The 50,268-nt window shown below is 31.1% G+C and carries 36 protein-coding genes; 28 read left to right on the top strand and 8 right to left on the bottom strand.

Annotated features, from left to right (window positions below):
* Positions 1-134 precede the first annotated feature (134 nt).
* From QMG30_RS23830 to QMG30_RS23780, 11 genes are all read left to right on the top strand, one after another.
* Positions 135-839 carry a GTP-binding protein gene (locus QMG30_RS23830; RefSeq protein WP_281819673.1) on the top strand — a complete coding sequence of 235 codons (705 nt, stop codon included), beginning with the start codon at positions 135-137 and terminating at the stop codon, positions 837-839.
* Positions 829-1,848 (top strand): ATP-binding cassette domain-containing protein, encoded by a 1,020-nt coding sequence (locus QMG30_RS23825; RefSeq protein WP_281819671.1) that lies wholly within the window; start codon positions 829-831, stop codon positions 1,846-1,848. Before QMG30_RS23830 ends, QMG30_RS23825 begins: the two co-directional genes overlap by 11 nt.
* A 173-nt stretch (positions 1,849-2,021) precedes the next feature.
* The gene (locus tag QMG30_RS23820) at positions 2,022-2,846 is read left to right on the top strand and encodes an undecaprenyl-diphosphate phosphatase (protein WP_281819670.1); all 825 of its coding nucleotides are present in this window, start codon (positions 2,022-2,024) and stop codon (positions 2,844-2,846) included.
* 251 nt (positions 2,847-3,097) lie between these two features.
* Positions 3,098-4,738 (top strand): hydroxylamine reductase, encoded by a 1,641-nt coding sequence (hcp, locus tag QMG30_RS23815; RefSeq protein ID WP_281819668.1) that lies wholly within the window; start codon positions 3,098-3,100, stop codon positions 4,736-4,738.
* Between the two features lie 507 nt (positions 4,739-5,245).
* Positions 5,246-6,445 (top strand): hypothetical protein, encoded by a 1,200-nt coding sequence (locus QMG30_RS23810; RefSeq protein ID WP_281819666.1) that lies wholly within the window; start codon positions 5,246-5,248, stop codon positions 6,443-6,445.
* A 141-nt stretch (positions 6,446-6,586) separates the two neighbouring features.
* Positions 6,587-7,372: a MerR family transcriptional regulator gene (locus QMG30_RS23805; protein WP_281819675.1), complete on the top strand. Its 786-nt coding sequence runs from the start codon at positions 6,587-6,589 to the stop codon at positions 7,370-7,372.
* A 72-nt stretch (positions 7,373-7,444) separates the two neighbouring features.
* Positions 7,445-7,924 (top strand): flavodoxin family protein, encoded by a 480-nt coding sequence (locus tag QMG30_RS23800; protein WP_281819665.1) that lies wholly within the window; start codon positions 7,445-7,447, stop codon positions 7,922-7,924.
* A 1-nt stretch (position 7,925) separates the two neighbouring features.
* Complete coding sequence (locus QMG30_RS23795) at positions 7,926-8,576, top strand: NAD(P)H-dependent oxidoreductase (RefSeq protein WP_281819663.1); 651 nt, start codon at positions 7,926-7,928, stop codon at positions 8,574-8,576.
* Between the two features lie 291 nt (positions 8,577-8,867).
* On the top strand, positions 8,868-10,616 hold the full coding sequence (locus QMG30_RS23790) for an NAD(P)/FAD-dependent oxidoreductase (RefSeq protein WP_281819662.1): 1,749 nt from the start codon (positions 8,868-8,870) through the stop codon (positions 10,614-10,616).
* Between the two features lie 15 nt (positions 10,617-10,631).
* Entirely contained in the window at positions 10,632-11,894 is a 1,263-nt protein-coding gene (locus tag QMG30_RS23785) for an NAD(P)/FAD-dependent oxidoreductase (protein WP_281819661.1), read from the top strand.
* Positions 11,895-11,897: 3 nt separating this feature from the next.
* The gene (locus QMG30_RS23780) at positions 11,898-12,257 is read left to right on the top strand and encodes a DUF1667 domain-containing protein (protein WP_281819660.1); all 360 of its coding nucleotides are present in this window, start codon (positions 11,898-11,900) and stop codon (positions 12,255-12,257) included.
* A 75-nt stretch (positions 12,258-12,332) separates the two neighbouring features.
* Here QMG30_RS23780 and QMG30_RS23775 read toward each other — a convergent pair whose 3' ends face one another.
* The 3 genes from QMG30_RS23775 to gltB form a co-directional block, all read right to left on the bottom strand.
* Entirely contained in the window at positions 12,333-12,533 is a 201-nt protein-coding gene (locus QMG30_RS23775; RefSeq protein ID WP_113676178.1) for a cold-shock protein, read from the bottom strand.
* Positions 12,534-12,807: 274 nt separating this feature from the next.
* Positions 12,808-14,271, bottom strand: a complete 1,464-nt coding sequence (locus QMG30_RS23770; protein WP_281819659.1) for a glutamate synthase subunit beta — start codon at positions 14,269-14,271, stop codon at positions 12,808-12,810.
* Positions 14,271-18,803, bottom strand: a complete 4,533-nt coding sequence (gene gltB / locus QMG30_RS23765; RefSeq protein ID WP_281819657.1) for a glutamate synthase large subunit — start codon at positions 18,801-18,803, stop codon at positions 14,271-14,273. Before gltB ends, QMG30_RS23770 begins: the two co-directional genes overlap by 1 nt.
* Before the next feature lie 464 nt (positions 18,804-19,267).
* Here gltB and QMG30_RS23760 point away from each other — a divergent pair, with 464 nt between their 5' ends.
* From QMG30_RS23760 to xylB, 9 genes are all read left to right on the top strand, one after another.
* A complete protein-coding gene (locus QMG30_RS23760; protein WP_281819656.1) occupies positions 19,268-21,724 on the top strand; it encodes a SpoIID/LytB domain-containing protein in 2,457 nt (818 codons plus the stop codon).
* A gap of 229 nt (positions 21,725-21,953) precedes the next feature.
* On the top strand, positions 21,954-23,471 hold the full coding sequence (locus tag QMG30_RS23755) for an ABC transporter substrate-binding protein (protein WP_281819655.1): 1,518 nt from the start codon (positions 21,954-21,956) through the stop codon (positions 23,469-23,471).
* Positions 23,472-23,492: 21 nt separating this feature from the next.
* Positions 23,493-25,229 (top strand): sensor histidine kinase, encoded by a 1,737-nt coding sequence (locus tag QMG30_RS23750; protein ID WP_281819654.1) that lies wholly within the window; start codon positions 23,493-23,495, stop codon positions 25,227-25,229.
* 31 nt (positions 25,230-25,260) lie between these two features.
* Positions 25,261-26,868, top strand: a complete 1,608-nt coding sequence (locus QMG30_RS23745; RefSeq protein WP_281819653.1) for a response regulator transcription factor — start codon at positions 25,261-25,263, stop codon at positions 26,866-26,868.
* A gap of 712 nt (positions 26,869-27,580) precedes the next feature.
* Positions 27,581-29,074, top strand: a complete 1,494-nt coding sequence (locus tag QMG30_RS23740) for a sugar ABC transporter ATP-binding protein (RefSeq protein ID WP_281819652.1) — start codon at positions 27,581-27,583, stop codon at positions 29,072-29,074.
* A gap of 20 nt (positions 29,075-29,094) precedes the next feature.
* On the top strand, positions 29,095-30,087 hold the full coding sequence (locus QMG30_RS23735) for an ABC transporter permease (RefSeq protein WP_281819651.1): 993 nt from the start codon (positions 29,095-29,097) through the stop codon (positions 30,085-30,087).
* Between the two features lie 112 nt (positions 30,088-30,199).
* A complete protein-coding gene (locus tag QMG30_RS23730) occupies positions 30,200-31,213 on the top strand; it encodes a sugar ABC transporter substrate-binding protein (protein ID WP_281819649.1) in 1,014 nt (337 codons plus the stop codon).
* Positions 31,214-31,286: 73 nt separating this feature from the next.
* A complete protein-coding gene (locus QMG30_RS23725; protein ID WP_281819648.1) occupies positions 31,287-32,327 on the top strand; it encodes an NAD(P)-dependent alcohol dehydrogenase in 1,041 nt (346 codons plus the stop codon).
* Positions 32,328-32,351: 24 nt separating this feature from the next.
* A complete protein-coding gene (gene xylB, locus QMG30_RS23720; RefSeq protein WP_281819647.1) occupies positions 32,352-33,824 on the top strand; it encodes a xylulokinase in 1,473 nt (490 codons plus the stop codon).
* Between the two features lie 131 nt (positions 33,825-33,955).
* Here xylB and QMG30_RS23715 read toward each other — a convergent pair whose 3' ends face one another.
* On the bottom strand, positions 33,956-34,774 hold the full coding sequence (locus QMG30_RS23715) for a YihY/virulence factor BrkB family protein (protein ID WP_281819645.1): 819 nt from the start codon (positions 34,772-34,774) through the stop codon (positions 33,956-33,958).
* 215 nt (positions 34,775-34,989) lie between these two features.
* Complete coding sequence (locus QMG30_RS23710; RefSeq protein ID WP_281819644.1) at positions 34,990-35,868, bottom strand: AraC family transcriptional regulator; 879 nt, start codon at positions 35,866-35,868, stop codon at positions 34,990-34,992.
* A 198-nt stretch (positions 35,869-36,066) separates the two neighbouring features.
* Between QMG30_RS23710 and QMG30_RS23705 the strand changes: the two genes are divergently transcribed.
* A complete protein-coding gene (locus QMG30_RS23705) occupies positions 36,067-37,245 on the top strand; it encodes a glycoside hydrolase family 130 protein (protein ID WP_281819642.1) in 1,179 nt (392 codons plus the stop codon).
* On the opposite strand, the gene QMG30_RS23700 is transcribed toward QMG30_RS23705, so the two are convergent.
* The 3 genes from QMG30_RS23700 to QMG30_RS23690 form a co-directional block, all read right to left on the bottom strand.
* Positions 37,231-38,826, bottom strand: a complete 1,596-nt coding sequence (locus QMG30_RS23700) for a response regulator (protein ID WP_281819640.1) — start codon at positions 38,824-38,826, stop codon at positions 37,231-37,233. The genes QMG30_RS23705 and QMG30_RS23700 overlap by 15 nt on opposite strands.
* Entirely contained in the window at positions 38,804-40,663 is a 1,860-nt protein-coding gene (locus QMG30_RS23695; protein WP_281819638.1) for a sensor histidine kinase, read from the bottom strand. Before QMG30_RS23695 ends, QMG30_RS23700 begins: the two co-directional genes overlap by 23 nt.
* A gap of 315 nt (positions 40,664-40,978) precedes the next feature.
* Positions 40,979-42,088, bottom strand: coding sequence for an RNA-guided endonuclease TnpB family protein (locus QMG30_RS23690; RefSeq protein ID WP_281819636.1), 1,110 nt, complete (start codon positions 42,086-42,088; stop codon positions 40,979-40,981).
* 67 nt (positions 42,089-42,155) lie between these two features.
* Between QMG30_RS23690 and tnpA the strand changes: the two genes are divergently transcribed.
* From tnpA to QMG30_RS23655, 7 genes are all read left to right on the top strand, one after another.
* Positions 42,156-42,572: an IS200/IS605 family transposase gene (tnpA, locus tag QMG30_RS23685; RefSeq protein WP_281819634.1), complete on the top strand. Its 417-nt coding sequence runs from the start codon at positions 42,156-42,158 to the stop codon at positions 42,570-42,572.
* Between the two features lie 118 nt (positions 42,573-42,690).
* Positions 42,691-43,938 (top strand): ABC transporter substrate-binding protein, encoded by a 1,248-nt coding sequence (locus tag QMG30_RS23680; RefSeq protein WP_281819631.1) that lies wholly within the window; start codon positions 42,691-42,693, stop codon positions 43,936-43,938.
* A 149-nt stretch (positions 43,939-44,087) separates the two neighbouring features.
* Entirely contained in the window at positions 44,088-45,002 is a 915-nt protein-coding gene (locus tag QMG30_RS23675) for an ABC transporter permease (RefSeq protein ID WP_281819628.1), read from the top strand.
* A gap of 11 nt (positions 45,003-45,013) precedes the next feature.
* Positions 45,014-45,919 (top strand): carbohydrate ABC transporter permease, encoded by a 906-nt coding sequence (locus QMG30_RS23670; RefSeq protein ID WP_281819626.1) that lies wholly within the window; start codon positions 45,014-45,016, stop codon positions 45,917-45,919.
* Between the two features lie 68 nt (positions 45,920-45,987).
* Positions 45,988-47,514 carry an ABC transporter substrate-binding protein gene (locus QMG30_RS23665; RefSeq protein WP_281819624.1) on the top strand — a complete coding sequence of 509 codons (1,527 nt, stop codon included), beginning with the start codon at positions 45,988-45,990 and terminating at the stop codon, positions 47,512-47,514.
* 366 nt (positions 47,515-47,880) lie between these two features.
* Positions 47,881-48,033, top strand: coding sequence for a hypothetical protein (locus QMG30_RS23660; RefSeq protein ID WP_281819622.1), 153 nt, complete (start codon positions 47,881-47,883; stop codon positions 48,031-48,033).
* 134 nt (positions 48,034-48,167) lie between these two features.
* Positions 48,168-49,958, top strand: a complete 1,791-nt coding sequence (locus tag QMG30_RS23655) for a glycoside hydrolase family 30 protein (protein WP_281819620.1) — start codon at positions 48,168-48,170, stop codon at positions 49,956-49,958.
* The last annotated feature ends 310 nt before the right edge of the window (positions 49,959-50,268 follow it).

Raw genomic sequence — 50,268 nt, 5'->3', positions numbered from 1 at the left:
CTGTGGTTGGAGCCTTTCTGGAACCATCAAGTGGTAGGAGGATGAAACCAATCCACAGTATCTCCAATAGTATAGCATACAGTCCTTGGAGAGGGACTATAAACACTACTACTATATAATACGAGGATGATTGTATGAACTTAGTAACTATATCGGGACCCCCATCCTCTGGTAAAACTTCAGTTATACTCAAAACCATAAATGCTTTACAAAAAAGAGGTTTTAAAATAGGTGTAGTGAAATTCGACTGCTTATATACAGATGATGATATGCTATATAAAAAAGCAGGTATCCCTGTTAAAAAAGGTTTATCAGGTTCATTATGTCCAGACCATTATTTTGTGAGTAATATTGAAGAAGTCGTACAGTGGGGTATTAAAGAAGAATTGGATTTACTTATTACTGAGAGTGCAGGACTTTGCAATCGTTGTTCACCATATATTAAAGATATAAAAGCCATATGTGTAATAGATAATCTCAGTGGAATAAATACACCTAAAAAGATTGGACCAATGTTAAAATCAGCAGATATAGTGGTCATAACAAAAGGAGATATAGTTTCACAAGCAGAAAGAGAAGTTTTTTCATGGGGAGTTAATTCAGTAAACCCAAGAGCTGTAACTATGCATATTAATGGATTGACTGGACAAGGTGCTTATGAACTTAGCACACTTTTAGTAGATAGCGATGAGGACATCTCCACTGTCAAAGGCAAGAAATTAAGGTTTTCCATGCCATCAGCACTGTGTTCCTATTGTTTAGGTGAAACCAGAATTGGTGATGACTATCAAATGGGGAATGTGAGAAAGATAAAATTAGGTGATGAAGATGATAAATAGAAAACAGTTGAATGATCTGACTATAAATGAAATACTGAACCAACATCCATTTGCTCTCTCTTTTTTTACTGATAATAAATTGGATGTCGAAGGATTTCAAGATAGCACATTCATTTCTTTTTTAGAACATTTTACAGAAGAAGAGAGAGATGAATGGGCTATCGATACGACGAAGTTAGTAGAAGATATTATTATATATATTAACAATATGCTAGATTTCTTAGGTATAAAAAATGAAAATACAGTTGATTCACTTACAATTATTTCAGGATTTGATAAATCAGGACAAAAAGAAAATTTTGATAGCATTACCATTAATAAAAGTGAAATAATCTCCATTGTTGGACCAACAGGTTCTGGTAAAAGTAGACTACTAGCTGATATAGAATGGACTGCAAATAATGATACACCAACAGGAAGGTCTATACTAATTAATGGGGAAAAACCAGATAAAAAATGGCGATTTTCTTCAGGAAATAAATTAGTAGCACAGTTATCTCAAAATATGAATTTCGTTATGGATTTAACTGTAAAAGAGTTTTTGGAACTTCATGCAAAGAGTAGGATGGTTGAAAATGAGGAACAAGTTATTGATAAGATTATAGATGCCGCTAATAATCTAGCAGGAGAAAAATTCAATTTGTCTACGCCAATAACAAGTCTTAGTGGAGGTCAGTCAAGAGCATTAATGATAGCAGATACAGCTATACTTAGCACATCACCCATAGTGTTGATAGACGAAATTGAAAATGCTGGGATTGATAGAAAAAAGGCACTCAACTTGCTAGTAAGTAAAGAAAAAATAGTATTGATGGCAACTCATGATCCTAGTCTAGCTTTAATGGCAGATAAAAGAATAGTCATAAATAATGGTGGTATAATTAAAATTATTAAAACTGATAAACAAGAAAAGGATATGTTAATGGAATTAGAGAAAATGGATGATATAATTAGAAGTTTAAGGGATTCGTTAAGAAACGGTAAAAGAATCAATCATATTTCATGTTAATTATTATTGGATAAGCTAATATGATCATAATATCTAAGATGATATTAATAAAATTAAGGATATTTTAATATTAATCTTATTGCATAGATGACTCTTTTTAATGTATAATTGAAGAAATGTATTATTTTAACAATAAATCAACAAGTTATTTATGCAGGAGGAAGTTTTTTAATATGGATATAATTGAGATTTTTAAGGCAATAATTTTAGGTATTGTAGAAGGGTTTACAGAATGGCTTCCCATAAGTAGTACAGGTCATCTAATCCTAGTTGAACAATTTTTGCAGTTTGACCTTTCAGATTCATTCAAAGAAATGTTTCGTGTAGTAATTCAACTTGGAGCTATAATGGCAGTGGTAGTTATATATTGGAAGAAAATATTTCCTTTCTCTACTAAAAAGGGTCAGATCATTAAAAAAGATACGTTACTATTATGGGTGAAGATAATTTTTGCATGTATTCCAGCAGGAGTTATTGGGATATTGTTTGATGATAAGATGGATGAACTATTCTATAATGCACAAACAGTTTCTATTACATTGATACTATACGGAATACTATTTATTATTATAGAGAGATGGAATAAAGGCAGAGACTGCAAAGTTGATGATATATCCGATTTGCCATACAAGACAGCATTTATTATTGGTTTGTTTCAAGTATTATCGTTAATTCCTGGAACTTCTCGTTCAGGGGTGACAATATTAGGAGCTATACTTATTGGTACATCAAGAACTGTTGCAACTGAATTTACATTTTTCTTAGCTATGCCTGTAATGTTTGGTGCAAGTTTATTAAAAATACTTAAGTTCGGTTTTGCATTTACAAGTTTGGAAGCATTAGTACTTCTAACTGGTATGATAGTTGCTTTTGTAGTATCAATAATAGCAATAAAATTCTTGGTTGGATATATTAAGAAACATGATTTCCAAGCATTCGGATGGTATAGGATCGTATTAGGATTAATTGTGATTGTATATTTTACATTACTTAAATAAATGATAATATTATGCCCCTTCTATATTAAGTATAGAAGGGGTTTATTTATTAGTAGTTAATTTACTTTTCTCTCTTTTGTTTTTCTTCTAGGGTAGATTCCAATTTGCTAAAAAATATATTCGTAACATAGGTTACAGATATCTACTAAACCCCATGCTATACTTTAATCATTGTTGAATAACCAAAACCAAAAAAAACATAAAAGCAATGAAACAAAAAATAAATTTTAAAAAAGAAAGGTTGGGATTTAATGTTCTGTTATCAATGTCAAGAAGCAGCAAAAGGAACAGGTTGTACATTAGCAGGAGTTTGTGGAAAAAAAGCTGAGGTGGCTAATCTTCAAGATCTACTAATTTATACTATAAAAGGAATATCAATATTAGCTAATGAAGGTAGAAAAATAGAGATTAATATTAATCAAGTTGATAAATTTATTGTCAATGGATTATTTATGACCATTACTAATGCTAATTTTGATGATAATGCATTCTATAAAACAATAAAAGAAGGATTGAAGCTTAGAGAAGAATTAAAGAAAAATATAGAATCAAAAGGAATTGTACTTAAGGAATTGCACGATAGTGTTACATGGATAGCAGAGTCTGATGCTGAAATAGAATTAAAATCTAATAGTGCTGATGTAGGTGTACTTGCAACTGATAATGAAGATGTACGTTCATTAAGAGAACTAATTATTTATGGAGTAAAAGGAATGGCTGCATATGCACACCATGCTTATAATCTAGGTAAAGAGAACAATGAAATCTATGCTTTCATTACTAAAGCTCTAGAAGCAACATTAGATGATTCATTAAGTGCTGATGATTTAGTAGCTCTTACCTTAGAAACAGGCAAATATGGTGTAGATGTTATGGCATTGCTTGATGATGCTAATACTTCTACTTATGGTAATCCAGAAATTACACAAGTAAATATTGGTGTTAGAAAAAATCCAGCGATACTGATATCAGGTCATGATTTAAACGATTTGGAACAACTACTTGAGCAGACTAAAGGAACAGGGGTAGATGTATACACACATAGCGAGATGTTACCAGCTCATTATTATCCAGCATTTAAGAAATATGGTAATTTCGTAGGAAATTATGGAAATGCATGGTGGAAGCAAAAAGAAGAAATAGAAGCATTTAATGGACCTGTAATATTTACAACTAACTGTATTGTACCTCCAAAAGATAGTTATAAGAATAGGATATACACAACTGGGGCATCAGGATTTCCAGGTTGTAAACATATAGAAGCTGATGAAAAGGGAAATAAAGATTTTTCGGAAATTATTCAACATGCTAAAAAATTAGATTCACCGACTGAGATAGAGACAGGGTCAATAGTTGGAGGATTTGCACATGCTCAAGTTTTTGCACTTGCTGATAAAGTTGTAGATGCAGTTAAAACAGGAGCGATTAAGAAATTTTTCGTTATGGCTGGATGCGATGGAAGAATGAAATCAAGAGATTATTATACAGATTTTGCGAAGCAATTACCTGATGATACTGTTATTCTAACTGCTGGTTGTGCAAAATATAAATACAACAAATTAGCCCTAGGTGATATAGGTGGCATTCCAAGAGTACTTGATGCAGGTCAATGTAATGATTCCTATTCACTTGCAGTTATTGCACTAAAATTGAAAGAGATATTTGAGCTTAATGATATCAATGAATTGCCTATTGCATATAATATTGCTTGGTATGAGCAAAAAGCAGTAATAGTATTGTTGGCATTATTACATCTAGGTGTTAAGAATATTCATTTAGGACCAACACTTCCTGCTTTCTTATCTCCTAATGTTATTAACGTATTAGTAAACACATTCGGTATTGCAGGTATTACTAATGTTCAAGATGATATAGATATGTTTTTACAATAAAATAGATATAATGAAAAATAATAGAGATGCATAAAGGTATCTCTATTATTTTAGTTAAAAAAGCATCAGCTATTCATAAAGTATAAAAACTATAATAAATAGGAATAATAAATGTGTAGGATAGAAAGCATAATATTTTTTTGAACTAAATATACTAAAATACAACATAATTTGTATAAATAATAATAAACTAGTAATAAATATCTCGTTAGAGAAACTATATTTTGTGAAGTTTCATATTTGAAAATTATTTTGTAGTATATACTTTAATAAATTAATTATATTGGATAATTAGTTGGATTAATAAATAATTAATATAACATTTCATCTATGAATGTAAATATAGATTGATGATTTAAGATTTCAAATTTTATGCAAAAATATAATGAAATTAAAGAGATATTGTAATAATTAAAAACAGATTAAAATAAAATTATTAATTTACAAAGTACTTATGTTAGTCTATAATTAAAGTAATAAAAAGGCAAAATATAGGAGGAATAATTAATGAAGAAAATAGTGGTTAGTATAACATTGATATTATCAATGATGTTGTTTGCTGGATGCGATTATAATGGAAATAAAATATATGATGCATTAGTTAAAGCATCAGAAATCAATTCTTATGAAATGGATACAGAAGTATCTATGTCATTTGATAGTCAAGGATTTTCAGAAGAAGAAAAAATGTCTCTTGATATTGTTAAAGCGATGTTGAATAATTCGTCTTTTAAAATGCACAATAAGATATCACAAAATGAAGAGAAGACCAATTTAGATAATTATGCAGATATTTATATGAATTATGGTGGATTAGGTTTTGGTATGGAATTATGGCAGAATCTTTCACAAGACGATTCCAAGTTTGTACAAATAATGAAAGTTCCATCTATACTTATGATGAGTATGAATGAATTTTCTGGTAAAGAATATCTAGTTATGGAAGACGAAGATTTTGGGTTCTTAGGAAGCAATGCTTCGTTAAAACAAATACAAGATAAAGCTAATGAGATTATGAAAAAATTTATTGCACAATATGACCCGGATATGAAACTGATTGACTTCAAAAACTCAGAAGTTGTAGATGGAGAAAGTGTATATAATTATGTATTATCACTAGATAATGAATCTTTAGTAAAACTTTTAAAATATACAGTTAATAATGTTTTAGATTATGAAGATGGAATGGATGATTTTAAAGAATTTTTCGGTCAAATTATTGAAATGGTTCAAGTTCCTGGAGATGAAATTGAAGATGCAAAAGACGAAATCAATGAAGCATTCGATATGTTTGTTGATAATAAAGAAGAAATAAAAGAAAAAGCAAATGAAGTTTTAGATCTACTTGAAGAATGTGAAATTCTAGGTGAAGAAGGAATTCAAATAGAGTATTCATTAAATAAAGAAGGATATATTATTAATAAATCAGGCACTATTGATTTGAATCTTAATCTAAACAAAATTGAAAAGGCTGTTACTAAAATTGTTGGTACTGAATTTGATCTTTATAATGAAAATATAGTTAAAGACCAATCAACAAAAGTTATTGAATTAGGTATTAAGTTTAATTCAAAGATATATAATATAAATGAAAAAATAGATATCGAGATGCCAGAACTAACTGAAGAAAATTCAATCAAGCTAGATGAAATGACAAATTATTATGATGAGATAGATACTGTAAATTATAATGATGAATTATTTTAAGCATTGAGTTTAAAAAAGAAGTTAACGTAAAAATAGAATATAAATAAAAATATCAAAAGGTGTTTGAATCCATAATTCAAACACCTTTCTTGAACTTTACAAGTTTTTAGTATTAGATAGGAGTGAATAACTGTGTTTAGGATGTACCGTACAGGTGAACTACTAAATTATTTAGGAATCACAAGAGATAAATTACGTTTTTATGAAGAAAAAGGTTTATTGAATCCTAAAAAAAATAAGGAAAATAACTATAGAAATTATGATATTTATGATATATATAAAATCATGAGTATAGATTTTTATAAAAAAAGAGGTATGACAATTAGTCAGATACAGGAACTACTAAAAAATGAAGATGTTAAGTATATGGATAATATATTGGAGAATAAGAAAAATGAGTTGGAAAAACTGATATATGATGCCAAATGTATGATAAAAAGAATTGAAGAAACACAAACCTTCAGTAACAATTTAAAAGATGATTTGAATGTTTTTCAAATAAAACCCTTACCATTGTACAAAGTCATAGGAGAAATATCGGAATTTGTAGCAGTTGAAGAATACGAAAATGTTATAGATGTCATCAATTCTAATAATGATGATATGATATCACAGATTATGCGTTATATATCTTTTGACAAAGATAGTGTCATAAGTACGAAAATGTTAATTGTTAATACAATAGATATTGAAAAAGATAATGAAAAAATATTAAAATATCCGAAATGTTTATTTACAGTGGCCCAAGAGGTTCAAACAGAAAATGAACAAAGAGATTTAATAGAAGAAATGCATAGACTTTCAACACAATATGCAGCTAAACATAATCTGAAATTACTAGGTGAAGCTTTCGCTAGGATACGTCTTATAACTTATAAGAAAAATGAAACTAAAACATATATAGAAATATTTATTCCCATTAAGTAATTTTGTATATTGACATGGGTGTTACCCCCTACTTTATACTTGAATTAATTTAGTTGAGGAGGAAAGTAGGAAATGAAAACTATAGTAATTAATGAATGTAAAGAAATATCTATTCCTGAGGAAACATATACATTTGATCTATCAAAAATTCAAGTAACCCCATGTGTTGGTTGCTGGACTTGTTGGTGGAAAAATCCCGGAAGATGTATATATGAAGATCTGAATGAATTCTATCATGAATATATAACAGCTGATAGAGCGATCTATCTTGCTAAAGTAACTAAAGGATTTGTATCAGCCAATTTGAAAAGTCTTTTTGATCGTATGATACCTCTATATCTTCCATATACTACATACAAAACAGGAGAGTCTATGCACGTGAAAAGATATGAGAAATACCCTGATATAGAGTTTTATTACGATGGTTATTTTAGTACAGAGCAAGAATGTCAAATATTTGTAGATTATATAAAGCGGGTGTTCTATCAATTCTATTCAAAAGTCATTGTAGTTAAACCTGTTAAGGATTTTGTTGATGTGGAGGGACTGTAGAATGAAAACTATTATAATAAATGGTTCTCCAAAAGGTAATTCGCAAAAAAGTAATACAAGAATAATATGTAGAGAATTTGTGAGTAATATGAAAACACCATGTGAAATAAAATGTATCAGTAATTCTAATTTAATGGAATTAGCACAATATGTGGATAACTTTGACAATATAATAATCATCATGCCTCTATATATTCATGCCATGCCAGGCAGCTTAATGAAATTTATTGAATATCTAAATCCATCAGAAGTTAAGGGTAGATCACTTGGTTTTATTATCCAAGCAGGATTTATAGAAACGAAACAAGAAAAATATGTAGAAAGGTATTTTGAATCTTTAACAAAACGCCTAAATTATAATTATTTGGGAACTGTTTCTAAGGGAGAAGCAGCAGGTATATATATGTTTCCCAAAATGTTCAGGAAAGTATTAAGGAGATTCAATGAACTGGGAAGGATATATGAAAATACTCATACATTTGATAAAGAAATCACTGCACAATTAGGAAAGCCTTATCGAATGTCAAAACTACAAATAACTATATATCAGTTCTTATGTGATATAGGAATAAATAATATAGGTTGGCATAAAGTATTAAAACGTAATGATGCATTTGAAAAACGTCTAGATAGACCTTTTTTATTAAAATAGGAAAGTTGGTCTAAATTAAATAAATGATTATGAAAAAACAAGGTAATATTTATCTTGTTTTTTTGTTCTTGATTTATAACGATTTTATAGTGACAAAGACAACAATACTATAATATTAATGAATTAAGATATATTAAACAGTTATAGAGAGCTAATCAATATTTTTTATAAATAGAAATCTTGACAAATCACAAAATAAAAGTTAGTATAGACGTATAGACGTCCGGCTGAGAATGTTGCTTAAAATATAGTCTTACATAAAGTTTCTAAATGAATGGAGAGAGGTCAGTCATGAAAGATAAGATTATTAAAGCCATAAAAAAAGAAAAAGAATTGTCTTGTTATGAAATAGGCATAGAAATCTCATCTGATAAAATTGTTACTCTTACTGGTGAAGTTGATAATTGGCAACATGTTGTAGACATTGGTCATATCGTTGCAAAGGTAAAAGGAGTTGTAAATGTTGTTAATGATATAAGAGCAAGGGGTATAACTATACCGAAAAAAGATAATAGCCAGAAGATAAAGAGGGTTCGACAAGAAGGTAATCGTAAAAAATGTGATATTGTAATTATTGGTGCTGGTATAAGTGGTTGTGCGATAGCTAGAGAACTGTCTAAATATAATCTAAAAACAATTGTTGTAGAAAAAAACAGTGATATAGCTGAAGAATCTACGAAAGCTAACAATGGTAACATTCATCCTGGAGTTTTAGCTAAACCTGGAACACTAAAAGCAAAGCTTAATCTAAGGGGAAATGAATTATATACCAAGCTCTCGGAAGATCTTAATTTTGATTTGGTTAGATCGGGATCATTGAATGTCGTTTACGATAAGAGCGAATGGAGAAAAATGTTAGGGTTGAAGTTCCTAAAAAAATCTAAGCTAGGGAATTTGATTAAGCCGGCAAGGCAATTTATGAAGGTGCCGGGCCTTAAATGGTTAAATAGTGAAGAAGTTCGTGAATTGGAACCAAACCTAAAAGGTGAACCTATAGGAGGATTTTTAATGTCCACAATGGGATTAGTTGAACCTTATGAAGTATGTATAGCGCTAGCTGAAAATGCAGTTCAAAATGGTGTATCATTTATGCTTAATACAGAAGTACTTGATATTCTATCAGATAATGGACAAACGAATGGTGTTATAACTAACAAATGCATTATTGAAAGTAAATATGTCATCAATTGCGCAGGTGTATATGCTGACAATATTGCAGAAATGGCTGGAGACAGATTTTTTACGATACATCCAAGAAGAGGTGCTATAGCAATATTTGATAAGAATAGAAAAGGTTATTTTAATCGACCAGCAGGAACTAGGAGCGGTAGAAGTAAAAAAACTAATTCAAAAGGTGGAGGAGCATGTGTGACACCAGAAGGTAATCTGCTCTGGGGTCCAACAGCTACTGAGATACCATCAAAAGAAGATAAATCGGTTGAAGCTGAGGACATGGATTATATATTGAAATTAGGGGCAAGAGTTACCGATGAAATCAAAAAATCTGAAGTAATAACTTTTTTTGCAGGTATAAGAGCAGCAGATTATAAAGAAGATTTTATAATAGGGATGTCAAAGAAAGTTAGAGGTTTCATAAATGTTGCAGGAATACAATCGCCAGGTTTGGCATCAGCTCCAGCTATAGCAGAAATGGTTCAAGGCATAATTAAAGAAGATATGGGAAATATGCCAGTAAACAAAAGCTTTAATCCTATAAGAAAACCAAAAGTGAAATTCAGAAATCTTTCTCATGAAGAACAAGATAAATTAATTAAGGAAAATCCTAAGTATGGGAATATAATCTGCAGATGTGAATTGATTACTGAAGGAGAAATATTAGATGCAATACATTCCGAAATTCCAGCAACGACTATTGATGCTGTAAAACGAAGAACAAGAGCTGGTATGGGAAGATGTCAAGGTGGTTTTTGCGGACCAAGGGTACTTGAAATACTCGCTAGAGAGTTAGATAAAGATCCTACGAAAATAACTCAAAAAGGTTCTGATTCTTATGTGCTCAAGAAAAATAGCAGAGAATAGTTGGGAGGGATTGAAGTGAAACGAATTAAAACTGATGTAGCTGTTATTGGTGGAGGTCCAGCAGGGTTAGCCGCTGCAATAGAAGCGAAAAGACAAGGCGTGGATAATGTTCTTATAATTGAAAGAGATGTAGAATTAGGAGGAATATTACAACAGTGTATACACGATGGATTCGGATTACATAGATTCGGGAAAAGATTATCCGGTTGTGAATATGCAGAAAACTTTATTGAAGAAATAGATTACGAAGATATAGATGTAAAATTAAAGACTATAGTATTAGAAATCACTAAAGACAAGATGATATATGCAATGAATGAAAATGAAGGTATGATGCAAATTGAATGTGGTGCAATCATTTTAGCAATGGGTTGCAGAGAAAGAACACGTTCGCAAGTATTTATATGGGGAACAAGACCAAGTGGAGTACTTACAGCAGGAACAGTACAAAGGTATATTAATATGGAAGGTTATCTTCCATGTAAAAAAGCAGTTATTCTTGGTTCAGGAGATATCGGTTTAATTATGGCAAGAAGAATGACTCTTGAGGGTATAGAAGTTGAAGGAGTCTATGAATTGATGAGTTCACCTGGAGGGCTTACAAGAAATATATGCCAGTGTTTAAATGATTATGATATACCGATGCATCTATCAACAACTGTAGTAAGAATACACGGTGATAAGAAAATTGAAGGTGTAACTGTAGCGGAAGTAGATGAAAAAAGAAGACCTATAAAAAGTACTGAAAGATATATAGATTGTGACTTATTAGTGCTAGCTGTAGGATTGATTCCTGAAAATGAGTTATCAAGGAAATTGGAAGTCAAAATCGATCCACGTACTAAGGGTCCAGTCGTAGACGAGAGTTTTATGACTTCTGTAGAAGGAGTTTTTGCAGCAGGTAATGTAGTGACAGTTTTTGATCTGGTAGATTATGTATCATTAACAGGTGAAATAGCAGGTAGAGGCGCAGCAAAATACTTAGATGGAAAGCTGAATCTGGAGGATAGATATCAATCAATCGTACCAGGAGATAATGTTAATTTTGTTGTACCACAGATAATAAGATCGGATAATCTAGAAGAACATTTACCTATTTATTTCAGAGTTAAGCAAAAAGAGAAGAAAGTAAAAGTTATAGGTGAAATTGATGGGAAAATTTGTTTGGATAAGAAACATGTAGTTGTACTACCACCAGAAATGATTGTTGAAAATATAAAATCCGAAGAATTGAAATCAAGTAATAATGAATTAACAATTAGTGTAAAGGTGGGGTAGAAAATGAAAAAAGAATTTACTTGTATTGTTTGTCCTATGAGTTGTCACTTAACTGTATATAATGATGGAGATAAAATAGTAGTAGAAGGAAATACTTGCAAAAGAGGTAAGGTATTTGGTGAGAATGAATTTACTAATCCCAAGAGGATGCTAACTACTACAGTTAGAATCGAAGGTAGCCATCTAAAAAGATTAGCTGTAATTAGTAGTGATGAAATACCTAAAAATAAAATGTTTGAATGTGTTAATGAGTTGTATAAAGTTACTGTGAAAGCACCTATCAGCAGAGGCAATATTATTTTCCATAATATTTGTAGTACTGGTGTAGATATTATAGCTTCTAGGAGTGTAAAGAAGCTATAATGATTATATATGATTCTTGTTTTTGCAAATAAAAAAAGAAGGTAATTATTACCTTCTTTTTAAATAGTTCATTTATTATAGCTTAACTACATTCTCTGCTTGAGGTCCTCTAGCGCCTTCGACAACTTCGAATTCAACTTTTTGGCCTTCTTCTAGAGTTTTAAATCCATCACCTTGAATTGCAGAAAAATGTACAAATACATCATCTTCGCCTTCAACACAAATGAATCCAAATCCTTTTTCGCTGTTAAACCATTTTACGATACCAGTTTTCATTAAAACATCCTCCGAAATAAAATTATTTGTAATTCTTTACTAATATAGACTATCATATACAGCGAGAAATGTCAAATTTTATTTTAAAAAGAATTAATATTTTTATTCAAAAAATATAGTTTTATATAATTTTATGTTAACATTTCAGTATAATTTTACTATGAAATTAATATTTCTTTATATTTAATTATCTAGTATGGTAATATTTACCTTATTATTACGAAAATATTACCATACTTTTTTATTAAATACAAAAGTATGGTAATATTTTATGTTATAAAGAACTTCTAAGATATGTTGTTCCCATTAGATATTCATCAACTGATTTGGCAAGTTTTCTGCCTTCTGCTATGGCATGAACGACTAATGATTGACCTCGTCTCATATCTCCAGCGGCAAACACGCTTTCTATGTTAGTCATACAATTACTATCAGCTAACACGTTACCACGTCCATCGTAATTAACGCCAAAATCATCTAGCATACCTTTATGTTCGGGATGTAAGAATCCCATTGCAAAAAGTACTAAGTCGGCATCAAGTTGGAATTCGCTTCCTGGGATTTCCTGCATGGATTTTCTACCGTTCTCATCTGTAGTCCATGAAAGTTTAATACAGTTTATTTTTGTAACTTTTCCATCTTTGCCTTCAAACGATTTAGTTGCGATACTATAGTTTCTTATATCTTTACTGAATTTTGCCATCGCTTCCTTGTGAGAAGTTGAAGTTCTAAGAATCATCGGATATACTGGCCATGGTTGATTTTTGCTTCTTGATGCAGGAGGAGCATCAAGTAATTCTAGTTGCATAACATCAGTAGCACCTTGTCTTATTGATGTACCAACACAATCGGAACCAGTATCACCACCACCGATAACAATTACTTTTTTATCTTTAGCAGTAATGGATTCATTCTCTGCAACATCTTTTCCAACACTTCTTTTATTAGCTTGTGGTAAGAATTCCATTGCAAAATGAATACCTGAAAGATTTCTTCCTGATACCTCGAGATCTCTAGGTGTTGTTGAACCTCCAGTCAAACATATAACATCAAATTTGTTTTTTAATTCTTCTACACTGATGTCTTTACCTACATTAGTGTTAGTCTTGAAAAAGACACCTTCTTCTTCCATTTGATTAACACGACGGTCAATATATAATTGTGGAAGTTTATAATCAGGTATACCATATCTGAGGCATCCGCCTATGGCATCTGCACGTTCAAATACCGTAACGGTATGACCTACTCTTGCTAATTGCTGAGCTGCTGCAAGACCAGATGGACCTGAGCCTACAATAGCTATTTTTTTACCTGTATTTACAGCAGGGGGCTGTGGTTTTACTATTCCTTTTTCCCAACCTTTTTCAATAATAGCTAGTTCTATTTGCTTGCAGGTTATAGGTTTTTGATGGATACCAAGAACACAACCTGATTCGCATAGAGCTGGACATATTTTGCCTGTGAATTCAGGAAAGTTATTAGTAGTATGAAGAACTTCTAGAGCTTTATCCCATTGATTATTATAGACTAAATCATTATAGTCAGGAATAATATTGCCAAGAGGGCAGTTATAGCTGCAAAAAGGTACTCCACAATCCATACATCTAGATGCTTGTACTTTAATTTCATCATTATTTAATGGTAAATAAATATCATCAAAATTGTTGATTCTCTCTAGTTCCGGTTTATAATTACCAACTTTTCTTTCGAATTCTTTAAAACCTGTTGCTTTTCCCATTACTTACACCCCCTGAATTCAAGATTTTTCTCAAGTAGTATTTCTTTAAATGCTGGAGAAATGACTCTAATAAACTTATCTCTGTACTGTGAGAAATTATCAATTACTTCTTGAGCTTTTTTACTGTTAGTATATTTTATATGGTTCTCTAGTAGTTTCTTGATTCTTTTTTCATCACTGTCTAGTATGTTTTCAGTAATTACTAATTGGTAATTACATCTATTCTTTTCAAAATCACCTGCTTCGTCAAGAACATAAGCTATACCACCACTCATACCAGCACCGAAGTTTCGTCCTGTTGGACCTAGGATTAATGCAATACCACCTGTCATATATTCACAGCCATGGTCACCTACACCTTCAACAACTGCTGTAGCTCCTGAGTTTCTTACTGCAAAACGTTCTCCAGCAATACCGTTAATATATACTTCGCCATCAGTGGCTCCGTACAACAATGTGTTTCCTACGATAATATTTTTATCAGCATCGAATTTTGACTTATTGTTAGGATATACAATTATTTTTCCGCCAGATAAACCTTTTCCTAGATAGTCATTGGCATCTCCTTCTAGCTCAAATGTCAGACCGGAAGTAATGAAACTACCGAAACTCTGACCAGCAGAACCATTAAACTTGTAGTGTATAGTATCATTGTCTAATCCATTATCTCCATATTTTTTAGCAACTTTTCCTGCGAGCATTGTACCAACAGTTCTATTGATATTTCTAATAGGATATTCTTTGTTTACTTTTGTTTTATTATTGATAGCTTCTGTTGCATCGGCTATTAGTGTTCTATCAAAAATATCTTCTAAGCCATGTTCTTGTTCTTTTACACGTTTCGGTTGAATTCTTGATGGTAGTTCTGGTCTGTATAGTATAGAGTTGAAATCTATGTTTTTAGCTTTCCAATTCATTCTTGATTCATTTGGTTTTAACATATCTACACGTCCAACCATTTCATCAATTGTTCTAAAGCCCATTTCTGCCATGTATTCTCTAAGCTCTGTAGCTAAGAATGTAAAGAAATTGATTAAGTGTTCAGGTTTGCCTTTGAAATGCTTACGTAGTTCTGGATCTTGTGTCGCTACACCTACAGGACATGTATTCTTCTGACATTTTCTCATCATTATACATCCGCAGACTACTAAGGCAGCTGTAGCGAAACCGAACTCTTCTGCACCGAGTAAAGCTGCTATAGCAACATCTCTACCAGTCTTCAATTGACCATCTGTCTGAACCACGATTCTACTTCTAAGGTCATTCATGAGTAGTGTCTGTTGAGTTTCAGCTAAACCTAATTCCCAAGGGAGACCAGCGTATTTGATGGAACTAGCTGGAGAAGCTCCTGTACCACCATCATGTCCAGATACTAGCACTACATCCGCATGAGCTTTTGCTACACCTGCTGCAACTGTTCCAACTCCTACTTCTGAAACAAGTTTTACATTTATTCGAGCATCTTCATTAATATTCTTGAGGTCATATATGAGTTGAGCAAGATCCTCTATAGAATATATATCATGATGTGGTGGTGGAGAGATTAAATCAATTCCGGGAGTTGAATGACGTACTTTAGCTATAGCTTCACTAACTTTGTGTCCTGGAAGATGACCACCTTCACCTGGTTTAGCTCCTTGAGCCATTTTTATCTGAATTTCTTCTGCATTGACAAGATATTCAGCTGTTACACCAAAACGTCCTGATGCTACTTGTTTAATTGCACTATTTCTAGAATTTCCATCAGTATCTTTGACGAATCTTTTAGGATCTTCTCCACCTTCACCTGAATTGGATTTACCACCAATTTTGTTCATTGCAAGAGCTAAGGTCTCATGAACCTCTTTGCTAAGAGAACCAAATGACATAGCACCCGTTGCAAATCTTTTGACTATATTTTCTATAGGCTCTACCTCGTCAATAGGGATTGCTCCCATTGTTGAAAAATCAAACATACTTCTTATGGTACATAATCTTTCACTTTGATTATTTATATGGCTGGCATATTCTTTATAGAGGTCATAATTACCTGTTCTACATGAATGCTGTAATTTACTGATTGTATCTGGATTGAACAAATGTGTTTCTGCTTCTTTTCTCCAATGCAAATTACCACCTTCTAACAGATTTTTGTATGGATTTCTAAGAGAATTGAATGCTGCATTATGGCGAATGATGACTTCTTTTGCAATTATATCAAGTCCAATTCCTTCAATTCTTGAAGGAGTATTAGGAAAATATTTATCAATAACATCACTCTTGATTCCTACAGCTTCAAAAATCTGCGCTCCATGATAACTCTGAAGAGTACCGATTCCCATTTTAGATAAAATCTTAAGAAGTCCACTACCAAGAGCTTTTTTATATCTTGAGTAAGCTTCATCATATGAAATGTCTTCTGTAACATATAGTTTATCTTCAACAAGATGCATTATAGTATCAAATGCAATATAAGGATTGATAGCAGTAGCACCGTAACCTATTAACAATGCCATATGCATAACATCTCTAGCGTCTCCTGTTTCCACAATGATGTCTACTTTGGTTCTTAGTTTTTGCTTGATTAAGTGATGATGTACACTAGAAGTAGCTAATAAACTTGGTATTGGTGCATTGTATTTATCAATATTACGGTCACTTAAGATAATGATGTTATAACCTTCATTTATATTGCTTATTACGCGTTCATTAAGAGAATCAAGAGCTTCTTCTAGACCTTTTCCTTCCTTGCTGACAGGGAAGATAATAGGAATCTTGACTGCTCTGAAATCCTTGTGATGAATATGACGTATCTTTTCGAAATTGGCGTTATCTAATATTGGTGTATCTAGTTCTATGAAATTGATATTTTTCTTTTCGTTCAATTCACCAAGTATATTACCTTTGTAACCTAGGAATTGTTTTAATGACATAACTAATTTTTCACGAATAGGGTCGATTGGAGGATTAGTTACTTGTGCAAAAAGTTGTTTGAAGTAATTACTAAGTAATTGAGGTTTTTCGGATAATACTGCTAGTGGAGTATCGTTACCCATAGAACTTATAGGTTCTTTTCCTAAATCAACCATAGGTGCGATAACTCTCTTGAGTTCTTCCTCTGTATATCCAAAAATTTTCTGTAATCTTTTAATCCTGTCTTGGCTAAGTATTTGAGGATCATGAGGAGTAGGAAGATCTTCTATAATCAATTTGTTCTTATCTATCCATTTTTTATATGATTTTTTACTAGATAGTTCTTTTTTGATTTCTTCATCGGATATTATTTTTCCTTGTTCAGTATCAATTAAGAACATCTTTCCAGGTTCTAATCTTCCTTTTCTGATAATGGTTTCTGCCTCAAAAGGTAGTACGCCTGTTTCGGATGCCATAACTACTAAATCGTCATCAGTAACTAAATATCTTGCAGGGCGAAGTCCATTACGGTCAAGTGTAGCCCCTATCTTAATACCATCAGTAAATGCAATACCAGCAGGACCATCCCAAGGTTCCATCAATTTTGCATGATATTCATAATATGCTTTTTTATTCTCATCCATGGTTGAGTGTTCTTGCCAAGCTTCTGGTATCAGCATAGAGATGGCATGTGTCAATGATTTTCCACTAGCCACTAATAATTCAAGAGCATTGTCTAGGTTCATAGAGTCAGAACCGTCAGGTGTAATTATTGGGAATAATTTTTTTACATCTTCGCCTATAATATCTGATTTAAGAATACCTTCTCTTGCGTTCATCCAGTTAACATTGCCTCTTAGGGTATTAATCTCACCGTTATGTGCTAAGAAGCGAAAAGGTTGAGCTCTATCCCATGATGGAAAAGTATTAGTACTATATCTTTGATGGACCAAGGCTATTGCACTTATCATATCAGAATCTTGTAGATCAGGGAAAAATTCTGGTATCTGTCTAGCAAGAAGCTGACCTTTATATATCATCGTTCTACTTGAAAGACTACATATGTAGAATGCTTCAGTATATGCATGAGATGCCTTTCTTATAGCTTTTTCAACTAGTTTTCTAACTACAAATAACTTTGTTTCGAATTCAGTAGTTGATAAATCACCTTTTTTAATAAATATCTGGTGTACCATTGGTCTAGTACCTCTAGCTGTCAAACCGCATGCTCTTTCATTAACGGGAACATGTCTCCAGCCTATTAGATCAAGATTTTCTTTTTCTAGATATTTTTCGAATACACCTTCACAGAAATATCTAGCATTGGGTTCTTGAGGTAAAAAGACCATTCCAACACCGTACTTGCCTTCTTCGGGTAAAGAAAAGCCTAATTCGTTCATTTCTTTTGTTAAGAATTTATGTGGAATCTGGATTAAAATACCAGCACCGTCACCTGAATCAGGATCAGAACCAACAGCACCACGGTGAGTAAGGTTAACTAACACTTTTAATCCTTGTTCTATTATTGTATGGGATTTATTACCTTTCATATGAGCAACAAAACCAACTCCACAATTATCTTTCTCGAATTGTGGGTCATAAAGACCTTGTTTCTCAGGTAAGCCAAAAGAGTTATTCATATCATTGCCTCCTTGTTGTTGTATAGAGAGTATTTTAGATAGTATACCATAAATTATTAGATAATTCAATACAATGAAGGATGAAATATATGTCGATTCATAATGAAGACTTTGTGAAATGTTACTAAATACATGTAGGAGAATATGATAGTGTGCTATATGTGAATGTTATAATCACTACTTGTTAAGTGCTTATAAGGAAATTTATGGGTAATATAGAATATAAAGTGAAATTTTTTACTTGGTATCCATCATAAAAAAATATAAAATAGTTATTTTTTTAAAAAATAGACATAAACAAGCCCTTAATAATATATATATTATACAAGATGAAATTACTTACTATTAACAAGTAACAAAATATTTCATAGGTAACTATAATCATTAGTATAAATGAATAATATATGATAAAATAAGTGTGGAGTATATATTTTACAAATGAAACAATATATGGAGGTTATTTGATGAGGTATATAAAATTAATGATGATTGTGTTGGTTATAATTATGCTTAGTGGTTGTACAGAAACAGAAGACACTTTAGAGGATAATAATATAGATAATGAAAATGACGAACTTATTCAAACACCACCTGATACAAAAAAAGATACAAACGAACCAGTCACTGTCAAAAGTGATACGGTAATAACAAGAGCAGTAGCAGCAAAAATGATTGCACTTGCAAATTTTGATAAGAAAACAATTGAAATAAGTGATAGAGAAATTGAATTTGAAGATTCTACGCCTGATAATTGGTTCGATAAATATATTAATATTGTTGTTATTAATAAATGGATGCTGGGAGGAACTAAAACATTTAATCCTTTAAGGCCATTAACCAATAAAGAATTAGAGACTGTAAGCCAAAGATTTGATATTGATTTGAAAAAACATGATATTGATTTTGATAGTAATGATGATGCAGTGGATTATAATGATTTTATGTCTTTTTATGATGTACTATGCAAAAAAAATGAGGACGAAGGTGGAATCAGGACTAAGAAATTAATCGTTTTTGCAACGCCAGCTAATAGTAGTAGTCTTAGATCTTGGCAGATGGCTACTAATTACGGTATGTATACTTTTGAAGGATTGACATTGGATTGTTATCTTGATAAAGAAATAGAAGTGATAATAAGAAATAGGGAAATCGTTGCAGTAAAAGAAATTAGGAATGAAATACCTAAATTGACCAATGCATATATAGAAGAAATAAATGAAAATGTAGCTACAGTTTTTATGGGTGGTGTCAGTCGAGATTTTACTATAAATCATGATCAATACAAGCATAAGAAAAACTGTATAGGGGATATAATCATCAATGATGGACATATAACAGGAATATTGTTAAAAGAAAATATGATATCCAACAAAGTACTATCAATAAGTAATGATAAGGTTGATATTAATGAATTAGGAACATACTCTTTGACTGATGATGCAAAAGTATATTCTACAGTAGATGGATTACACTTTAAGAGTGTCAGTAATATCATTGTCGGATATGAATCAACTAATTTCATTGTTGATGATAATGGCTATGTATGTGCTGCAATCATAAGGGATAAAGTAGATATGAAAGATATTAGAGTGCTGATTAGCACAACTGGTTTTGCAAACAAATATCATGATAAGGTAGAAGTGACAGCATCGACAGATTATATTATTGAATATGAAAATGATAAAAAACAGGTAAAGGCTAATGAAGTTACTAATATCAACAATGATTATTTTAGAGATGGTAACAGAGTATATATAAAACCATTGAATGATGGTAAGATAACAATAAATAATATTAAAAGAGGTAATGGTAATTCAGCTTTTATACCTTCTTATAGAGGAAAATTAGAAATAGTAAAAGATTCAGAAGGATATTTGATTATTAATGAAGTCCCCATAGAAGAGTATTTATATGCGGTGGTACCTAGTGAAATGCCTACTTCATATGGGCTGGAACCGGCTAAAACTCAAGCGGTATGTGCTAGAAGTTATGCATATACACAATTTAATTCCAACAGTTATTGTAAGTATGGAGCACATGTCATAGATAGTGTCAGTTCGCAAGTCTATAATAATACTCCAGAGAACGAAACATCAATAGAAGCTGTAAAAGCGACAAGCAGAAAAGGGCTTACTTATAATGGTAATGTTGTCTCGGCTAATTTCTTTTCCACTTCTTGCGGATATACAGCAAGTTCAGGTGATGTATGGGCAAATGGTAGTACCCATGAATTTCCAAATTATTCGCCTGAATATCTTACTGGAAGTCCTCAGTTTGATGGAGAAACCAAATACCAAGATATGCAAGATGAAGAATTGTTTCGAGAATTCATATTGGAGGATACAATCGACAGCTATGATAAGCAATTCTCCTATTACAGATGGTCAGTTGAGTTGACTAGAGAACATATTGAATCAACTATCAATAATACCATAGGCAAGAGATATGATATACAACCGAAACAGATAAAGACATTGGATGAAAATAAGATATTCAGAAGTAGACCAATAGATGGTATAGGAGAATTAAAAGATATTGCTGTATACAAAAGAGGAAAAAGCGGTATTATAACAGAAATGCTTATTGAAGGTTCAGAAGGTGTTGTGAAGGTATCAACTGAATATAATATCAGATTGTTGATTTCGCCTTACAGTTATATCAAAGGAGAAGAAACGGCTCCTGTCATTTTACAAGATGGTAGGGAAGTCAGAGGGTCAATGATGCCAAGTGCTTTTTATATTATGGATAAAGAATATGATAAAGACGGTAACCTAATCAAAATACTCTTTAGAGGAGGGGGTTACGGTCATGGAGTAGGAATGAGCCAAAATGGTGTAAAAGGCATGGTTGATAAAGGTTACAAGTATGAAGAGATATTAAGCCATTACTATAATGGAACTAAAATCAAAGAAATATATTAAATATTTCCTTTTGTAGAATGATTATAATATGGTATAATAATTTAACAAATCAATATCAGTGTGATGAAAATATGTTTATGCAATTAATATTATATTTTCATCTTGGGTATATGATTTTTGTATTATTCTACTTAAATTATATGAAAGGTAATTATAAAATGTTGTGACAATATTTATTGTTTTGAAATGACTAGCTAATATGGAATATATAATAGAGCAGGTGACATAAATGAACAGAAAGATTTTGACAGTAATAATTTCTATAATAGTAGTAGTAGGTATTTTGATTATAACCTATATTTCGAAAGAGAATAATGGTAGAGAAATAAAACAAGATATTGAAATAAAAGATAATAATCTAAATGGAACGAATTTTGAGAATCTGGATTTACCTGAGAATTATGATATTAGACAATTCGACGGTATCACTCTTAATTTTATTGTTGAAAATAATTTGTACGCTAATGTAATTCTTCATGAAAGTGAAGAATTTCAGAAGATTACAGGCATCAATATTAAGGTGAAAGCTGTGGATTTTGATACATTGGTGCAGAAGGTAAATCTGGATTTTATAGCGAAAGCTGGAAAATACCAGCTTATATATGTGGATCCCTATCAAACCCTAAATAGGTTTTATGACTATTTGGAGGTTCTTAATCCCTATAATACAAATCCTGATTATCCCCATATCATTGGTTATACTGATGACTTTATAGATAACCAAAAACAGGTAGTTTCTTATTTTGCCGATGATAATAACCTGTATACAGTACCTTTTGATAGTACGACAATGATATTGTATTACAGAAAAGATATATTCGATAAATACAAAGATCAATTCATGGAACAAAATGGATATGACCCTACACCAGGATCTAAAGATTTTACATGGGAAAAATACATTGAAGTAGCAAACTGGATTGATGAAAATGTACCCGATGAAGAAGTTAAATATGGAAGTGGACATATGGCGCAGAAGCATAATTCCATCTTCTGTGATTTCTCTAATGTATTAGCTTCTTATGGAGGAGATTACTTTATAGAAGATAACATTAATACTCTTGGACTAAAGTCTTTCACTAATATCAATGTCAAGGATAAGGAATTTATTAAAGCTCTTGATATCTATAAAGAAATAGTAAAATCTTCTTCTTCGCAAAGTGTAAATTGGAATTGGACAGACTCAGCCAATGCTTTTAGAAATGGAGAAATAGCTATGATGCCTAATTGGGATGAAAATTATACCTATATGGAGGACAAACTTCATTCAAGAGTCGCAGGAAAAGTAGGTTATTGTATATTACCCTATGGCGATGAGAAAAGTGCCAATATCTTTGGCGGTTCAGGTATAGGAATTAATAAATATGCTACAAATATAGAAAAAAAAGCGTCATGGCTTTTTATAACTTGGGCGACCTCCAAAGATATGCAGTTGAAGGTACTCAAACATCCTGAAGGAGGAAGTTTACCCACAAGAAAATCGCCTTATGAAGATACATTGATTGATAAACATATCAACAATCCAGAAGAGATATCTACACAAGATACATTCATAAAACATATGAGTGCAGTACTAGATGCTTGGAAACCTGAAAATCTGTACTTGAGACCACAGATATCTAATTTCTACGATGTAGAACAAATAATAATCAGCAACCTTCATGATATGGTAGAATATGACTTGGATACTAATGAAGTTAGTGAAAAGATATATTCCCAGTTAAGACAGATACAATTACAAGAATAATCGGCACAGGAGAGAATGCAGATGAAAAGAATAAGGGTATATCATGCTTTACGTGTCAAACTTGGTATAATCGCCATAGTATTGATTGCACTTCCTGTAATAGCGATATCTATTACCTATTCAAAAACTGTTAAGGAAATCATTAAAAATAAATATACTGATACAGCTATACAATCCGTATTTGAAACAGGAGAAAAAATTGATTTTATTTTAAAGGATATTGAAGAATTTTCTACAGTAATAATATCTAACAACAATTTGCTTCATATGCTAAAAAACGAAGCTGACTATGGAGTCGATGATTTCAAAAACGTACTTAGAGGATTCATTACGTCAAGAGATGATATAGAAGTGATTGACCTGCTTTTGCAGGAGAGAAATTATTCTATTGGAGCAACTAAGATAACAAGCAATTATAAAGCCGATGAAGCACTTGAAAATTCTTCTGGACAACCTATATGGATTCCTACCAAGAAGGAGAATATAGAAATACTATCAGGAATATTTGATAAATATTATTTCACACTGGCTCGTAGAATTATAGACTTCAATACTCTAGATGATTATGGATATCTGTTGATTGATCTGGAAGAAGTCATATTGGAACAATCTTATAAAAGCTTAATTGATGATGAGAATACTGAACTTTTCATTTGTGATAAAAACGGTACCATAATAAGCCATACAGATAAAGATAGAATAGGTACATCAATAACAGCTCAGCCATATGCTCAAAAGGTTCTAAGTAGCAAGGATTTTAATAATTATGTTCAGTACAAAGATAAAATAGATAAAGTAGCTATCTATTCTACAATAGAAAGTAACGGATGGAAAATTATCAAGACTATTTCCACAGGATATCTATATGAAGAGATAAACAAGATACAAAAATATTTTCTCCTTGGAGGATTTCTATATGGTATAGTTATAATTCTATTCATGATTTTCTTTTCCATCAGATATACTGAACCCATGATGAAAATGAAGAAGGTAATCAATAAAGTAGAACAAGGGGATCTGACCGTTAGGACGGAAGTACATTCCAATGATGAAGTGGGACAACTAGGTGATAGTCTCAACAATATGATTTCTGAGATGGAAGTGCTTATAGATAAATTGGTAAAAGAAGAACAAGAAAAGAAAGAAGTGGAGTTAGAAGCGCTTCATGCACAGATTAACCCCCATTTCTTGTATAATACGTTAAATACAATCAAATGGATGGCTAAGATTCAAGGAAACAAAAGTGTTAGTAGGGCGATAACAGCTTTAATCAAATTATTGAGGATAAGTACCAATTTAGGAAGAGAAATGATTACTCTCGGAGAAGAGATTGATTATGTTAAGAATTATATAGTCATACAGAAACTAAGATTCAATGAAGCTATTAATGTAACTTATGATATTGACGATGAGTGTATGGAATTAACGGTCCCAAAATTATTTTTACAACCTATAGTTGAAAATGCAATTATATATGGTATAGGAGATGAAAATAATGATCTGAACATTAATATAAAATCTTTTATAGATAATGGGGATTTGATAATAGAAATAATTGATGATGGACCTGGAATAGAAGATGAGATACTGAAAAAAATCTTTAAATCAACATCGGATAAAAACAAATTCAGTAAAGTTGGTCTTAACAACGTCAATCAAAGAATCAAGCTATATTGTGGTAAAGGTTATGGAGTTCAAATAGAAACAAAAGTAGGTACTGGAACATTGGTGAGAGTTGCATTAAAAGTCAATGAATAGCTTAATGACAGAAAGAACGGGGTGCTATTAGATGTATAGAGTACTAATTGTTGATGATGAAGTGCTTGTAAGAGTTGGATTGAAAACAACGATTGATTGGGAGAACATTGGTTTTACTGTAGTGGCTGAGGCATCAAATGGAGAACAAGGGTATGAACAATATAAGAAATATAAGCCTGATGTAATCATAACCGACATCAGGATGCCGAAAAAAGATGGTCTATGGCTTGTGGAACAAGCTAGAAAAGAAAATCCAGATGTTAAAATATTGGTTCTAACATGTTATGATGAGTTCTCATACGCTAGAAAAGCTTTAAAAGTAGGTGCAGATGATTATATATTGAAATCCGAAGTCGAAGACGAAGAACTTATTAGTATAATGAATAAAATAAAAAATAAAATTGAAGCACAGAACAGAAAAAAAGATAAACACATCAAAGTCAGAAAAAACACTAATGATATGAAAAGAGCTTTATTTGACGATATGATAAAATTAGATTTCGTCATTGATGATAAACTAAAAGAAAGATGTAAAAACCTTGAATTCCCATATATAAATACTAAATTCGTATTCTTAAGTATTGTTGTTAATAATGAAAATGTATCAAAAGAAGATGTTGATAGAATCAGGCAAATCAATCAAGCTGTCATGAATATTTTTTATGAACAATTAAGCGAAAGAAATATAGAATATCTTTTTACCATTGCCGATAAGAAATATAACTTTTTGCTATCATCATCTAAGCTTAGCATATCTGAATTGAAGCGTATATTTCTCTCTGTAGAAAATGCAGCTAAACAATATTTTGATACTCCTGTAAATGTTGTTTACATTAATCCAGTAAAAGAACTAAGTGAACTAGAACAGATATATAAACAATATACTAAGAAATCACAGATATTATTTTATAAAACAGAGCACAATGCTTCTATTATAATAATTAATAACATAACATTTAACGATGTTAACGTATTCGACCTGAAGAACGAGTACAATAAACAAGTTATAGAATATATTGGGCAAGAAAATCTTGATGCTTCCAATAAATTAATCATTGAGGTAAGTAAATACTTTAGAGAAAATATCATTAATCCCAAAACGGCTAAAATATTCTATTCCAATTTAGTAGGTGACATATTCAATTCATTCGGACAGCTATTCGTTAATAATAAAGATATCAATAACCTAGAATATTATCACTACCAAATAATAAACTGTGGAAATCAAGAAGGTATAATAGAATTATTTAATGGATTAATAGGAAAAGTAATAGAAGTATTGCAAAATCTAACCCATGACCATTCAAAACTACTGGTTAACAGAGCGATTAACTATATAGAAAACAACTACCAGCAAAAAATATCTCTAGAAGATGTTGCCATGGACCTTAACCTATCAAAACACTATCTATGCAATATCTTCAAAAAAGACATAGGAAAAACTATGTCCCTATACATCAATGAACTAAGAATCGAACAAGCTAAAAAGATGCTCCTGAAACCAGATAACAAAATAAAAGAAATATTTGAAAAAGTAGGTTTCTCCAATCAACAATATTTCAGTAAAGTATTCAAAAAAATAACCGGAATGACCGTAATGGAATATAAAGAAAAACAAAAATACAAAATAAATATGTAGTAAAACCAACTATTCATTACTAAGTATACTTATGTGACTTACAACCAATTACTAACAAAAATTAATAAATTCATTAATTCAATCACAATAAAAAGACGCTTATATGACCTTAAAACAGTCTGTCCTCCACTTATATGGAGCCAGACTGTTTTATATTACTATCTTCTATTCCTTTTCACACAAGCATTTCTCCCCAAAATCTCTTGTTTTCAATCCATTATTAAAATTATATAATCATATCCCACATAACTCCTGATATATATACATCTTACACAAAAACATAAATGTGATAAATAGTTAGTTTTACGAAGACCGATCCTTCAGGAGTAAGGCGAAGTAAAACTAACTATTTATCACAAACGTATCCTCCCGTGAGCCACCACTACCCAACTAATATCTTTTAAAAAACTTTGTTAAAAAATATTAAAATTCACATCCCATAAATATAAAAACTATAACTATTTCATCACAAAACCCTATCCTCCAAATACATTTTGTGCAAAATCCCTTATAAAATATTAATATAGTATAAAAAAATATTAACTAAGTATAAAAAAATACATTAATCATTAGTTAATATTTTAACGAGTAAAATTGTATAAAAAATTAATAATATAGACCATTTGTTTGTTGGTAATTATGGTATATCATTATACCTACAAAAGCAAACAAGTTAAATTGCACAATACAGTTGAAAGGAGATGACAAGGCTATGAATCAAAACATAAAATTAAGAGTTTCTAATATTGAAAAATCATTTCCAGGTGTAAAAGCGTTAGATAATATTAATTTTGCAGTTGAAAAAGGTACAGTTCATGTAATCTGCGGTGAGAACGGAGCAGGTAAATCTACCCTTATGAAAGTTATTAATGGTATATATAAACCAGACTCCGGTCAAGTCTTGATTGATGAAAAAGCAGTCGATATAAAAAATCCAATTCAAGCCAGAAGCCTTGGTATATCAATGATATTTCAAGAGCTCAATTATATACCTGAAATGACAATAGAGGAAAGCTTATTTGTTGGTAATTGGCCTAAAGACAAACTAGGGAAGGTAGATTGGCATGAGATAAGGAAACGTACTTTGGAACTGTTGAAAAAAGAAAATCTTAAGTATTCTCCTCAAACTAAACTAAAAGATTTGACAGTATCGGATATTCAGATGTTAGAAATACTAAAAGCCATTTCATATAATTCAGATATCATAATAATGGATGAGCCCACATCTGCTATAACTCAAAACGAAGTTAAGGTTCTATTTGAAAAGATCAATGAATTAAAAAGCAGAGGTGCTTGTATAATTTATATTTCTCACAAAATGGAAGAAATATTTCAGATCGCTGATAATATAACAGTGTTTCGTGATGGAGCAGTAGTTGATTCAAGACCAAAAGATAAATATGACATGGATACAGTAATTGCTCAAATGGTTGGAAGAAAGATGAGTAATGATTATCCAAAAGAAAAAGTACAGTTAGGTAAAAATGTTTTGGAAGTAAAAAATCTAAACCATGAAAAAAATTATAGAAATGTAAGTTTTAATGTTCGTGAAGGTGAAATTATTGGATTTGCTGGACTAATGGGTGCTGGTAGATCAGAAGTAATGAGAAGCTTATTTGGCTTGGATGAACATGAATCCGGTCAAATTCTTATAAAAGAAAAAGAAGTGAAGATTAAAAATGTAAAAGATAGTATTGATAAAAAAATGGTTATGCTATCCGAAGACAGAAGACGTTTTGGAATTGTTCCAGTAAGAAGTGTAAGAGAAAATACTTCCCTTGCCAGCTTAAAAAGATTTATATTTAAAGGCAGGTTGCATGAAAAATTAGAAAACAAAACAGTAGCAGAATATTGTAAAAATATGAATGTAAAAACACCGACTTTAGAAACATCTATTGAATCCTTAAGTGGTGGAAATCAACAAAAAGTCATTTTAGCAAAATGGATGGTAACGGATCCGGATATTTTAATCTTAGATGAACCAACACGTGGTATTGATGTAGGAGCTAAATATGAAATATATAAACTGATGACAGATTTAGTTAAAGAAGGAAAAGGGCTTATCATGGTTTCGTCAGAACTTCCTGAACTTATTGGTATGTGCGACAGAATCTATGTTATGGCAAAGGGAGAAATAACTGGAGAGCTAACAAGAAAAGATTTTACTCAAGAAAATATTATGAGGTTAGCTACGAAAACCAAATAGTTAGATGGAGGAGATAGAACATGAGAACTAATAAAACATGGGCAGCCATAAAAAGCAAATACAGCATATATTTAGTACTTCTAGCATTATTTATAATCTGCTGTATAGCTAACAAGAATTTTGCCACTATAAATAACTTTTCTAATATATCAAGACAGATTTCAGTTGCAACCATATTAGGATTTGGTCAGACGATACTTATTATTTCAGGAATGCTGGATTTATCATCTGCTTCTGTTCTTGCTCTAGCAGGGGTATTATCAGTTGATGTATATAAAATGACAGGTAACCTATTATTAGCATTTGTAGTTGCAATAATAGCAGGTGTACTTTGTAACATTATTAATGGAATGATGGTAACTAAGTTCAAAGCCCCACCTTTTATTGCTACACTTGCAATGATGACTATGGCTCGTGGTGCAGCATTATTATACACAAAAGGACAAAATATTTATCAAATCGGTGATTATACAGTATTTGGACAAAAGTCTATTATGGGAATTCCTATTCCAATGATATTCTTAGTGGTAATACTTATTATTACTTGGTATTTATTGAAACATACAACATTCGGACGTTCTACTTATGCCATTGGAGGTAATGAAGAAGCCGCTAATGCATCCGGTATCAATGTCAACAAGATCAAAATGAAAGCTTTCATAATAAATGGTATTTTCGTAGGTATCGCTGGTTTGTTATTCATGTCTCGTAATAATGGGGGTATGCCTAACGGAGCTGTTGGTTATGAATTCAAAGCCCTTACAGCAGCTGTAATAGGGGGAACAAGTTTCAGCGGTGGTGTAGGAACAGCAGCAGGTACTTTAGCAGGTGCATTCATCGTAGGATTTTTGGATAATATCATGGTACTTGCAGGAGTCAACTCATATGTTCAACAGATAGTACGTGGTGCAATCATTGCCCTTGCTGTTATATATGATATATGGGCTAAGACTAAGAGGACTAAAAGTAAACTTGGTAGTATAGAGAAGAAAAAGAAAAGCACTAAAAATTAATTCAGAATCTTATATGGGATTTGCTTATATAACAAAGTTATTTAAGTAAGCTCATATTTAGATAAAATAACTTGAAATGAGACTTCTATTACAAATTAAAGGAGGAATTTAAATGAAAAAGATTTTGGTAGTAACATTAATAGTATCAATGATTACTTTCATGTTCGCGGGGTGTCAATCATCTGAAAAAGACAGTAAAACTGATGATGGTACTAAGGTAACAGAAGAAAAAGATACAAAAGATGCAGATAAACCTTATAAAGTCGCTTTTATAGCTAGAGCTCAGGCAGATTCATTTGCAGCATGGTTAGCGAATTCTGTTATGGAGGAAGCTGATAAATACGATAACATCACAGTAGATGTATTTGACGGACAAGCATCAGATGATACAGAAAACTCATTAATTGAAAATGCAATAACTAATAAATATGATGCTATAATAATTCAACCTAATAATGGTGAAGCTCAGAGACCTTACGCTGAGAAAGCTGTTAAGGCAGGAATCGTAACAATAACAACTAATGCACGTATCGATGATATTGAGGGAGCATCTTCAGTAGATGCTGACCCATATGAGCAAGCTAAGGTTAATGCAGTTGCAGCTCTTGACCAAATTCCAGAGAATGCTAACGTAGTAGTATTAAAAGGCCCTCCAGGAAACTTCCACGCTGATAAGAGATACGAAAGCTGGAAAACTGAATTCTTGGATAAACGTCCAGATGTAAAAGTAGTTGGAGATGAAATTGCAAACTGGAACAAAGATGAAGCTATGAACTATATGGAAACTTGGATTCAAGCTAATGATAAAATAGATGCAATTATCGCAATGAATGACAATATGGCTGCTGGTGCTTTAGAGGCAGTAAAAGGCAATGACAAATTCAAAGATATCTTAGCATATGGTGTAGATGGTACAGCAGAAGCTGCATTGTTGATAAAAGATGGACTTATGACATCAACATGTTTACAAAGTGCTTATGATCTAGCAGAAGCTTTACTAGATACAGCCAACAAATTATTAACTGGAGAAGAAGAGCAAATCGATATCGATATAGATTGTCCATTAATCAATAGTGATAATGTTGATGATACTATAGAAATGCACAAGAAAGCAGGAGCATTATAAAAATCAATAATAACTGATTGGTACGCAGCTTAAATGCTCGTACCAATTTTCTTAAAATGAGGAGGAAACGTATATGGAAAACAGAGCTGTATTTATGCAAGGAACTAATAATATGACATTTAAAGATGTTGAAATGCCAAAACTTTCAGAAAAAGATGTGTTAATCAAGGTTGATACAGTAGGTATCTGTGGTTCGGATGTTCATTACTATCAACATGGTAGAATTGGAGATTTCATTGTAAATGGTGATTTTATATTAGGACATGAGTGTGCAGGTGAAGTAGTTGAAGTAGGAAGCGAAGTCAAGAATCTTGCTGTTGGAGATAGAGTGTGTTTAGAACCAGGAAAGACTTGTGGTAAATGTGAATTTTGTAAAGAAGGTAAATATAATCTATGCCCTGATGTAGAATTTTTTGCAACACCTCCATATCATGGAGTTCTTCAAAATTACGTGAAACATCCAGAAGATATGTGTTTCAAATTACCTGATAACGTAAGTAATATGGAAGGTGCTTTAGTTGAACCACTTGCCGTAGGTCTACATGCAGCTAGTATAGGTGAAGTCAAACTAGGTGATACAGTTGTCATATTCGGAACAGGTTGTATCGGACTTGTTACATTACTATCATGTAAAGCAAGAGGAGCTTCTAATATCATCGTAGTAGACGTTTTGGAAAATAGATTAAAAATGGCTGAAAAACTTGGAGCAACTTCAGTGATTAATGCAAAAGAAAAAAATGTAATCAAGGAAATAGAATCATTGACTGATGGAAAAGGAGCTAATGTGGTTATAGATACAGCAGGAGCAGAAGCAACAGTCAAACAAACTGTAGATGTAGTAAAACGTGGTGGAGTTATTGTATTGGTTGGTATGACTCCTAAAGATGAAGTAAGCTTTAACTTTATGAAATTAATGGGTAAAGAAGGAGAAGTAAGAACTATATTCAGATATAGAAACTTATATCCAGTTGCAATAAATGCTATTGCTAGCGGTTCTATAAATGTTAAGCAAATTGTCAGTCATGAATTTGACTTCGAACATACAAAAGAAGCTTTCGATTTTGTTGTAAACAATGCTAGTGAAGTTGTAAAAGCTGTTATAAAAATAAATTAATAGCAGGAGAAAGTAGGGATTAACATGTATTTTATAGGTATTGATATAGGAACTACATCTGTTAAGATAATAGCTACAGATGAAACTGGAAATGTTATTAAGACTATAAGTAAAGAATATCCTATCTATTTTCCTGAACCACTATGGTCAGAACAAAATCCCGAGGATTGGTGGAAACAATCTAAGCAAGGTTTATTGGAATTACTAGAAGGATTAGACAAGAAAAAAGTAAAAGCCATTAGTTTCAGTGGTCAAATGCATGGATTAGTTACACTTGATGAAAGTGATGATGTCATAAGACCTGCATTACTTTGGAATGACCAAAGGACGGACAAAGAATGTGAATATCTTAACAAAGAAATAGGGCAGAAAACTATATCCAGTTGGACTGGTAATTTAGCCCTTACAGGGTTTACAGCTCCAAAAGTTTTATGGCTCAGAAAACATGAACCGGAAAACTTCAGTAAGATTAAGAAGATAATGCTTCCAAAAGACTATATAGCATATAAAATGTCTGGTGTATTCGCAACTGACGTATCAGATGCTTCAGGTACTTTATATATGGATGTTAAAAATAGAAAATGGTCAAAAGATATGTTAGAGCTTCTTCATATTGCTGAAAATCAATTGCCTAAAATATACGAATCTTTTGAGCCTATAGGTAATATAAAGAGCGATTTGGCAGATGAACTAGGTATAAATAAAGATGTAAAAATAGTCATAGGTGGAGGAGACCAAGCTGTTGCTGCTGTAGGAGGCGGTGTAGTTGAATCAGGTTCTTGTTCTATATCACTTGGAACTTCAGGTGTAGTGTTTACATCTAATGAGAATTTCTTCGTTGATAAAAACAACAGTCTTCACTCTTTCTGCCATGCTAATGGTAAATATCACTTGATGGGTGTAACATTAGCTGCCGCTTCATCATTGAAATGGTGGGTGGAAGAGATCAATAAGACTAAAGATTTTGATGGATTGCTAGAAGAATCGGAAGATGCCAAGATTGATGACAGTTTATTCTATCTTCCATATCTAATGGGAGAAAGAACACCTCATAATGATCCTAATTGTAGAGGATTGTTCATAGGTATGAATATGACTCATGAGAGAAAAAATATGACAAGAGCAGTCTTGGAAGGAGTAGCTTTCTCCCTTCGTGATACTTTTGAGATAATGAAGAAAATGAGTATTGAAATAAACAGCATAAGCATCAATGGTGGTGGTTCCAAGAGTAGATTATGGTGTCAGATAATGGCTGATGTACTTGATGTGAAAGTGAACAAATTAAATACTAATGAAGGACCAGCATATGGAGCATCAATATTAGCGGCTGTTGGTTATGGACTTTTTGATTCTGTCGAAGAAGCATGTAAAAAGTTCATTAAAGTTACTGAAGGCATAGAACCAGACCAAGATAATGTAAATAAATATAATGATAAATATAAAAAATTCGTTAAGATATATCCAGCAACAAAAGAACTGTTCAAAGAAATAATATAAAGATAAGCTTTAAATAGAAAATATGTTAAATAAAAAAAGGCTGTATATAATACATTGAATCATAGGATAAACATAAGATGATAATGTCGTTATCACTTAGTTTGATCATGAAATGTATTATATCAGCCTTTTCATTTATTCTTCTCGAAATATATGGCGTTCAGTTCACCACCTACCAAAATGATTATGCTGCATAGGTATAGCCATATCAAAAGTATGATTATACTTGCTAGACTACCGTACATATATGAAAAATTACCTATCTTATCCACATAGAAAGAAAAGATGAAGGACATAACCAACCATCCTATAGTCGAAATTATTGCACCAGGTACGACTTCTTTAAAAGTTATCTTCTTATTGGGTGAAGCATTATATAGCAGAATGAAGAAGAAAAACAGTAGTACCATTGCAAAGAGTATTCTTATAAGATCTATTATACCTTCCAAACCCGTAGGCAGATAAATATATGAAAATGCCAAATTAAGCAATTTGTTCCAAAAGATAATAAGGATAAAAGTAATTATCAGAACTATCGCAAATGCTATCGTGTATACGAATGACATCAACCTCAAAAAAATATATGAACGAGTTTCTTTTTCTTTATATGCTTTATTAAGGCTTGTTATTATAGCCATTATGCCTTTGGAAGCAGCCCATATTGTAGCAATAAGAGCAATTGACAATAAAGTGTCACTCTGAGTGTTCTGTATATCTTCCGTTATGAAACCTATAACTCCAAAAATCTCTTCTGGAAAAATATCTTTGAATTGATAGAGTACATCTACATTGGATAATGATGTATAACTAAGTATCTGCATCAAAAACAATATAAAAGGGAATATGGATAACAGTATATAAAAAGTGAGTTTTGAAGCCCAAGCTGTAATATCGTCTGATTGTATTCTTTTAACTAGATCAACGAATACAATGGCTTTTTTTAAATTCATAGAAAGCTTCCTCCTAATTAATACAATTGGTGCTTAATATAATAATATTATTATAAGCAAAAAATGGAAGTATATCAAGGAATATTTCTTACCTACGCATGTTGTCTGGATAGCAAGTGACAATAAAATGAATTGGTTTAATAATTGCAATGTTTTCGTTAATATTATAGTAGTTAGTTACAATATCATAAAGTAAAATGTAATCATAATTATTATTAACATTTCAATGATAGATTAGCCTGTTTAAATTTACTAGGAGACATACCTTTTATCTGATGAAATGTTCTTGTAAAAGAACAATATGACTTAAAACCGGAAGTAAAAGCTATTTCGGTGATTGATAGATTAGTTGACAGTATCAACATACAAGCATTTTTGATTCTAATCTCATTCAAAAAAGATATGAAATTCTGACCAAATTGTTTTTTGAATTGACTACTGATATAAGGCTTACTCAAATGAAACAGATTAGATAGTTTTTCTAATGTTATATTATCTTGATAGTGTGAATGTACATAATAAATAATTTCCCATATAAGTTGATTGGAATTATTATTGATTGAAGCCTTGGAGTTGATATTTTTTTCTAAGGAACTATCAAGATTATTATAACGAAAGCGGTTGATTATTATAAATAATTCGATTAATTTAGCCTTAATCATTTTGTTTTTGGATATGTAAAAGTTAGTTTGTTCTTGAAGTAATTGGTTCAATATATCTTCAATGATTAATGAAATTTTTTTATTAAGGTATATTAAGGAAGGTAAATTCGTGAATAATAGTTCATATAAATCTGATGTTGCCGAATCGGTATCATAAATTGAGTCCAAGGAAATTTCACCATTGATAAGGGAGACAGGATTGCTCTCATCTGATGATAATTGATGAACTTGATAAGGAAGAACGATGCAGAAGGTTCCTGATTTTAAAATATATTCTTTCCCATTAAGTGTTTCACTACCAGTTCCTTGATATACATAGTAGAATTCCACAAAATCATGTTTATGTGGTAGAAAATAATCTAAATGAACTCTTCTGTTGATTATAAATGAACTGGAACTACTGAATTTTAGATCAACTAATTGATTAGTCATAAAAACACCTCACATACTAATAATGCAAACCAATATTTATTAATAAATATAGAATGATTACTTAACAAAAAACAAATATATACTAGAGTATACTTAAAATTATTATAATTATCAAGTGGAATAATTGAAATTAACAGATAATTATTATAGGAGAAGAATGAGTAAAACTAAATAAAAATGAGTAAAAGGAGAATTAAAATGATACATGAAAAATATTATGACCTATCAAAAAAGCAAAATGAATTATTAAAAAGAAAAAATATAGCAGTTGATGAATTTTATAACGGTGTTTATGAAAGATATGTATACCCTGTTGTAACTAGACATCACATACCCCTTCATTGGAGATTTGACTTGGATAAAGAAACTAATCCATATTTTATTGAAAGGCTAGGTATCAATGCAGTTTTTAATCCGGCAGCCATATATATGGATTCAAAATATTATCTAGTATGTCGTGTTGAAGGCTTAGATAGAAAATCTTTTTTCGCTGTTGCAGAAAGTGATAATGGGGTAGATAATTTTAGATTCATCAACAAACCTCTTTATTGGGAAGATATTGATAGAGAAGAAACTAATATATATGACATGAGATTAGTCAAACATGAGGATGGATGGATTTATGGTGTTTTTTGCTCTGAAAGTAAAGAAAATAAGTGTCAGCAAGGGGATACATCAAGTGCTGTAGCTAAGGCTGGATTAGTTCGTACTAAGGATTTAAAATCATGGGAAAGATTACCTAACATTATAACGCCATCACCACAACAGAGAAATGTGGTACTTCACCCAGAATTTATCAATTCCCAGTATGCTTTTTATACTAGACCACAGAATGGTTTTATTTCTACTGGATCAGGTGGTGGTATAGCCTTCGGATTATGTGATGACATATTGAATCCAGTAATCAATAAAGAAATAGTTATTGATGAAAAGAAATATCATACAGTCTATGAAGTCAAAAATGGAGAAGGTCCAGCTCCTATAAAAACAAATAAAGGGTGGATACATATAGCTCATGGAGTAAGAAATACAGCAGCTGGATTAAGATATGTTTTATACACTTTTGCTACTAGCCTACAGGACCCTGCTAAGGTGATTGCAAAACCAGGAGGATATTTTATTGCACCTTATGATAATGAAAGAGTTGGAGATGTATCAAATGTAGTTTTCTGTAATGGAGTCGTCGTTAATGAAGAAAATGAAGTATTCATATATTATGCTTCTAGCGATACGAGAATTCATGTTGCTACAACAACTGTAGATAAGTTGTTGGATTATACCTTTAATACACCGGAAGATGCCAATAGATCGCTAGATTGTGTAAAACAGCGTATTGAGTTGATTGATAATAATATAAAACTGTCATCGGAATTTTGACGGATGAATTCCTGTATTTTTTTTAAAAACAGTACTGAAATAATATGGATTATCAAATCCTACCATTTCAGCTACCTCAAAAACCTTGAAGTTACTGTCCTTTAAAAGAGCTTTGGCTGCTTCAATTCTTATCTCAGTGATCTTCTTGGTTATAGTAACTCCAGTTTCCTTCTTGAAAATCTGACTTATATAATTTGGTGTTAAACCAACTTGATCTGATATTAGTTTTACAGTTATGTTTTTAGTGTATTGATGTTTGATTATATCATTGATTTCATTAACGACATATCTGTTTTTTTGATTCAATTTATTATTGAAGTACGTAGTTATTGTGTCAAAAAGACTAAGTATATAATTTTTCAATTCATCATAGGTATTTAATTTATAGATATTATTGCATAGTATTATAGGTTCTTCTAAAATGTCGCTAAGGTTTTCTTGTATCTCATATAATGAACGGGTAGTTATAAAAATAAGTTCTGTAAATATGCTTTTAGTGTATTCTGCTGGAGTGAATGAAGAACTTTCAATGTGATTGAAAATCTGACAAAGTACATCATTAACTGTTGTAAGATTGCCTAGCTTTATCCCATTCAACAATTTTTCTTCTATAATATGTAGTTTAACATATTCAAGTGTATCTGTTTTATAAGTCAAGTCTTTTGAGTTAATTACAGTATTTATTCCAGAATAGAACTTATATTCCAGGGAGGTTTCAGCTGATTTATAAGAATTGTACAGCAATAATATTGAATCTACTTTCTCACCTATACCAATAGAAACTTTTATTTCAATATATTTATTAAGGGCTGTCAATAGCTCTTCACAAATATCGCTTATAACATCTATTTGATCATAGTTGAATATAATGATGAATTCATTTTCATTAATATTGAAGCAGATACTATGGTCATATGAAGTTAATAATTCATTACATATATTTAATATAGACATAAGAATTAGTTCATAATTTTCTTCTGAGTTCTTGGAAAAACTACCATTGATTTCATCAATAACCATTTTGCAGGTAACAAAAGGTTTATAGTTTACAAATGGAATATTAAGAAATTTGCATTTATCATATATTGTTTTTTCATCAGAATATTTTCTGAATATTATATTACAAAGGAATCTGTCTTTAATAGCTGGTATATTATCATATAATTGTTTTTTTAACTGCTTGAATTTGACTGCATGTTCTTTTTCGTCATTAATGGAATTAACTACTTTCTCTACAATCTCTATTAGCTTATTTTTCTTTATGGGCTTCAATATATAACCTTCTGTATTTAATTCTATCGCTTGCTGAGCATAAGAAAAATCTTCAATCCCGCTTACTATAATAATTCTAGTTTTATAATTCTGTAGTTTTAGCTTTTGAGCCACTTCAATTCCAGTGAGATGAGGCATTCTTATGTCAGTAAATAATATATCCGGCTTAAGTTCTTCGCATAAAGAAAGAGTTTCAATACCATTTTTTGCTACTCCGACTACTTCAATATTATAAGTTTCCCATGGTAGAATATTTTTAAGACCTTCCCTTACAAGTATTTCATCATCAGCAATTATCATCTTTAACATTCTTATCCTCCTCATAAATCATAAAAGGTAGGGTAATGGTTGCTGTAATTCCTATAGTTTCATTTTCTGAAAAGATTATGCCATATTCATCTCCAAAATAGCTTTTGATTCTCTGATTAACATTCCTTAGTCCATAAGAGCTACAGCTATTAGAGGTGTCATTGATTATATTATTTAGCATATCAATATCAGCACCTATACCATTATCACTAACTGTTATAATTATGTTACTATTTTTCTTCAAACAAACAATTTCAATGAATCCTGGTTCGTCAGTTGGTTCTATACCGTGAATGATTGAGTTTTCAACTAAAGGTTGGAGAGTTAATTTTACAATAGAACACTCTTTTATCTCTTCTTCACAGTATATAGAATACTCAATCATATCTGGAAATCTTATTTTTTGTATGGTCAAATAGCTTTCTGTTTGTATAAGTTCATTTTTTAACGGTATTATAGTTTTACCTTTGCTTAAGCTGTATCTGAAGAAATCTGATAAAGATGTAACCATTATACTTATATCTTCTGCATCATATTTTAATGAGAGCCAGTTGACTGCATCAAGTGTATTATATAGAAAATGAGGATTAATTTGAGCTTGTAGAGCCTTGAACTCTGCTTCTTTTTTTTCATTTTCAATTTCCTTTATCTTAACAATGGAATTTCTGATTTTTTTGTTTGCCGCATTATAATGGTCTATCAGGTAGCTGAATTCATCATTGAAATGGTAATCATCAATTTTTACATATAGGTTATCTGTATCAAGAGTACCCATAGATTCAACAAGTTTTTTTATGGGATTGGATATTCTATTAGCCAGCAATAATGCGAAGCTTAGACTAATGATGAGTATAATGAGGATAACCAGTTTAATAAATTTCTGCGTTCTATATAGGTCTTTGTTAAGTTCGTTAAGTGGTGTTATTCCAATGATTTTCCAATTGATATCATTAATGGTTTTGGTTGATAAGAGTGTCTTTTTATTATTGTAGTCAATGATTTCAGTATTAAAAATAGGACTATCTTTTATTGGCATATAGGATGAAAAGAAAGATTTAAAATTAGCATTTATCAACTTGTTTTCAGTACTTGCTATAATCCTATTGTTTTCGTTAAGTACAAATATAGTACTTCCATTAGTGGGTTTCAGATTAATTAACATCTTACTTATTTCATTCATTGGCAATTGAATTGTTATTAAGCTAGAGAAAGATAAATCATAATTTTTCAAGCCGAACAATTTACGGACATAATTGACTCCTTGGGGCAAATTGTTATTTTTACTTCTAGGAAAATACATTATTCTAGGGCTTGAATCAGGGGAAATACTAGGATACCAAGATGTAATTTGGACTTCTTCCAAATTAAATATGTTAGTGTTGAATTTGTAATCACCGAATTGATATACATATAATTTAGTCTTTGATTTATTGAAATAATTCAATGTTGAAGTATATGTATTAAGAACATTTTCAAAAGCGGAAGATTGAGTTATAGGGTCTTTTATGACTTTATATCTTGAGTATAGGTAATAGAAATGTTTAGAGGGTGAGTAAGATAATAAATCCAACATTTTATCATCTAAATAAATCTGTGTAACAACTTTATCAATTAAATTTATTTCTTTTAAGATGTTATTTTCCAATAGGTTGAAATTCATTTCTAATATGTTTTCTGTTTTGTTAGTGAGACTCTCAGTTGATTTTGTGTATATGATTGAAGAAATAAGTGTAGTTGGAATTATGATGATTAGTAAAAATATTATAATCAGTTGATTTTTTATAGTGGATATTTTTTTTGATAAATATTTTTTGAAAGATATTAGTTTTTTAATCATTGATTATCACCATATTATAAAAAATTATTAGAAACATATCTTGAATAAATTCTTATTCAGATTATAATAATACAACAAAATATATATAACGTCCATATAAATATCAATGATTTTATAAACATTTCTATTATAAATAATAAATATCGTTGATTTTTCCAATTGACAGTAATTGTTTATCGAATTAGATATCACTTGAAAGTGACATGCTCCCCCACTAAACCTATAAAACGGTTTTGAGGGGGCTTCTTGGGACGTAGTAACTTAATGGTTACTATTATTACCAAGCTCTACGGGTAAGCCCTACCCTGTAATATTTTAATATTGCAACAACAATTTACCTTGATTTTTAATGTTTATACTTGCATTTAGGTCTCTATCTATTGAATTGCCACACTCACAAGTATATACTTTTTCTGATAGTTTCAAGTCTTTTTTTACTGCACCACAAATTGAACAGGTTTTACTTGATGGATAGAATCTGTCTATCTTCACAAGTTGTTTCCCTCTTAATTCAGCTTTATATTTAAGCATTGCAATGAACATTCCCCAACCATTATCAGATACGCTTTTACCAAATTTCAATACTTGGCTCATACCTTTCATATTTAGGTCTTCTATCGCTAAAGCATTGTATTTATTTATTAATTGAGTAGATAGTTTATGTAAAAAATCCAATCTTGAATTTTTTATTTTATAGTGTATTTTTGCTACTTTAATCTTTTGTTTATACCAATTATTCGAAAACCTTACCATACGTGATAATTTCCTTTGTGCCTTGATAAGTTTAGCTTCTAACATACGAAAAAATCTAGGATACTTGGCTCTTTGGTTTTCAGAGCTAACAAACAGTTCTTTCATTGAAAAATCTAAACCTACTATGTTGCCGTTACTTGGAACTTGAATTATTTCTTTTTCAAATTCAGTAGTAATACTTACAAAATAAGCACCTGTAGGTACTTGACTTATAGTAGCAGATAATATTTTATTATTCCTAGGTATTTCTCTATGAAATTTAGTTTTTAGCAATCCTAATTTTGGAAACTTCAACATACTGCCTTCTATTCTTATTGAATTGTTAGTGTTTTTGGTTGTATAAGATTTGATATTGTTTCTTTTAGATTTGAATCTAGGATATTTAGCTCTCTTTTGAAAGAAATTCTTAAAAGCAGTATCTAAATTCCTAAGTGCAGATTGAAGAGAAACACTATCCACTTCTTTAAGCCAAGTTAAATCTTTTTTCAAAGCTGTTAACTCTTTAGCTTGATTAACATAAGTAGTTGATTTTTCTTCATTCTTGTATAATTCAATTCTTTGATTAAGAAAACGATTGAATACAAATCTAGTACAGCCGAAGGTTTTATGAATCAAAATCAGTTGTTCCTTATTAGGATATATTCTATATTTGAAAGCTTTATTGATTTTCATAGATTTTCCCTCTTCCTTATGTTATAATTATATCGTAATTCAATTTAGTTGTAAAGGAGTTTTTTAGATGAATGATAGCGAATTCAAAAGCAATAGGCATTCAATATACAATCTAAAATATCATTTGGTTGTAATAACTAAATATAGACACAAATGTATTAACAAAGAACTATTAGACGACCTAAATGAAATATTCAAAAACATAATTGAAGGAAAAAACGGAACTATAATCGAATTTAATGGAGAACCTGACCATATCCATTTACTATTTGAAACACCTCCCCAAGTGGAATTAGCAAAATTAGTTAATACTCTAAAAACTGTTTCTTCAAGACTTATTAGGAAAAAACATAGTGAATATTTAAAAGAATATTACTGGAAACCCGTATTTTGGAGTAGAAGTTATTGCATTTTAACAACTGGAGGAGCAACAATAGAAATGATTGAGAAATATATTCGCTCTCAAGCAGGAGTTAAAGATTAAAAACCTTTCCGATTCATCTCCCTCCTAGTTAGAGGAGGGGGGTTTCTCGAAACATCTAGATAAAATATTATTATTATAGAATGTGTTTAAAAACAATATGTATGTAAAGGAGAACATAATGAAGATAAAGATTGTACCAATTATGATACTGATTTGCTTTTTAATCGTTGGATGTGAAAATGAAAATAATGATAGTCAGATTATGGAATCAAATGATTCAGAAGAAAATACAATAACATTCATGGTAAAAGTTTTAGATGATAAAACTATCACACCACTAGAAAAATTGATAAAAGAATATAATCGTACAAGCAGTAAAAAAATAGTTTTAGAAAAAGTAACTTATGATAAATATCAATACATATTAAATATGAAAATGATGTCAAAAGATAAGCCGGATATATTTATGCTGGATGAAGATTGGTTACAAACATATAATGACAAGAACTGGCTGCTACCTATAAATACATATCTAAGTGGGAAAGTAGATAAGTCGTTAGAAAATGTTATTCCTTTGAGTATGCGTACATATAGATTGATATATAATAAGGACATATTCAAAGAAGTTGGTCTGGATTGGGAAAAACCTCCTGTTACGTTAGATGAATTATATAAAGATGCCATTAAAATCAGTGAAATGAAGATAGGTGAGAGTTATGGTTTTGCACTCTATCTAAAAGACAAAGAAAGTGGGTTCCAGAGTCTTCTGGAAAATGCTAATAAGATGAATGGTATTTACTATTATGATAAAGAAAATGATAATTATAATTTCAGTAAATATAAAGAATGGTTTCAAGTGATGATGAAGATTAATCATCAAAGTGGTATATTACAATATGCTACTAAATTGAAAAAAGATAATGTGATAAAACAATTTGCAGAAAGTAATATAGGTATGATGATTATATCCAATGAAGATTATTATTGGATTGATAGCCAAGAAGACAATAATGTAGGTATAAGTAGTGTACCTATCTGGAATCAAGAAAATATAAAAAACAATAATATAAGCATACCGGGTATATTAATAGGAGTTAACAGTAAATCAGATTCAATTGATGAGATAGTTGATTTTTGTAAAGCATTGACATCAAGAGAGTGGGGAATCTACATGTATGAAAAAGGATATATCATACCTACATATAATGTTAAATTAAAAGAACTGGATGAACTGTTAAATACTAATACACCAAGAGAATTTTTGCCTGATAAAGAAATGTATGTTTATGAGACAAACAAGGAAAATAAAGAATACGAACGACAGAGGTTTGACATTTATTTTGATATAATAACTGGTGAAAGACCAATAGTAGAAGGACTTAATACCTTGAATAATATAATGAATGAAATCAATGATAGCAATTGATATTTACAGCAATATATTTGATTTTATAAAAGGCATCAATTCATTTTGATGCTTTTTGTAGTTATTTTTATAGAATCATAGTTTTTTAAATTTACATATTTCTAGTAGATTATATAATGAATATACCAAATAAAACAGAGGTGACGATAATGAAAACACTAAAAAAGCACTTTAAATATTATCCACTATATTTAATGATTCTACCAGGATTTTTATTAATATTATGCATGAGATATTTACCTATGGGTGGGATTATAATAGCCTTCAAAAATATAAATTATGCTGATGGTATTTTAGGAAGTCCCTGGTGTGGTTTTGACAATTTCGAGTTTCTATTCAAGACCAAGGATGTTCTCATAGCAACTAGGAATACTTTATTATACAATCTTGCTTTTATAGTTTTAGGTATGATAGTTTCAATCTCTTTTGCTATAGCATTATGTGAAATTCGTAATAGATATGCAGCTAAAGTATATCAAAGCATTTTTTTCTTTCCTTATTTCTTATCAATGGTTGTTGTAGCATATATGGTATTTGCTTTTTTAGGCATGGAGAATGGTCTGCTGAATAAAAACATATTCTCATTATTCAATATGGAAAAAATAAGATTTTATGCAGAACCTAAGCATTGGCCAGGTATCTTGGTATTCGTTAATCTATGGAAAAACGTAGGGTACTCTACAGTGATATATTTGGCTGCTATTTTGGGAATAGCTCCAGAACTATATGAAGCTGCAATTATAGATGGTGCAAGTAAATGGCAGCAGATAGTATATATTACGCTACCATCAATCAAACCTATAATAATAATATTAGCCATAATGGCTATCGGCAGAATATTCTATGCTGACTTTGGTCTGTTCTATAATGTGCCAATGAATTCAGGAGCTCTATTTTCTACTACGCAAGTTATTGATACATATGTATATCGTGCAATGACAAAATTAGGGGACTTGGGAATGGCTGCGGCGGCTGCATTATATCAATCGTTTGTAGGTTTTGTATTGGTTATTACAGCTAATTGGATAATAAGAAAAATTGATTCAGAGAATGCATTATTCTAGGGGGGAGCACAATGAAAAAGAAAGCAGGAGTCAATCAGATTTCTAATAGAGCAAACTGTATTATAAATATCTTTTTTCTGATATATGCAATTTTGTGTATTGCACCATTATTACTTTCATTAGGTGTATCTTTGACTGATGAGAAAGAAGTGGTTCTACATGGATTTAATTTCATTCCACGAAAATTCAGTTTAGATGCTTATAGGTTTTTGTTTCAAGATGCATCACATGTATTAAGAGCTTATGGTGTATCAATATTTGTTACTGTGGTAGGTACGATATTTAGCGTGATGTTAACAGCATTATATGCCTATCCAATATCAAGAAAAGATTTTCCAGCAGCTAAGTTTTTCACTTTTTTCATATTTTTCACAATGCTATTTAATGGTGGATTGGTAGCAAGTTTCTATATAAACACACAATTATTCCATTTCAAGAATAGATTATATTCTCTGTTATTGCCATTGATGATGAATCCATTTAATGTATTGATTGTAAGGACGTTCTATAAGCAGAGTGTACCAAAATCAATAATTGAATCATCAAAAATAGATGGTGCTAGTGAGTTTAGGATTTTCATTCAAATGGTATTACCTTTATCAAAACCAGCTATAGCTACAATAGCTTTATTTGACACTTTGTGTTATTGGAATGATTGGTTTTCAAGTCTGTTATACATATCAGATGTAAAATTATATTCTTTACAATACACCATGTATACTGCTCTTATGAATATCAAGTATTTATTGAAATTTGGTGAAACATCATCTGATGCGTTGAACAGCCTGGGTACAGTACCAACCCAAACAGTGAGATTCGCAATGGTATTGATAGCAATAGGACCTATAATACTCGCTTATCCTTATTTCCAAAAACATTTTGTAAAAGGGTTAACTATAGGTGCTTTGAAAGGTTAGAATAATTACTTAGTAATTATTTTGATAAATAGTTTTTATACTAAAATATTCTAGGAGGTAGTTTGTTTATGAAAAAACTTATTGCAGTAATGCTGATAATAGTTTTAACACTATCATTAGCTGCATGTGGAGGTAAAAAGAAAGTAGAGGAAACAAAAGGGGAGAATGCAGATTCAAAAGAAAAATCTGGAACTATTGAAGAAAAAGTAGAAGATAAAGATGAATTGGAACCTGTTACTTTAAAATTCACATATCCAGGTTCTCATCAGCAAGATGAAGAAAAAGTTGAAGAAGCCATTAATGAATATCTAAAAGATAAAATCAATGCATCTATTGATATTGAGCCAATTGATTGGTCAGCATTTGAAGAGAAAACCAGCTTGATGATGGCAACAGGTGATAATCTTGATATGATATTCACTGCATCTTGGATGACTTATTATACAGATGTTGCTAAAAAGGCGTATGTACCATTGAATGATCTAATTGAAAAATATGCACCTAAGACAAAAGAATTATTGAATCCTGCATTATTTGAAGGTCCAAAAGTAGATGGAGTCATATATGGCTTATCAACAAACAAAGAAACTGCGGGAGCTACAGGATTGTTCTTTAGAAAAGATTTAGTAGAAAAATATAAGTTTGATATATCCAAGATAAAATCTATTGATGATTTTGAAACTGTTTTAGAACCTATGTTAGAAACTATCAAAAAGAATGAGCCAGGAATATATCCTTACTATTCTAATGGATATAATAGTCTAGTAAGTTTTTATCAACCCTTATCTATAGGTGGAGGAGATACTCCAGGATATTACAATCCTGATTCAGGTAAAATTGAGTATACACAAGAGAGTGAAGAGAAGGTATTATTATATGATTTAGCTTATAAGTGGGCTAATATGGGGTATATAAATGAGGATGCAGTTACAGCAGAGGAATGGGTTCCTAATATGTTCTGTACCTGGATGCCATACAAACCTGGTAAAGATGCAGAAATGTCAGCTCAATTAGGTGTTGAGTTAGTAGGAGAAGTCATAGGTGATCCTTATACAACTACATGTGAAGTAACAGGTTCTATGATTGCTATATCAAGAAATAGTAAAAATCCAGAAAGATGTATGATGTTTCTAGAATTATTGAATACTGATAAGTATCTAAATAATTTATTGAATTATGGTATTGAAGATGTTCATTATTTGAAAGTCAAAGATAATGTAATAGATTTTCCAGAAGGTGTAACTGCATCTACAAGCAATTATTATCCTTCATCACAATGGATGTTCCAAAATCAATTCTTGAATTATCTAAGAGTTGGAGAAGCAGAGGACAAATGGGAACAATATGATGCATTCAACAAGAGTGCAGTAGTAAGCCCATTGTTAGGTTTTGCATTTGATGCCACACCTGTTAAATCTGAGATTGCAGCTTGTAAAAATATTCGTGAAGAATTTGAAAAAGCATTGGTAAGTGGTGTTTTGGACCCAGCTGTAGCTGTTCCAGAATATCTAGAAAAATTAAAAGCCAATGGTTCAGAGAAGATTGTAGCTGAAAAACAAAGACAAATAGATGCATTTAAAGCCAAGAATAAATAATATTTATTCCATGTAACTATTACATATGAAAGGAAGATATTAATATTATGAAAGAGTTTCCTTATATGGATACAACATTATCTTTTGATGAAAGAATCAATGATTTAGTTTCGAGAATGTCATTAATTGAAAAAGTATCTCAGCTAATGCATAATGCTTAACCTGTAGAAAGATTAGGTATACCTGCCCATAATTGGTGGAATGAGGTAAGCTACCCATAACTTTTTACAGATCACTTGATGACTATAGTATGAAGAATAGGACATATAGATATTTTAAAAAAGAACCTTTATATCTTTTTGGATATGGACTTAGCTATACATCTTTTGAATTCTCTAATTTAAAGCTTTCAAAAGTATATTAGAAATGGAAGAAGAATTATTAATCAATGTTGATATTACTAATATAGGGGAAGTATCAGGATATGAAACTGTACAGTTATATGTAAAAGACTTAGATGCATCAGTAGTTATACCTAGGAATGGAGAATGTAAGCTGGAACCAGGCAGATGTTTGTAGGTGGAAGTCAGCCAGACGATAGAAGCATACAATTAACAAAACAAAATGTACTAGATACAACATTTGAGGTAGTAGGTAACGTAATGAGCTTAAGAGAAAATGAATAAGTGATATTATTTAAGGAGGAAAATAAAATGAGACTCAAAAGGAGAAGGTATCTGGTTTTATTCCTAGTTTTTGGTTTAATGTTTACTATTACAAAACCTTGCACTAATTCACTGGCATCCAATTTTATTACAATATATTGGGAAGATGAAAAACAGGAGATTGACGGGTTCGGATTTTCAGGAGCTGATTGGTCACATATACCATATCAATTACAAGAACCTGTAAGAACAGAAGTAATGGATTTATTATTTAATATTGACGGCGGTATTGGGGCTTCAATATGCAGAAGTGAAATACATCCGGAGTATTCACCTGCATTAGGTGAATATGATTTTGTAAATATCAAACCTGAACAATTATGGTACATAAAAGAAGCGGAGTCTAGAGGTGTGGATAAACAGATTGCAACTGCATGGACACCACCAGCATTCATGAAAACTAATAATAGTCAAACTAATGGTGGATATCTGATTGAAGAGTATTATGATGATTTTGCTGATCTATTAAGTGAATTTGTAGTTCAGTTCGAACAGCTTCATGGTATTGATTTTTATGCAGTATCAATGTGTAATGAACCTAATTCTAGCATTTTTCTGGATTGGAATTCATGTTCTTGGAAGGGTGAACAAATTAAGACTTTCATAAAAGATTACATGAAACCAGTATTCATTGAAAAAGGAATAGATGATACTAAGTTCATCATAGCTGAACCTTCTTGGTGGTCAGAATCATTGATGGAACCTACATTAAATAATCCTACAGCCTGTGAAATGATTGATATAGTTGGAGCACATCAATATCAACTATCGCCTTCAAAATTCACTACAGCTTTTTCAAAAGGTAAAAAAGTATGGCAAACAGAAGTATGTGACCCAGGACATTTTGATGCTGGTATCGGTGAAGGGCTTAGATGGGCTAAGAATATTCATGAATTCATGGTTGATGCGCAAGCAAGTGCATATCTTTATTGGCAGGGAGTAATGAGAGAAGGTAGTGAAGGATTAATTTGCACTAATTCAGATTTCACTGATTATGTTATGACTAAGAGATACTATACTTTTGGACATTACAGCAAGTTTATCAGACCAGGGTATGTGCGTATTTGCACATCGGATACAGGAATCTCTGATACTTATATATCTGCGTATAAGAACCAAGAAACAGGAGATTTTGTTATAGTGGCAATTAATGATACTGATAAAATACAGCAGTTTGACCTGTTAACTGATGGATTCAGTGCTGATAAGCTGACACCGTATATTACTGATGATACTTTGGATATGCAAAAGGGTAGTCAGGTACCTTATAATGATGGTACATATTATATTGCATTACCACCAAAGAGTGTAGTCACATATGTGGGTAAGAAAAATAGCAATACATTAACAGATGTAGAGGTTATTGAAGATAATCTAGATGATTGGTCTATGGTTTATTCAAAATCAAATGGCTGGTTCTTGGATTCATCCAATTCAGAGTATTTTGAAGGAGATTTGTCTAGAGCTTCTAGGAACTCTGGTAAGAATGAAGAATTAGTATATTATTTTGATGGAAAAGATATTAATTTCTTTGAGGTAAAATTATTCCAGTATTGGTATTTTGATGCTCTTTCATTCTACGCATCTGAGGATAATCAGAATTGGACAGAGATTCCACATAGTTCATATCCTAAGGAATGGCAAGGTAGTAAATGGCATAAGATGGTTCACATTCCAAGATATATCCCTGAAGGTACTAAATATATAAAAGTAAAATTAACGGATGACAGTACTTGGGAAAAACAGATATCTAATATAAAATTTATTGTAAGCAAGTAAGAAGTAATTTTGATATCTAGTCTTTTGATAAAGAGCAAATAAAAGTCTGTATGATTTCTATGTTAGAAATTCATACAGACTTTTTTTATCTTATAGCTTATAGGAAAGTCCTGCTTTTTAAGCATCTGAAATAGGAGCATTTTCTTATGTGCTAAGGAAACTTTCATAACGATTTTATTTTTATTATGTCAAGCATTTTTGAAAATGTCTCGAAATTTTTAAAATATGAGCACCGATTATTTTGGTGCTTTAATAACTTCCGCATTTATTCCACGGTCCTATTTACAACGAGCCTCTAATGGCATGGTTT

This window comes from Vallitalea longa (assembly GCF_027923465.1).
GTDB lineage: Bacteria > Bacillota > Clostridia > Lachnospirales > Vallitaleaceae > Vallitalea > Vallitalea longa.
Note: the sequence above shows the minus strand (reverse complement) of the source record. Positions and strands in the feature narration are given on the sequence as shown.

Coding starts and splice junctions, on each gene's coding strand:
- QMG30_RS23830 (WP_281819673.1), top strand. CDS start 135: ATGAACTTAGTAACTATATCGGGACCCCCATCCTCTGGTAAAACTTCA.
- QMG30_RS23825 (WP_281819671.1), top strand. CDS start 829: ATGATAAATAGAAAACAGTTGAATGATCTGACTATAAATGAAATACTG.
- QMG30_RS23820 (WP_281819670.1), top strand. CDS start 2,022: ATGGATATAATTGAGATTTTTAAGGCAATAATTTTAGGTATTGTAGAA.
- hcp (WP_281819668.1), top strand. CDS start 3,098: ATGTTCTGTTATCAATGTCAAGAAGCAGCAAAAGGAACAGGTTGTACA.
- QMG30_RS23810 (WP_281819666.1), top strand. CDS start 5,246: ATGAAGAAAATAGTGGTTAGTATAACATTGATATTATCAATGATGTTG.
- QMG30_RS23805 (WP_281819675.1), top strand. CDS start 6,587: ATGTACCGTACAGGTGAACTACTAAATTATTTAGGAATCACAAGAGAT.
- QMG30_RS23800 (WP_281819665.1), top strand. CDS start 7,445: ATGAAAACTATAGTAATTAATGAATGTAAAGAAATATCTATTCCTGAG.
- QMG30_RS23795 (WP_281819663.1), top strand. CDS start 7,926: ATGAAAACTATTATAATAAATGGTTCTCCAAAAGGTAATTCGCAAAAA.
- QMG30_RS23790 (WP_281819662.1), top strand. CDS start 8,868: ATGAAAGATAAGATTATTAAAGCCATAAAAAAAGAAAAAGAATTGTCT.
- QMG30_RS23780 (WP_281819660.1), top strand. CDS start 11,898: ATGAAAAAAGAATTTACTTGTATTGTTTGTCCTATGAGTTGTCACTTA.
- QMG30_RS23775 (WP_113676178.1), bottom strand. CDS start 12,533: ATGAAAACTGGTATCGTAAAATGGTTTAACAGCGAAAAAGGATTTGGA.
- QMG30_RS23770 (WP_281819659.1), bottom strand. CDS start 14,271: ATGGGAAAAGCAACAGGTTTTAAAGAATTCGAAAGAAAAGTTGGTAAT.
- gltB (WP_281819657.1), bottom strand. CDS start 18,803: ATGAATAACTCTTTTGGCTTACCTGAGAAACAAGGTCTTTATGACCCA.
- QMG30_RS23760 (WP_281819656.1), top strand. CDS start 19,268: ATGAGGTATATAAAATTAATGATGATTGTGTTGGTTATAATTATGCTT.
- QMG30_RS23755 (WP_281819655.1), top strand. CDS start 21,954: ATGAACAGAAAGATTTTGACAGTAATAATTTCTATAATAGTAGTAGTA.
- QMG30_RS23750 (WP_281819654.1), top strand. CDS start 23,493: ATGAAAAGAATAAGGGTATATCATGCTTTACGTGTCAAACTTGGTATA.
- QMG30_RS23745 (WP_281819653.1), top strand. CDS start 25,261: ATGTATAGAGTACTAATTGTTGATGATGAAGTGCTTGTAAGAGTTGGA.
- QMG30_RS23740 (WP_281819652.1), top strand. CDS start 27,581: ATGAATCAAAACATAAAATTAAGAGTTTCTAATATTGAAAAATCATTT.
- QMG30_RS23735 (WP_281819651.1), top strand. CDS start 29,095: ATGAGAACTAATAAAACATGGGCAGCCATAAAAAGCAAATACAGCATA.
- QMG30_RS23730 (WP_281819649.1), top strand. CDS start 30,200: ATGAAAAAGATTTTGGTAGTAACATTAATAGTATCAATGATTACTTTC.
- QMG30_RS23725 (WP_281819648.1), top strand. CDS start 31,287: ATGGAAAACAGAGCTGTATTTATGCAAGGAACTAATAATATGACATTT.
- xylB (WP_281819647.1), top strand. CDS start 32,352: ATGTATTTTATAGGTATTGATATAGGAACTACATCTGTTAAGATAATA.
- QMG30_RS23715 (WP_281819645.1), bottom strand. CDS start 34,774: ATGAATTTAAAAAAAGCCATTGTATTCGTTGATCTAGTTAAAAGAATA.
- QMG30_RS23710 (WP_281819644.1), bottom strand. CDS start 35,868: ATGACTAATCAATTAGTTGATCTAAAATTCAGTAGTTCCAGTTCATTT.
- QMG30_RS23705 (WP_281819642.1), top strand. CDS start 36,067: ATGATACATGAAAAATATTATGACCTATCAAAAAAGCAAAATGAATTA.
- QMG30_RS23700 (WP_281819640.1), bottom strand. CDS start 38,826: ATGTTAAAGATGATAATTGCTGATGATGAAATACTTGTAAGGGAAGGT.
- QMG30_RS23695 (WP_281819638.1), bottom strand. CDS start 40,663: ATGATTAAAAAACTAATATCTTTCAAAAAATATTTATCAAAAAAAATA.
- QMG30_RS23690 (WP_281819636.1), bottom strand. CDS start 42,088: ATGAAAATCAATAAAGCTTTCAAATATAGAATATATCCTAATAAGGAA.
- tnpA (WP_281819634.1), top strand. CDS start 42,156: ATGAATGATAGCGAATTCAAAAGCAATAGGCATTCAATATACAATCTA.
- QMG30_RS23680 (WP_281819631.1), top strand. CDS start 42,691: ATGAAGATAAAGATTGTACCAATTATGATACTGATTTGCTTTTTAATC.
- QMG30_RS23675 (WP_281819628.1), top strand. CDS start 44,088: ATGAAAACACTAAAAAAGCACTTTAAATATTATCCACTATATTTAATG.
- QMG30_RS23670 (WP_281819626.1), top strand. CDS start 45,014: ATGAAAAAGAAAGCAGGAGTCAATCAGATTTCTAATAGAGCAAACTGT.
- QMG30_RS23665 (WP_281819624.1), top strand. CDS start 45,988: ATGAAAAAACTTATTGCAGTAATGCTGATAATAGTTTTAACACTATCA.
- QMG30_RS23660 (WP_281819622.1), top strand. CDS start 47,881: ATGGAAGAAGAATTATTAATCAATGTTGATATTACTAATATAGGGGAA.
- QMG30_RS23655 (WP_281819620.1), top strand. CDS start 48,168: ATGAGACTCAAAAGGAGAAGGTATCTGGTTTTATTCCTAGTTTTTGGT.